Origin of the sequence: Citrobacter sp. Cf136 (genome assembly GCF_030333815.1) — a bacterium.
Lineage (GTDB): Bacteria > Pseudomonadota > Gammaproteobacteria > Enterobacterales > Enterobacteriaceae > Citrobacter > Citrobacter freundii.
In genome coordinates this window covers 975,850-1,033,520 of sequence record NZ_JAOWFE010000032.1, presented here as the reverse complement: position 1 = coordinate 1,033,520, position 57,671 = coordinate 975,850, and the positions used below count along the sequence as shown (strand labels likewise).

At 51.9% G+C, this 57,671-nt stretch carries 51 protein-coding genes and 3 pseudogenes (2 of these 54 only partly in view); 25 read left to right on the top strand and 29 right to left on the bottom strand.

Going from position 1 to position 57,671, the window contains the following annotated elements; all coding sequences use genetic code 11:
• A protein-coding gene (gene maeA, locus OGV98_RS09340) for a malate dehydrogenase (RefSeq protein WP_003836239.1) crosses the window boundary here: on the top strand, positions 1-77 show its final stretch. 1,621 nt of this gene lie to the left of the window's left edge; 77 of the gene's 1,698 nt are visible here — the last part of the coding sequence; its start codon lies beyond the left edge, outside the window; its stop codon occupies positions 75-77.
• A gap of 309 nt (positions 78-386) precedes the next feature.
• Complete coding sequence (locus OGV98_RS09335; RefSeq protein WP_202581308.1) at positions 387-2,102, top strand: ABC-F family ATP-binding cassette domain-containing protein; 1,716 nt, start codon at positions 387-389, stop codon at positions 2,100-2,102.
• Positions 2,103-2,183: 81 nt separating this feature from the next.
• Here OGV98_RS09335 and OGV98_RS09330 read toward each other — a convergent pair.
• The 4 genes and pseudogenes from OGV98_RS09330 to fdnG all read right to left on the bottom strand — a co-directional run.
• Positions 2,184-2,784 (bottom strand): annotated as a pseudogene (locus tag OGV98_RS09330) (inorganic diphosphatase); the annotation flags it as partial.
• Between the two features lie 129 nt (positions 2,785-2,913).
• Entirely contained in the window at positions 2,914-3,570 is a 657-nt protein-coding gene (gene fdnI / locus OGV98_RS09325; protein ID WP_003020054.1) for a formate dehydrogenase-N subunit gamma, read from the bottom strand.
• Positions 3,563-4,447: a formate dehydrogenase N subunit beta gene (gene fdnH / locus OGV98_RS09320; protein ID WP_003833024.1), complete on the bottom strand. Its 885-nt coding sequence runs from the start codon at positions 4,445-4,447 to the stop codon at positions 3,563-3,565. Before fdnH ends, fdnI begins: the two co-directional genes overlap by 8 nt.
• Positions 4,448-4,460: 13 nt before the next feature.
• Positions 4,461-7,508 carry a formate dehydrogenase-N subunit alpha gene (gene fdnG, locus OGV98_RS09315; protein ID WP_096890184.1) on the bottom strand — a complete coding sequence of 1,016 codons (3,048 nt, stop codon included), beginning with the start codon at positions 7,506-7,508 and terminating at the stop codon, positions 4,461-4,463.
• Positions 7,509-7,795: 287 nt separating this feature from the next.
• Between fdnG and yddG the strand changes: the two genes are divergently transcribed.
• The 3 genes from yddG to OGV98_RS09300 all read left to right on the top strand — a co-directional run bounded on the left by yddG (position 7,796) and on the right by OGV98_RS09300 (position 10,741).
• Complete coding sequence (gene yddG, locus OGV98_RS09310) at positions 7,796-8,677, top strand: aromatic amino acid efflux DMT transporter YddG (protein WP_003020082.1); 882 nt, start codon at positions 7,796-7,798, stop codon at positions 8,675-8,677.
• Positions 8,678-9,137: 460 nt separating this feature from the next.
• A complete protein-coding gene (gene ompD, locus OGV98_RS09305) occupies positions 9,138-10,217 on the top strand; it encodes a porin OmpD (RefSeq protein WP_177711997.1) in 1,080 nt (359 codons plus the stop codon).
• Positions 10,218-10,300: 83 nt separating this feature from the next.
• Complete coding sequence (locus OGV98_RS09300) at positions 10,301-10,741, top strand: GFA family protein (protein WP_003833032.1); 441 nt, start codon at positions 10,301-10,303, stop codon at positions 10,739-10,741.
• A 3-nt stretch (positions 10,742-10,744) separates the two neighbouring features.
• Here the strand turns inward: OGV98_RS09300 and OGV98_RS09295 are convergent, their stop codons facing one another.
• The gene (locus tag OGV98_RS09295; protein WP_202581307.1) at positions 10,745-12,229 is read right to left on the bottom strand and encodes an MFS transporter; all 1,485 of its coding nucleotides are present in this window, start codon (positions 12,227-12,229) and stop codon (positions 10,745-10,747) included.
• A gap of 116 nt (positions 12,230-12,345) precedes the next feature.
• On the opposite strand from OGV98_RS09295, the gene OGV98_RS09290 reads away from it, so the two are divergent.
• The 7 genes from OGV98_RS09290 to OGV98_RS09260 all read left to right on the top strand — a co-directional run bounded on the left by OGV98_RS09290 (position 12,346) and on the right by OGV98_RS09260 (position 22,216).
• Positions 12,346-12,924, top strand: coding sequence for a TetR family transcriptional regulator (locus OGV98_RS09290; RefSeq protein ID WP_003020094.1), 579 nt, complete (start codon positions 12,346-12,348; stop codon positions 12,922-12,924).
• A 211-nt stretch (positions 12,925-13,135) separates the two neighbouring features.
• Positions 13,136-14,521 carry a NarK family nitrate/nitrite MFS transporter gene (locus OGV98_RS09285; protein ID WP_138828545.1) on the top strand — a complete coding sequence of 462 codons (1,386 nt, stop codon included), beginning with the start codon at positions 13,136-13,138 and terminating at the stop codon, positions 14,519-14,521.
• Between the two features lie 49 nt (positions 14,522-14,570).
• The gene (locus OGV98_RS09280) at positions 14,571-18,311 is read left to right on the top strand and encodes a nitrate reductase subunit alpha (RefSeq protein ID WP_138828546.1); all 3,741 of its coding nucleotides are present in this window, start codon (positions 14,571-14,573) and stop codon (positions 18,309-18,311) included.
• Positions 18,308-19,852 (top strand): nitrate reductase subunit beta, encoded by a 1,545-nt coding sequence (gene narH, locus OGV98_RS09275; protein ID WP_003020103.1) that lies wholly within the window; start codon positions 18,308-18,310, stop codon positions 19,850-19,852. Before OGV98_RS09280 ends, narH begins: the two co-directional genes overlap by 4 nt.
• Entirely contained in the window at positions 19,852-20,547 is a 696-nt protein-coding gene (narW, locus tag OGV98_RS09270; RefSeq protein WP_003843701.1) for a nitrate reductase molybdenum cofactor assembly chaperone, read from the top strand. Before narH ends, narW begins: the two co-directional genes overlap by 1 nt.
• A complete protein-coding gene (gene narI / locus OGV98_RS09265; protein WP_003020109.1) occupies positions 20,544-21,224 on the top strand; it encodes a respiratory nitrate reductase subunit gamma in 681 nt (226 codons plus the stop codon). The genes narW and narI overlap by 4 nt, the downstream gene beginning before the upstream one ends.
• 98 nt (positions 21,225-21,322) lie before the next feature.
• A complete protein-coding gene (locus OGV98_RS09260) occupies positions 21,323-22,216 on the top strand; it encodes a PhzF family isomerase (protein ID WP_138828547.1) in 894 nt (297 codons plus the stop codon).
• 58 nt (positions 22,217-22,274) lie between these two features.
• On the opposite strand, the gene nhoA is transcribed toward OGV98_RS09260, so the two are convergent.
• Positions 22,275-23,120, bottom strand: a complete 846-nt coding sequence (nhoA, locus tag OGV98_RS09255; protein ID WP_003843702.1) for an N-hydroxyarylamine O-acetyltransferase — start codon at positions 23,118-23,120, stop codon at positions 22,275-22,277.
• Between the two features lie 157 nt (positions 23,121-23,277).
• Between nhoA and OGV98_RS09250 the strand changes: the two genes are divergently transcribed.
• The gene (locus tag OGV98_RS09250) at positions 23,278-23,850 is read left to right on the top strand and encodes a flavin reductase family protein (RefSeq protein ID WP_003020117.1); all 573 of its coding nucleotides are present in this window, start codon (positions 23,278-23,280) and stop codon (positions 23,848-23,850) included.
• 28 nt (positions 23,851-23,878) lie between these two features.
• Here OGV98_RS09250 and pptA read toward each other — a convergent pair whose 3' ends face one another.
• Positions 23,879-24,106, bottom strand: coding sequence for a tautomerase PptA (gene pptA / locus OGV98_RS09245; RefSeq protein ID WP_003843703.1), 228 nt, complete (start codon positions 24,104-24,106; stop codon positions 23,879-23,881).
• 198 nt (positions 24,107-24,304) lie between these two features.
• A pseudogene (locus OGV98_RS09240) lies at positions 24,305-24,388 on the bottom strand (hypothetical protein); the annotation flags it as partial.
• Here OGV98_RS09240 and OGV98_RS09235 point away from each other — a divergent pair.
• Positions 24,387-24,509, top strand: a pseudogene (locus OGV98_RS09235) (glucarate transporter); the annotation flags it as partial. The pseudogenes OGV98_RS09240 and OGV98_RS09235 sit on opposite strands and share 2 nt — an antisense overlap.
• A 69-nt stretch (positions 24,510-24,578) precedes the next feature.
• Here the strand turns inward: OGV98_RS09235 and OGV98_RS09230 are convergent.
• A complete protein-coding gene (locus OGV98_RS09230; RefSeq protein ID WP_003843705.1) occupies positions 24,579-25,196 on the bottom strand; it encodes a glutathione S-transferase family protein in 618 nt (205 codons plus the stop codon).
• A gap of 112 nt (positions 25,197-25,308) precedes the next feature.
• On the opposite strand from OGV98_RS09230, the gene OGV98_RS09225 reads away from it, so the two are divergent.
• Both OGV98_RS09225 and OGV98_RS09220 read left to right on the top strand, forming a co-directional pair.
• On the top strand, positions 25,309-26,229 hold the full coding sequence (locus tag OGV98_RS09225; protein WP_003843706.1) for a LysR family transcriptional regulator: 921 nt from the start codon (positions 25,309-25,311) through the stop codon (positions 26,227-26,229).
• Positions 26,230-26,327: 98 nt separating this feature from the next.
• Positions 26,328-27,317, top strand: coding sequence for a zinc-dependent alcohol dehydrogenase family protein (locus OGV98_RS09220; RefSeq protein ID WP_171862716.1), 990 nt, complete (start codon positions 26,328-26,330; stop codon positions 27,315-27,317).
• 331 nt (positions 27,318-27,648) lie between these two features.
• Here OGV98_RS09220 and OGV98_RS09215 read toward each other — a convergent pair whose 3' ends face one another.
• The 10 genes from OGV98_RS09215 to OGV98_RS09175 all read right to left on the bottom strand — a co-directional run bounded on the left by OGV98_RS09215 (position 27,649) and on the right by OGV98_RS09175 (position 36,529).
• Positions 27,649-28,029, bottom strand: coding sequence for a hypothetical protein (locus OGV98_RS09215; RefSeq protein ID WP_174500878.1), 381 nt, complete (start codon positions 28,027-28,029; stop codon positions 27,649-27,651).
• Between the two features lie 17 nt (positions 28,030-28,046).
• A complete protein-coding gene (locus OGV98_RS09210; RefSeq protein WP_096890391.1) occupies positions 28,047-29,225 on the bottom strand; it encodes a hypothetical protein in 1,179 nt (392 codons plus the stop codon).
• Between the two features lie 2 nt (positions 29,226-29,227).
• On the bottom strand, positions 29,228-29,581 hold the full coding sequence (locus OGV98_RS09205) for a hypothetical protein (protein WP_229235644.1): 354 nt from the start codon (positions 29,579-29,581) through the stop codon (positions 29,228-29,230).
• Positions 29,582-29,912: 331 nt separating this feature from the next.
• Positions 29,913-30,686 (bottom strand): amino acid ABC transporter ATP-binding protein, encoded by a 774-nt coding sequence (locus OGV98_RS09200; RefSeq protein WP_003836184.1) that lies wholly within the window; start codon positions 30,684-30,686, stop codon positions 29,913-29,915.
• Positions 30,670-31,596 carry an amino acid ABC transporter permease gene (locus OGV98_RS09195; protein WP_003836182.1) on the bottom strand — a complete coding sequence of 309 codons (927 nt, stop codon included), beginning with the start codon at positions 31,594-31,596 and terminating at the stop codon, positions 30,670-30,672. The genes OGV98_RS09200 and OGV98_RS09195 overlap by 17 nt, the downstream gene beginning before the upstream one ends.
• 9 nt (positions 31,597-31,605) lie before the next feature.
• Entirely contained in the window at positions 31,606-32,115 is a 510-nt protein-coding gene (locus tag OGV98_RS09190) for a GNAT family N-acetyltransferase (protein ID WP_048217555.1), read from the bottom strand.
• A 10-nt stretch (positions 32,116-32,125) separates the two neighbouring features.
• Positions 32,126-33,058: an ABC transporter substrate-binding protein gene (locus OGV98_RS23620; protein WP_006684496.1), complete on the bottom strand. Its 933-nt coding sequence runs from the start codon at positions 33,056-33,058 to the stop codon at positions 32,126-32,128.
• Between the two features lie 12 nt (positions 33,059-33,070).
• Positions 33,071-34,384, bottom strand: a complete 1,314-nt coding sequence (locus OGV98_RS23615; RefSeq protein WP_103856770.1) for an LLM class flavin-dependent oxidoreductase — start codon at positions 34,382-34,384, stop codon at positions 33,071-33,073.
• 25 nt (positions 34,385-34,409) lie between these two features.
• The gene (locus OGV98_RS09180) at positions 34,410-35,531 is read right to left on the bottom strand and encodes an amidohydrolase (protein WP_003020146.1); all 1,122 of its coding nucleotides are present in this window, start codon (positions 35,529-35,531) and stop codon (positions 34,410-34,412) included.
• Positions 35,531-36,529, bottom strand: coding sequence for an MsnO8 family LLM class oxidoreductase (locus tag OGV98_RS09175; protein WP_202581304.1), 999 nt, complete (start codon positions 36,527-36,529; stop codon positions 35,531-35,533). Before OGV98_RS09175 ends, OGV98_RS09180 begins: the two co-directional genes overlap by 1 nt.
• A 507-nt stretch (positions 36,530-37,036) precedes the next feature.
• Here OGV98_RS09175 and OGV98_RS09170 point away from each other — a divergent pair.
• The gene (locus OGV98_RS09170; RefSeq protein WP_194857712.1) at positions 37,037-38,578 is read left to right on the top strand and encodes a methyl-accepting chemotaxis protein; all 1,542 of its coding nucleotides are present in this window, start codon (positions 37,037-37,039) and stop codon (positions 38,576-38,578) included.
• Positions 38,579-38,857: 279 nt separating this feature from the next.
• Entirely contained in the window at positions 38,858-40,300 is a 1,443-nt protein-coding gene (gene ansP, locus OGV98_RS09165) for an L-asparagine permease (RefSeq protein ID WP_003843715.1), read from the top strand.
• A 41-nt stretch (positions 40,301-40,341) separates the two neighbouring features.
• On the opposite strand, the gene OGV98_RS09160 is transcribed toward ansP, so the two are convergent.
• The 4 genes from OGV98_RS09160 to OGV98_RS09145 form a co-directional block, all read right to left on the bottom strand.
• Positions 40,342-40,563 carry a YgdI/YgdR family lipoprotein gene (locus tag OGV98_RS09160; RefSeq protein WP_003843716.1) on the bottom strand — a complete coding sequence of 74 codons (222 nt, stop codon included), beginning with the start codon at positions 40,561-40,563 and terminating at the stop codon, positions 40,342-40,344.
• Positions 40,564-40,700: 137 nt separating this feature from the next.
• Positions 40,701-41,762 (bottom strand): 7-bladed beta-propeller protein YncE, encoded by a 1,062-nt coding sequence (gene yncE / locus OGV98_RS09155; protein WP_044710801.1) that lies wholly within the window; start codon positions 41,760-41,762, stop codon positions 40,701-40,703.
• Positions 41,763-42,026: 264 nt separating this feature from the next.
• Positions 42,027-43,061 carry an NADPH-dependent curcumin/dihydrocurcumin reductase gene (gene curA, locus OGV98_RS09150; protein WP_016150272.1) on the bottom strand — a complete coding sequence of 345 codons (1,035 nt, stop codon included), beginning with the start codon at positions 43,059-43,061 and terminating at the stop codon, positions 42,027-42,029.
• Positions 43,062-43,119: 58 nt separating this feature from the next.
• Positions 43,120-43,695 carry a helix-turn-helix domain-containing protein gene (locus OGV98_RS09145; protein ID WP_003020168.1) on the bottom strand — a complete coding sequence of 192 codons (576 nt, stop codon included), beginning with the start codon at positions 43,693-43,695 and terminating at the stop codon, positions 43,120-43,122.
• Positions 43,696-43,732: 37 nt separating this feature from the next.
• Between OGV98_RS09145 and OGV98_RS09140 the strand changes: the two genes are divergently transcribed.
• Together OGV98_RS09140 and OGV98_RS09135 are read left to right on the top strand one after the other, a co-directional pair.
• Positions 43,733-44,251, top strand: a complete 519-nt coding sequence (locus tag OGV98_RS09140) for a GNAT family N-acetyltransferase (protein WP_003843719.1) — start codon at positions 43,733-43,735, stop codon at positions 44,249-44,251.
• A complete protein-coding gene (locus OGV98_RS09135; RefSeq protein WP_003836163.1) occupies positions 44,248-44,697 on the top strand; it encodes a DMT family transporter in 450 nt (149 codons plus the stop codon). The genes OGV98_RS09140 and OGV98_RS09135 overlap by 4 nt, the downstream gene beginning before the upstream one ends.
• A gap of 60 nt (positions 44,698-44,757) precedes the next feature.
• Here OGV98_RS09135 and OGV98_RS09130 read toward each other — a convergent pair whose 3' ends face one another.
• Both OGV98_RS09130 and OGV98_RS09125 read right to left on the bottom strand, forming a co-directional pair.
• Entirely contained in the window at positions 44,758-44,991 is a 234-nt protein-coding gene (locus OGV98_RS09130; protein ID WP_003020183.1) for a YdcY family protein, read from the bottom strand.
• Between the two features lie 17 nt (positions 44,992-45,008).
• Positions 45,009-46,607 carry an ABC transporter substrate-binding protein gene (locus OGV98_RS09125; RefSeq protein ID WP_210943758.1) on the bottom strand — a complete coding sequence of 533 codons (1,599 nt, stop codon included), beginning with the start codon at positions 46,605-46,607 and terminating at the stop codon, positions 45,009-45,011.
• A gap of 282 nt (positions 46,608-46,889) precedes the next feature.
• Here OGV98_RS09125 and OGV98_RS09120 point away from each other — a divergent pair, with 282 nt between their 5' ends.
• The 3 genes from OGV98_RS09120 to OGV98_RS09110 are packed head-to-tail and all read left to right on the top strand — an operon-like array spanning position 46,890 to position 53,342.
• Positions 46,890-48,197: an SrfA family protein gene (locus OGV98_RS09120; protein WP_044710808.1), complete on the top strand. Its 1,308-nt coding sequence runs from the start codon at positions 46,890-46,892 to the stop codon at positions 48,195-48,197.
• Positions 48,198-48,201: 4 nt separating this feature from the next.
• Positions 48,202-51,183, top strand: a complete 2,982-nt coding sequence (locus tag OGV98_RS09115; RefSeq protein WP_202581301.1) for a virulence factor SrfB — start codon at positions 48,202-48,204, stop codon at positions 51,181-51,183.
• Positions 51,180-53,342, top strand: coding sequence for a virulence factor SrfC family protein (locus OGV98_RS09110; protein ID WP_210943760.1), 2,163 nt, complete (start codon positions 51,180-51,182; stop codon positions 53,340-53,342). The genes OGV98_RS09115 and OGV98_RS09110 overlap by 4 nt, the downstream gene beginning before the upstream one ends.
• A gap of 19 nt (positions 53,343-53,361) precedes the next feature.
• On the opposite strand, the gene OGV98_RS09105 is transcribed toward OGV98_RS09110, so the two are convergent.
• Entirely contained in the window at positions 53,362-53,535 is a 174-nt protein-coding gene (locus tag OGV98_RS09105) for a GhoT/OrtT family toxin (RefSeq protein WP_003020198.1), read from the bottom strand.
• A 192-nt stretch (positions 53,536-53,727) separates the two neighbouring features.
• Here OGV98_RS09105 and yncL point away from each other — a divergent pair, with 192 nt between their 5' ends.
• Positions 53,728-53,823, top strand: coding sequence for a stress response membrane protein YncL (gene yncL, locus OGV98_RS09100; RefSeq protein ID WP_071524268.1), 96 nt, complete (start codon positions 53,728-53,730; stop codon positions 53,821-53,823).
• A 120-nt stretch (positions 53,824-53,943) separates the two neighbouring features.
• On the opposite strand, the gene OGV98_RS09095 is transcribed toward yncL, so the two are convergent.
• Entirely contained in the window at positions 53,944-54,723 is a 780-nt protein-coding gene (locus OGV98_RS09095) for an AraC family transcriptional regulator (RefSeq protein ID WP_032939116.1), read from the bottom strand.
• Between the two features lie 101 nt (positions 54,724-54,824).
• On the opposite strand from OGV98_RS09095, the gene OGV98_RS09090 reads away from it, so the two are divergent.
• Positions 54,825-55,952 (top strand): multidrug effflux MFS transporter, encoded by a 1,128-nt coding sequence (locus OGV98_RS09090; RefSeq protein ID WP_032939100.1) that lies wholly within the window; start codon positions 54,825-54,827, stop codon positions 55,950-55,952.
• 193 nt (positions 55,953-56,145) lie between these two features.
• On the opposite strand, the gene patD is transcribed toward OGV98_RS09090, so the two are convergent.
• Positions 56,146-57,573: an aminobutyraldehyde dehydrogenase gene (patD, locus tag OGV98_RS09085; RefSeq protein ID WP_202581299.1), complete on the bottom strand. Its 1,428-nt coding sequence runs from the start codon at positions 57,571-57,573 to the stop codon at positions 56,146-56,148.
• Positions 57,574-57,594: 21 nt separating this feature from the next.
• Positions 57,595-57,671, bottom strand: the 3' end of a protein-coding gene (locus OGV98_RS09080) for an ABC transporter permease (RefSeq protein WP_003020204.1). Its footprint extends 730 nt past the window's final position; only the last 77 of its 807 coding nucleotides appear in the window; its start codon lies off the right edge, out of view; its stop codon occupies positions 57,595-57,597.

Below are 57,671 nucleotides of genomic sequence, written 5' to 3'. Positions count from 1 at the left end.
CCGAAGCGCTGCAACAGGCTATTGACGATAATTTCTGGCAGGCGGAATATCGCGATTACCGTCGTACTTCTATCTGACGGTTTGCCCGGCGGCACATTGCTGCCGGGCGTGCAAAGTTTGCGCGAAAGTGTAATTTGCGATTACACTTTCGCTACCGATCAACATTCTGAAAAACAAAAGGAGGATACTTATGCTGTACTGTGAACGTTTTATCGTTTCACATGCTTTTGGCGATCGCCAGTGCTCAAGCGTTATCGGTATCGTGCTGCGATAACTTCTGCTTGAGCGAAGCTAACTTCTAAATCCCCTTCTCTCGGGCTTACCGGGTTATCGTCAGCGATGTTTGACGAGGCGTTTTCACGCCTGTAACTCTTGAGTAAGCAACAATGAGCACATTACTAACCGCACAATCCTTACACGTTGATACGGCATTCGGCACGCTATTCGACGATCTTTCCTTTACCCTGAAAAAAGGCGACCGCATCGGGCTTATCGGTTACAACGGCTGCGGAAAAAGCACGTTGTTAAAACTGCTCGATGGCACGATTTCGCCCACCAGTGGAGCAATCGCGCAAGCGAATCACTGCCATCTCGCGCGTGTAGAACAACATCTACCTGACGATATACTGCCTCTTACGCTGCAGGAAGCCGTTCTCGCTCAAGTTCCTGAGCATGAGCGTGCGGCTCAACAATGGCGGGTTGAAGCGCTGCTTGCCGAAATGGGTTTCACGCCAGAGAATTTATCTCTGACAGCGCAAACGTTGAGCGGTGGCCAGCACACACGCTTGCTATTAGCGCGGGCGCTGATGCGTAATCCTGACCTGCTGCTGCTGGATGAACCGGGTAACCATCTGGATTTGCCAACATTACTGTGGCTGGAGCAGTTCTTACAGAACTGGTCTGGCAGTTTTGTGGTGGTTTCCCACGACACGCAGCTGCTGGACGCGGTGACTCACGGAACCTGGATCTTGCGCGATCGCACCCTGCATGCCTTCGATCTACCCTGTAGCGCGGCGCGTCAGGCGCTGGCAGAAAGAGATGTCAGCGATGCTCTGCGCCACAAGGCTGAGCAAAAAGAGATAGACCGGGTGACTGCCAGCGCCAAACGGCTGGCAACCTGGGGGCGGGTCTACGACAACGAAGATCTCTCCCGCAAGGCCAAGCAGATGGAAAAACAGGTACAGCGCCTGAAAGAGGTGCAAACAGAAGTGACGTCAGGAAGTCAGTGGACACTAACATTGCAGGGTGATGCCCTGCGTGCAGATCGTTTGCTGGAGATGACTAATCTGTCTGTAGCCCCTGCTCCCAACGCAGATACACTGTTTTCCATTGCCGGTATCCGGTTAAAAAGCGGCGATCGCGTGGCGATTGTCGGGCGTAATGGTTGCGGGAAATCATCGCTGTTAAGGCTTATCTGGGAACAATTTCAGTCACCGCTGGCATCGACTTCACTGGTGTTGCACCCGCGCGTTACGCTGGGCTATTACGATCAGACACTGCATCAGCTTGCCGATAACGATTCATTGTTTGACGCGCTGGAAGCGTTTGCCCCGCAGCCAGAGATTCGCAAGATGGCGCTGATTAGCGCGGGTTTTCCGTGGATTCGTCATACGCAGAGGGTCAGTACATTAAGCGGTGGTGAGCGCTCCCGGCTGCTGTTTGTGGGGCTGACGCTTGCGCGCTACAGTCTGCTGATGCTCGATGAACCGACCAACCATCTGGATATGGAAGGTAAAGAGGCGCTGGCAGAAACGCTACAAAGCTATAACGGCGGCGTGTTGCTGGTCAGTCACGACCGGCAGCTTATCAGCCAAAGCTGTAACCGGTTCTGGTTAATCGACAATGGCGAACTCAGTGAATGGCACGATCTGGAGGCGGTCAATGCGCGTATTAGGGAAACGTCCGCGGAGATAACCGTTCCCAAAACGGTGGTCGAAGCGAAAGTTGAAATAAGCTGTGACAGCGATGGATTGCTGGAACAACTCCTCGATCTGGAACAGCGTCTGGCCGACGATCTCGCCCGCAAGCCGAAACATCAAAAACCGCTGTTACAGGCGCAATGGCGTAAAGAGATTGAGCGTCTGAACTCACAACTGAAGTAATCTTTATTGCCGGATGGCGCAAGCTTATCCGGCCTACACCAGCAAAATGCGCGTGTAGGCCTGCCATCCGGCATACCATTTATTGCTGCGGTTTTTTCTCTTTCCAGGCATCCCAGGCCTGTTTGATCTCTTGCTTTGCCGTAGCGGCGTCGTTGAAACCGTTTAATTCGACCTTCTTGCGCCCTTCCGGCAGATCTTTGTACACGCGGAAGAAAGATTCCAGACGTTGAACTTCAATCTTGGGCAGATCGCTCAATTCTTTGATGTTGTCATAAGTGGGGTCAATTTTACTGGCCGGCACGGCGACAATTTTGTCGTCCTTTTCACCGCCGTCGATCATCTTCAGGACGCCTATTGCGCGCAGCTTAATCAACGTCCCCGGGGCCAGCGGCGCACGAGTATAAAAGATAACATCCAGCGGGTCGCCGTCACCGGCTAAAGACTGGGTTAGTGAACCGTAGTTGGCGGGATAGGCAACCGGCATTGACTGGAAGCGATCGGCAACGATAAACCCGGTTTTGGCGTCGGTTTCATATTTAATCATTCCACCTGCCGGGATTTCGGTTACGGCATAAAACTCTTCCGGGTTATTCTCCGGCTGAGGAAATTCGAGGATGTTCTGCGCCTGAGCTGAAGCACAAAGAAACACGCTGATTGCGAGTAGTTTTTTCACCAGATGCATTGTCTTTTAACTCTTCTATTATTGGAAAGACAACACCTTACGTTCAGCAGATGACAGAAACATGACGTTTTTTTGGCAAAAAAATGGCGCTACCGATGTAGCGCCATTGCGTAGAGGGAACATCAGGGATTAGTTAACCCCTTCCTCGCTCTCTTTTTTCGCTTCTTGTCTTTCAACTTCGCGATACCAACGTGGGTGATGTTTCTTCGCCCAGCGACGGCTCACCTTCCCTTCAACCATGCCTTTAATCGAACCTTTCACCCAGAATGCCATATACATATGGATGAGGATGGCGTGCATCAGGATAATCCCCGCCGCCGCATGGATCAGCAGGCTATAGCGCACGACCTGCATTGGGAAGAACTGTGCAAAGTATGGACGCCAGATAATAATACCGGTAATCAGCAGCACGAAAATCATGCTCATGATCGACCAGAACATCATTTTCTGCCCAGCGTTGTACTTGCCCACATCCGCCACTTTGTGTTCATTGCCTTTCAGCACTTCCACAATGTTTTTCAGCCACGGAATATCTTTTTTATCCGGGATGTTGTGGTGCACAAAGCGCACAAACATGAACATTAGCGCGACGAAGATCAGTATGCCGAAGAACGGGTGCAAAATGCGTCCCATCTGCGGCGTACCGAAGGTTTGCGTCAGCCATTGCAGAGTCGGGAAGAAGAACGAAATCCCCGACAGCGCCACCAGGAAGAAGCAGATCACCACCGTCCAGTGACAGGCGCGGTCGATAAACTTCGTGCGCACAATCATTTTCGACTTACTCATGATGATCCTCCTCGTCGTCGTCCACTTCCTTATTCGGACCGATACCAATGTAGTGGTAAATCAGCCCGGCGAAGGTGGCGATAAATCCGGCAGCGGCCAGCGGTTTCAGCGCCCCTTTCCACAGATTGATAGAGGTATCGATCTGCGGATCTTTCGGCAGGCCGTGATACAGCTCCGGCTGGTTGGCATGATGCAGAACGTACATAACGTGCGTACCACCCACACCTTCCGGGTTGTAGAGACCGGCGTGTTCGAAACCGCGTGCTTTCAGTTTTGCCACACGCTGTTCGCCCATTTCCAGCATTTCCTGCTTGGTGCCGAAATGTATTGCCCCGGTCGGACAGGTCTTCACGCAGGCAGGTTCCTGCCCGACGCTGACCCGGTCGACACACAGCGTACATTTATACACGCGGTTATCCTCTTTATTGAGGCGCGGAATATTAAATGGACACCCGGCAATACAGTAGCCGCAGCCAATACAGTGTTCTGACTGGAAATCGACAATCCCGTTGGCGTACTGGATGATTGCCCCGGCAGACGGGCATGCCTTCAGGCAGCCCGGATCTTCACAGTGCATACAGCCGTCTTTACGAATCAGCCATTCCAGCTTGCCGTTCTGTTCGGTTTCGGTAAACCGCATCACCGTCCAGGACTTGGCGCTGAGATCGGCGGGGTTGTCATACACCCCGACGCAGTGGCCAACTTCATCGCGGATATCGTTCCACTCTGAGCATGCCACCTGACAGGCCTTGCAGCCTATACAGGTGGAAACGTCGATCAGCTTCGCGACCTCGGCTTTGTAATCACGGGCCTGAGGTGGCGGCGTGATGGAGTTTGTTGCGGACCGTTTGATGATGTCCTGCGTTTCCATAGACATATGTTCGCCTCCCTTACGCCTTCTCGATGTTAACTAAAAACGCTTTGTATTCCGGCGTTTGCGAGTTTGCATCACCGACATTCGGCGTCAGGGTGTTGGCGATAAAGCCTTTACGCGCGACTCCTTCAAAGCCCCAGTGGATTGGGATCCCAACCGTTTCAACCTGCTGACCGTTGACGTTCAGGGTGCGCAGACGACGGGTCACCACGGCAACTGCGCGAATAAATCCACGTTTACTGCTAACTTTCACGTGATCGCCGTTGTTGATCCCTTTCGCTGCCGCCAGCGTTTCGCTGATTTCCACAAACTGCTCTGGCTGGGCAATCGCATTCAGCAATGCGTGCTTGGTCCAGGTATGGAAATGTTCGGTCAGACGATAGGTCGTCCCGACGTACGGGAAGTCCTGTTTCGTGCCCATACGGAGTTTATCCGCCTCGTACAGACGCGCTGCCGGGTTGGAGATCACATTCGGGTGCAGCGGGTTAGTACCCAGCGGCGTTTCCATCGGCTCGTAGTGTTCCGGGAACGGACCTTCCGCCATCTTATCGATAGCAAACAGACGCCCCAGCCCTTCCGGCTGCATGATAAATGGATTGGTGCCACTGCCCGGTGCCGCGGTATTGAAGTCCGGGATATCGTTACCCGTCCACTTCGTACCGTTCCACTGGATAAGCATGCGTTTTGGATCCCACGGTTTACCCTGTGGATCCGCCGAAGCGCGGTTATACAGCACGCGACGGTTCAGCGGCCATGCCCAGGCCCAGCCCAGCGTATTACCCAGACCTGACGGATCGGCGTTATCGCGATTGGCCATCTGGTTGCCCTGCTCGGTCCAGCTACCGGTATAAATCCAGCAGGATGATGACGTAGAACCATCATCGCGCAGCAACGCAAAGCTGTTGAGCAACTGACCTTTCTTCGCAACCAGTACACCGTTGGCATCATAGAGATCTTCCAGCGCATAGCCGTTGTTCTCTTTCGCCACTTCCTCTGAGTGCGGTTCGTCCGGCTGCTTATAGTTCCAGCTCATTTTCAGAACGGGTTCTACAGCTTTACCGCCTTCAGTGCGATACATGTCTCGCAGACGGTGGTAAATACCGGCCAGAATTTCGCCGTCGTTGCGGGCTTCGCCCGGTGCGTCCTGACCTTTCCAGTGCCACTGTAACCAGCGTCCGGAGTTGGCGATGGAGCCGTCCTCTTCCGCAAAGCAGGTAGAAGGCAAACGGAAGACTTCGGTCTGAATCGACGCAGGATCAACGTCGTTTGACTCGCCGTGGTTCTGCCAGAACGTTGAGGTTTCGGTCACCAGCGGATCGATAACCACCAGATACTTCAGTTTGCTGAGGCTCTGCACCACTTTGTTTTTGTCCGGGAAGGACGCAACAGGGTTAAAGCCCTGACAGATGTAGCCGGTGACTTTTCCGCTATCCATCATGTTGAAGTATTTGATGACGTCGTAGGACTGATCCCACTTCGGCAGCCACTCAAAGCCCCAGTCGTTTTCTTTCTGTGCAGCATTGCCGTAGAAAGATTTCATCAAGCTGACGAAGAACTTCGGATAGTTGCCCCAGTAGTTAACCTGATCGGCCAATGTCGCTTTTGGCGTGTTCGCGGCCAGATAGGTTTGCAGATCTGTCTGTTTCTCTGACGGCAGCGTCAGGTAGCCCGGCAGGCTGGTAGAGAGCAGACCTAAGTCGGTTAACCCTTGAATGTTGGAGTGACCGCGCAAGGCGTTGACACCGCCACCTGCCATCCCCATGTTGCCGAGCAGCAACTGGATCATCGCCATGGTGCGGATGTTCTGTGCCCCGACGGTATGCTGAGTCCAACCCAACGCATACAGGAACGTGGTGGTGCGATCGGCTGCGCTGGTGGAAGCCAGCACTTCGCAGACTTTCAGGAAGTCTTCTTTCGGCGTACCACAAATGTTTTCCACCACATCCGGCGTGTAGCGGGAAACGTGCTGTTTTAGCAGGTTCCAGACACAGCGAGGATGGCTTAACGTTTCATCGCGTTTCGCGTAGCCGTTTTCATCGAACTGGTAGTTCCAGGACGATTTATCATATTGGCGTTTGTTTGCGTCATAACCGCTGAACAGACCGTCTTCGAAAGCAAAGTCATCCCGCACCAGCAGGCTGGCGTTGGTGTAATGCTTAACGTATTCAGCGTTGATTTTGTTGTTTTCAATCAGGTACAGCAAGACGCCGGACAGGAACGTAATGTCCGTGCCGGAACGAATTGGCGCATAGATATCCGCCACCGAAGCTGTACGTGTAAAACGAGGGTCAACAACAATCAGCGTGGCATCATTGTTGTTTTTTGCTTCCATCGCCCAGCGGAATCCCACCGGATGTGCTTCAGCGGCGTTACCGCCCATCACCATCACGACGTTAGCGTTTTTAATATCAACCCAGTGGTTGGTCATCGCACCGCGACCAAATGTTGGAGCAAGACTTGCTACCGTTGGTCCGTGTCAGACGCGCGCCTGGTTGTCTACTGCCAGCATGCCGAGTGAGCGCACAAATTTTTGCGTCAGCATACCGGTTTCATTACTTGCCGCAGATGCACACAGCATCCCGGTTGAAAGCCAGCGGTTTACCGTTACGCCCTGCTCATTCTTCTCAATAAAGTTGGCGTCACGGTCAGTTTTCATCAGCTTCGCGATACGGGTGAATGCTTCATCCCAGCTGATACGCTGCCATTTGTCGGAACCAGGGGCGCGATATTCCGGGTAACGCAGACGGTTTTCACTGTGCACGTAATCCAGTAATCCAGCGCCCTTAGGACATAATGCCCCGCGGCTCACCGGATGATCCGGATCCCCTTCAATATGGTAAATCGACTCTTTGGCGTTTTTTGCTCCATCTCCCAGGCTATACATTAATAGCCCGCAACCTACGGAACAGTATGTGCAGGTGTTTCGGATCTCTTTGGCGCGTAACAGCTTATAGTTTCGCGCCTGAGCCAGTGCCATTTTGGGTGCAAAACCCAAAGCGGCCACTGTAGTTCCCGCCATACCGCCCGCGCAGATTTTAAAAAATTGTCTGCGGCTGACGTCCATTGCTTTCCTCTTTTTTGCAGGGGTTCGTACAGGAAATCTCTCAAATTGCGCCAGCGCGGCAGTCTGAAAGATGCCATGTACAACTTCGCGACGAAACTATCAGCTATATCCATATTTTTTTTGCGTCAAATCAATAACGAAACGGTTCCGCTACTAAATAGTGCACTTTGTTTAACTCTTGTACCCATAAGGGAGTATGGGAAAGGCAATTAATTAGCGCGCTACGGTATAAAAGTGCTATAAATTTCAGCTTAAATTTTTGCCAGTACCATGGACAGACAATCAGAATGACAAAACAAAAGGCAACGTTAATTGGGCTCATTGCCATCGTGCTCTGGAGCACGATGGTCGGACTCATGCGTGGGGTAAGTGAAGGACTGGGTCCTGCGGGCGGCGCAGCAATGATTTTTTCCTTAAGTGGTCTGTTGCTGATATTTACCGTCGGCTTTCCGAATATCAGAAAAATTCCTGTGCGTTATTTAATCGCTGGTAGCGTGCTTTTTGTTACCTATGAAATATGTTTAGCGCTGGCTCTCGGTTATGCGGCTACTCGTCACCAGGCTATTGAAGTCGGTATGGTCAATTATCTCTGGCCAAGTTTGACAATATTGTTTGCTATTTTATTTAATGGTCAAAAAACAACCTGGTTGGTAATCCCTGGATTAATTATCGCGTTGACCGGGGTTTGTTGGGTATTGGGTGGTGAAAACGGTCTTAACCTTGATGAAATTATCAGCAATGTTGCCAGCAGTCCGCTGAGCTATTTTCTCGCCTTTCTCGGCGCTTTTATCTGGGCAACGTATTGCACGGTGACCAATAAATATGCAAAAGGCTTTAACGGCATCACCGTGTTCGTTTTACTAACAGCCGCAAGTTTGTGGATTTACTATTTTATGACTCCGCAACCAGAAATGATTTTCAGCACTTCGGTGACTATTAAAATGTTCTCAGCGGCATTAACGTTAGGATTTGCCTATGCGGCGTGGAATATTGGCATTTTGCATGGCAACGTGACCATCATGGCCGTAGGATCCTATTTTACCCCTGTGCTCTCTTCTGCACTGGCTGCTGTGTTACTCAGTGCACCGCTTTCGCTATCTTTCTGGCAGGGCGCACTGATGGTCTGCGCGGGTTCGCTACTTTGTTGGCTGGCAACGCGCCGCGCCTGAAAAAAAACCGGGTTTTATCACAAACAAATAAAACCCGGCTATACTTTAGACAAATTGGTGAATAATAATTGTTCATTCCACTTGCGATTTATGTTTGTATTTGTTTAATTAAATGTTAAATATATGGTAATTAGTTAACACGCGAAAATATTATGCGGTTATCTATATCCCTTCATATGCATATATTACACATGCGGAACTAACGCCATTTAAATCATAGCCCTGACAATAGTCCCCTACGTAAATATACCCATTCAGATTTGTCACATATAAAGATTAATACAATCAACCATATTATGTAGATCTGGATCACACAACTTCAAATATTTCGCAATATTATGAAACTTATTATTGAACTTATACCACTGCGTCATTTAAAAATAGTTTGCCATTGACGAACCCCTTCGTTTAGCAATGGTTTAGGAAACACACCAAGAAAAAATTATAAGGATTATTTAGAATGAAACTTAAATTAGTTGCAGTGGCAGTGACTAGCCTGTTGGCGGCAGGTGCGGTAAACGCAGCTGAGGTATATAACAAAGACGCAAACAAACTGGATATCTACGGAAAAGTTCACGCTCAGCACTACTTCTCTGACGACAACGGCAGCGATGGCGACAAAACCTACGCGCGTCTGGGCTTCAAAGGTGAAACTCAGATCAATGACCAGCTGGTTGGTTTTGGTCAGTGGGAATATGAATTCAAAGGCAACCGTTCTGAATCCCAGGGCTCTGAAGCAGACAAAACTCGTCTGGCATTCGCTGGTCTGAAATTCGCTGAATACGGTTCTTTCGACTACGGTCGTAACTACGGCGTGGCCTACGACATCGGCGCATGGACCGACGTCCTGCCTGAGTTCGGTGGTGATACCTGGACCCAGACTGACGTATTCATGACTGGCCGTACTACTGGCGTTGCAACCTACCGTAACACCGATTTCTTCGGTCTGGTTGAAGGTCTGAACTTTGCTGCTCAGTACCAGGGCAAAAACGACCGTTCTGACGTCAAAGAAGCTAACGGCGACGGTTTTGGTCTGTCTTCTACTTACGAGTATGAAGGCTTCGGCATTGGTGCAACCTATGCGAAATCTGACCGTACTGATTCTCAGAACAACCACATCGGTCAGTTCAAAGCTGACGGTAAAAACGCTGAAGTTTGGGCTGCTGGCCTGAAATATGATGCGAACAACATCTACCTGGCAACCACCTACTCCGAAACCCGCAACATGACCACCTATGGTTCTAAAGTTAACGGTATCGCAGATAAAGCACAGAACTTTGAAGTTGTTGCTCAGTACCAGTTCGACTTCGGTCTGCGTCCGTCCGTTGCTTACCTGAAATCCAAAGGTAAAGACATCAACGGTTACGGCGACCAGGATCTGGTTGAATACGTAGACCTGGGTGCTACCTACTACTTCAACAAAAACATGTCCACCTTCGTTGATTACAAAATCAACCTGCTGGATGACAATGCCTTCACCAATGCTGCCGGTGTAAGCACTGACAACATCGTTGCTGTTGGTCTGAACTACCAGTTCTAATTTTGTTGTAGTCTGAATACAAAGCCAGTCCTTTAAGGGCTGGCTTTTTCTCTTGATGTAGACTCGGTCATAAGGAGTATGCCGTGCAGACATTCACTGGTCGTTGTCTTTGCGGACAGAGTCATTTTACCGTTGACGTTGAAATGCTGGATGTCTATGCCTGCCACTGTACGCTGTGTCAGAAATGGTCAGGCGGCATCGCCATGTATCTGGAAGCCAGCGCTCACCCGCTGATGTCACCAGAATCGGCAGAACCTTCGCACTTTCCTTCCTCAAATCGTGGTGAACGGTTCTTCTGTTCCGGCTGCGGATGCCCACTGTGGTTTACGTTGACGGACAGCGATCGCTACTTTATTCCGTGGACACTTCTGGAACTTAATGAGGTAGATCGCCGCCGCCTGATATTAGCGGCAGAAATCTATACGGAAACACAGCCTGCGTTCTGGAGATTGACGGGGCAATACGCTCGACTGAGTGGGAAAGAAGTCGAAGAGATGGATTACCCCTGTCATTTAGCTCACTAGTTATTAACGTTGTACCTTTGCCAGACTGAACCACATTCCTATCGCTAATACGATAAGCATGCTGCCGGCGCTGCTTAAGGCCACGCTATGTGACCAGGTGAACGCTTCTCTGGCAGCCGTCAGCAATGCCTCACTCAGTGACGACGGGAGCGAGTGTGCCAGTTGTACCGCCTCCCCCATTGACGATGAGGCACGTTCCATTTCCTGCGGATTAAGTCCGGCTGGCGGCAGAATCGATGCAGAAAAGCTACGGCTCAACAGCAAACCAAAGATAGCGATCCCAAGTCCGGCTCCCAGTTCATAAGCCATTGTCTCGATGGCACCCGCGGCCGCGGCTTTTTCCGCAGGTGCTGCTGCCATGATAGCCGCTGTTGAAGCCAGAAGCGCACTGGCGGCGCTGAAGCCGAGCAAAGCCATCAAAATCCAGGCTTGTACCTGTTGGCTACTGAAATCCGTCATCGCAAGGCCGTAAAAGCTAACAGCGCTCAGCGCCATACCCGCAGTCGCCACACAACGTAATCCCAGACGTGAAACCAACATACCGGCAATCGGTCCGCTGAAACCACTTGCCAGCATCACCGGCAGCATGAACACCCCTGCCTGATACGGTGTTAAGCCGTGGACAAACTGTAGTTCCTGAGCCATCAGTAACTCGAAACCCACCAGCGTTATCATCGCGGTCATCGCCATCACTACGCCACTTAAGATTATGCGATGCGTGAACAACCGCATATCAATCATCGGGCGGGCTGCCGCAAGCTGGATGCGGACAAACTGCGACAACAGCAAAGCGCCGGTTAACAGCGTCAGGGCGATGGCAACGATCGCCGTATGCCCTTTAAGCGCGGTTTTGGCGCTGTAAACCAGCAGCAGAATGGCAACAATCAGCATTATCGCATGACCAAAATTTAACGATTGATCGCGACGTCCAGCCTGACGCGGCACTAAGCGTGCGGTTAAGGCCATTACCACCAGGACAATCGGTACATTAATTAAGAATACTGATCCCCAGTAGAAGTGCTCCAATAGCATCCCGCCAACCAGTGGGCCAAACGCCGCACCGCCGGAACCAACCGCGGCCCAGACGCCGAGCGCCATATTACGATGCCGTTGCTCAGCGAAAGTGGCGCGAATCCCCGCAAGCGTTGCCGGCACAATCATCGCCGCGCCAATCGCCAACACGGCCCGGGTGGCAATCAACCAACTGGCGCTGTGGGCAAAGGCGGCGGCCAGCGATGCCAGACCAAACAAGCCTCCACCTAACAGCAGCAAGCGTTTAAAGCCAATGCGATCGCCCAGCGCCCCCATGGGCAACACCATACCGGCCATTACCAGGGAATAAATATCAATGATCCACAGCAGCTCGTTACCACTGGCACCCAGCGTCATACTCAGCGTGGGCGCGGCAACGTGCAGCACCGTTGCATCAATCGCAACAGGGATGTAGACCAGCACAATAATCACTAACGTTAACCACTGACGAAACATAAAACTCCCTTCAAAACTGAAACTGGACACACGTCCAGGTTCGGCGATCCTACGGAAATTTGAACGTATGTCCAACTTTTTGTTAGACTGCGTGCTAAACGGATATGGGAGGAACGATGAGCTATCTAAATCGGGATGAACGTCGGGAAGTGATTCTGCAGGCGGCAATGCGCGTCGCGCTTGAGGAAGGATTTACCGCCATGACGGTGCGGCGTATTGCCACGGAAGCTCAGGTGTCAACCGGCCAGGTGCATCATCACTTTACGTCTGCCGGCGAGTTAAAATCCCTCGCTTTTGTGCAACTGATCCGTACTCTTCTGGATGCCGAACTGGTCAGCGCAAACGCCAGCTTCCGTGAACGGCTGCATGCCATGCTGGGCAGCGAAGATGGCGGGTTCGAACCCTATATAAAACTATGGCGTGAAGCGCAGGTTCTGGCGGATAAAGATCCGGAAATCAAAAGCGCTTACCTGCTGACCATGCGGATGTGGCACGAAGAAACCGCCGCTATCATCTCTCAGGGACAGAAAGCCGGTGAGTTTTCTTCACGCCCGGATGCTGCCGATGTGGCCTGGCGTTTAATTGCGTTGGTATGCGGTCTGGATGGCATCTATGTATTAGGCATTGAGGAAATGGCCGATCCTGCATTCGAACGCCACCTGGATCGTATGATTACGTTAGAGTTAGTTAATTGATGTTATAGATGAATTAATAATACATCTTTTATATTTACAATTGGTAACACTTAAGCAACGTGTAATTCCCTCATCACGCCGCGTTATTGCGCTTTTTTATCTATTCTTTCAGTCAATATTCCCAAAACTTTTCAATAGTTTCTAAAAGAACTCGCGCGGCGCTGTATGCGTTTATTTCTTTTTCATGAACGGCATGTGCATGGAGAATAATATGTCAGCATCAAATGAGAAAAATAATCGTTATCTTTTAACTGACTGGAAACCCGAAAATCCTGCCTTTTGGGAAAACAAAGGTAAGCACATTGCCCGAAGAAACCTCTGGATATCAGTGAGTTGCTTGCTGCTTGCGTTTTGCGTCTGGATGTTGTTCAGCGCTGTTGCTGTCAATCTGAATAAAATTGGTTTTAATTTTACCACCGATCAACTGTTTTTATTAACGGCATTACCTTCTCTTTCTGGTGCAATATTGCGCGTTCCCTACTCCTTTATGGTACCTATATTTGGGGGGCGCCGTTGGACCATTTTTAGCACCGTCATTCTGGTTATTCCCTGCGTCTGGCTCGGTTTTGCCGTGCAAAATACCGCTACTCCGTTTGGCGTATTTATTATCATTGCGCTGATGTGTGGGTTTGCTGGCGCTAACTTTGCCTCCAGCATGGGCAATATCAGTTTTTTCTTCCCCAAAGCGAAGCAAGGCAGCGCACTAGGCATTAACGGTGGCCTCGGCAACCTCGGTGTCAGCGTGATGCAGTTGATCGCGCCGCTGGTGATCTTTCTCCCCATTTTTACCTTCCTGGGCGTGCAGGGCGTACCACAAGCTGACGGATCGTTACTGTCACTGGCCAATGCCGCATGGATTTGGGTGCCGCTACTGCTGATAGCGACCGTGGCAGCGGGCATAGGAATGAACGACATTGCCAGTTCGAAGGCCTCAATTGCCTCCCAGCTACCGGTCCTCAAGCGTTTTCATTTGTGGTTATTAAGTCTGCTGTATCTCGCCACCTTCGGTTCGTTTATCGGTTTTTCAGCAGGCTTTGCCATGCTGGCGAAAACACAGTTCCCTGACGTGAATATTCTGCAACTGGCGTTCTTCGGGCCCTTCATCGGTGCGCTTGCGCGATCGGCGGGCGGTGTTATCTCTGACAAGTTTGGTGGTGTTCGTGTCACCTTAATTAACTTCATCTTTATGGCACTGTTCAGCGCCCTGCTGTTTCTCACTTTGCCCGGCTCGGGCGAAGGAAGCTTTATCGCGTTTTACCTGGTGTTTATGGGCTTGTTCCTGACCGCGGGTCTGGGCAGCGGTTCGACCTTCCAGATGATTGCGGTGATCTTTCGCAAAATCACCATTTACCGGGTGAAGCTGCACGGTGGTACTGATGAACAGGCCCAGCGTGAGGCGGTAACCGATACCGCCGCCGCCCTAGGATTTATCTCTGCAATTGGCGCTGTCGGGGGCTTCTTTATCCCGAAAGCGTTTGGTTCATCGCTGGCGCTGACCGGATCTCCGGTAGGTGCCATGAAAATATTCCTTGTGTTCTACATCGTCTGCGTGCTGGTGACCTGGCTGGTTTACGGCCGTAAATCACAAAAAAAATAGTCATCTTTTGGCCTGTGTAGGCAACGTTATTCGAAGCAGGAGTTATGTCATGAGTAAACTGTTAGACCGCTTTCGCTACTTTAAACAAAAGGGCGATACGTTTGCCGAGGGGCATGGGCAAGTAATGCACACCAACCGGGACTGGGAAGACAGCTATCGTCAGCGCTGGCAGTTCGATAAAATTGTGCGATCTACCCACGGCGTTAACTGTACCGGCTCATGCAGCTGGAAAATCTACGTCAAAAACGGGCTGGTAACCTGGGAAACTCAGCAAACCGACTACCCGCGTACCCGCCCTGACCTGCCAAATCATGAGCCCCGTGGCTGCCCACGCGGCGCAAGTTACTCTTGGTATCTCTACAGCGCCAACCGCCTGAAATATCCACTGGTGCGTAAACGCTTAATCGAATTGTGGCGCGACGCCCTGTCCCGCCAGCCCGATCCGGTGCTGGCCTGGGAATCCATTATGAACGACCCGCAAAAATGCCAGAGCTACAAGCAGGTACGTGGGCGCGGTGGGTTTATCCGTTCCAACTGGAAAGAACTTAATCAACTGATTGCTGCTGCCAACGTCTGGACGGTGAAAACCTACGGCCCGGATCGTGTGGCCGGATTCTCGCCCATCCCCGCAATGTCGATGGTCTCCTATGCCGCAGGTACGCGTTATCTCTCGCTACTGGGCGGAACCTGTCTGAGCTTCTATGACTGGTACTGCGACTTACCGCCAGCGTCACCGATGACCTGGGGCGAGCAGACTGACGTTCCTGAATCCGCCGACTGGTATAACTCCAGCTATATCATCGCCTGGGGCTCTAACGTGCCGCAGACCCGTACCCCGGACGCACACTTTTTTACTGAAGTACGCTACAAAGGCACCAAGACGATTGCCATTACGCCAGACTACTCGGAAGTCGCCAAACTGTGCGACCAGTGGCTGGCACCGAAACAAGGGACAGACAGCGCGCTGGCAATGGCGATGGGCCACGTCATCCTGAAAGAGTTCCATCTCGACAATCCCAGCGATTATTTCCTCAATTACTGTCGTCGCTATACCGATATGCCGATGCTGGTGCTGCTGGATGCCCGCGAAGATGGTAGCTACGTGCCTGGACGCATGATGCGCGCCTCAGACCTTGTTGATGGTCTCGGCGAAAGCAACAATCCAGAGTGGAAAACGGTGGCTTTCAACCGCGAAGGTGAACTGGTTGTCCCGAATGGATCCATCGGTTTTCGCTGGGGCGAGAAAGGCAAATGGAACCTGGAACCCCTGGCGGCTGGCGCTGAAACTGAACTTTCCCTCTCGCTGCTTGGTCAGCATGATGACGTGACCGGCGTGGCATTCCCCTATTTTGGCGGCAACGAAAACCCACATTTTCGCAGTGTAAAACAAGAACCAGTGCTGGTCCGTCAACTACCAGTAAAATATCTTACCCTCGCTGACGGTAGCCGTTGCCCGGTGGTGAGCGTCTATGATCTGGTGCTGGCGAATTACGGCCTCGACCGTGGTCTGGATGATGTTCATAGCGCACAAGATTACAGCGAAGTAAAAGCCTACACCCCGGCCTGGGGTGAGCAAATTACCGGCGTGCCACGCCGTCATATCGAACAAATCGCCCGTGAGTTTGCCGATACCGCGCACAAAACGCATGGCCGTTCGATGATCATCCTCGGGGCTGGCGTTAACCACTGGTATCACATGGACATGAACTACCGCGGGATGATTAACATCCTGGTGTTCTGTGGTTGCGTGGGACAAAGCGGCGGCGGCTGGGCGCACTATGTGGGTCAGGAGAAACTGCGTCCGCAAACCGGTTGGTTGCCGCTGGCCTTTGCCCTGGACTGGAACCGCCCACCGCGTCAGATGAACAGCACCTCGTTTTTCTACAACCACTCCAGTCAGTGGCGTTATGAAAAACTCACCGCGCAAGAACTCCTCTCTCCGCTGGCCGATGCGTCGAAGTTTAGCGGACATTTGATTGACTTTAACGTACGTGCTGAACGAATGGGCTGGCTGCCCTCTGCGCCGCAGCTTAACCTTAACCCATTGACCGTCAAAGCGAAGGCAGAACAAGCTGGGTTATCTCCTGCGCAATACACTGCCCAAGCGCTGAAGTCGGGTGATATTCGTTTTGCCTGCGAGCAGCCAGATAGCGGCAAAAACCACCCACGCAACCTCTTCGTCTGGCGCTCTAACCTGCTCGGTTCCTCAGGTAAAGGGCATGAATACATGCTCAAGTATTTACTGGGTACCGAAAGCGGGATCCAGGGGGAAGCGCTCGGTTCAAGTGAGGGTATTAAACCTGAAGAGGTTGAATGGCAGTCCGCGGCGATAGAGGGCAAGCTCGATCTGCTGGTCACGCTCGATTTCCGTATGTCCAGCACCTGTTTGTTCTCCGATATCGTTTTGCCAACCGCTACCTGGTATGAAAAAGACGATATGAACACTTCGGATATGCATCCGTTTATTCACCCGTTGTCCGCGGCGGTCGACCCGGCATGGGAATCGAAGAGTGACTGGGAAATTTATAAAGGCATCGCCAAAGTGTTCTCCGAGGTATGTGTCGGACACCTTGGACAAGAAACGGATGTGGTGTTGCAACCACTGCAACACGACTCTCCGGCAGAGCTGGCGCAGCCGTTTGACATTCTGGACTGGCGCAAAGGCGAATGCGATCTCCTTCCGGGGAGAACGGCACCAAATATCGCCGTTGTGGAACGTGACTACCCCGCTACCTACGAACGCTTTACTTCACTCGGTCCGCTCATGGACAAGCTAGGTAACGGTGGGAAAGGCATTGCGTGGAATACCCAGGCGGAAGTCGATTTCCTCGGCAAGCTGAACTACACCAAACGCGAAGGCCCGGCAAAAGGCCGACCGCTGATTGACACCGCGCTGGATGCCTCTGAGGTGATCCTCGCCCTGGCGCCGGAAACCAACGGTCAGGTGGCGGTGAAAGCCTGGGAAGCGCTGGGGGCGATGACCGGACGCGACCATACGCATCTGGCGTTGAACAAAGAAGACGAAAAGATTCGTTTTCGCGATATCCAGGCGCAGCCGCGCAAAATCATCTCCAGCCCTACCTGGTCCGGCCTTGAAAGCGAACATGTCTCCTATAACGCAGGCTATACCAACGTCCACGAGTTGATCCCATGGCGTACCCTGTCCGGTCGCCAGCAGCTGTACCAGGATCACGCGTGGATGCGAGCGTTCGGTGAAAGCCTGGTGGCGTATCGTCCGCCTATCGATACTCGCAGCGTCAGTGAAATGCGCGAAGTTCCGCCTAACGGCTTCCCGGAAAAAGCCCTCAACTTCCTGACGCCGCACCAGAAATGGGGGATCCACTCTACCTACAGTGAAAACCTGCTGATGCTGACGCTTTCGCGCGGCGGCCCAATTGTCTGGATCAGCGAGACCGATGCCAAAGAACTGGGCATTGAGGATAACGACTGGATTGAAGCCTTCAACGCCAACGGTGCGCTCACCGCGCGTGCAGTGGTGAGTCAACGCGTGCCACCGGGAATGACCATGATGTATCACGCTCAGGAGCGAATCATGAATATCCCTGGCTCGGAAGTCACCGGGATGCGTGGCGGGATCCATAACTCGGTCACCCGCGTCTGCCCGAAACCCACGCACATGATTGGCGGCTATGCGCAACTGGCATACAGCTTCAACTATTACGGGACGGTCGGCTCTAACCGCGATGAGTTCATCATGATTAGAAAAATGAAAAACATTAACTGGCTGGATGATGAAGGTCGCGATCAGGTACAGGAGGCGAAAAAATGAAAATACGCTCACAGGTAGGCATGGTTCTTAATCTGGATAAGTGCATCGGCTGCCACACCTGCTCCGTCACCTGTAAAAACGTCTGGACCGGGCGTGAAGGGATGGAATATGCGTGGTTTAACAACGTCGAGACTAAACCGGGGATTGGTTATCCGAAAAACTGGGAAGATCAGGAAGAGTGGCAAGGCGGCTGGGTTCGCGATGTCAACGGCAAGATAAGACCGCGTCTGGGCGGTAAGATGGGCGTGATCACCAAAATTTTCGCCAACCCGGTGATCCCGCAAATCGATGATTACTATGAACCGTTTACCTACGATTATCAGCATCTGCATAGCGCGCCGGAGAGCAAGAATCAGCCCACCGCGCGTCCGCGTTCGCTGATAGATGGTAAACGGATGGACAAGATTATCTGGGGTCCAAACTGGGAAGAACTGCTTGGCGGCGAATTTTCAAAACGTGCCCGCGACCGTAACTTCGAGAAGATGCAAAAGGAGATGTACGGTCAGTTCGAAAACACCTTCATGATGTATTTACCGCGCCTGTGCGAGCACTGTCTGAACCCAAGCTGTGTCGCCACCTGCCCGAGCGGTGCTATCTATAAGCGTGAAGAAGACGGCATTGTGCTGATCGACCAGGACAAATGTCGCGGTTGGCGCTTGTGCATCAGCGGCTGTCCGTACAAAAAAATCTACTTTAACTGGAAGAGCGGTAAGTCAGAGAAGTGCATTTTCTGCTACCCGCGTATTGAGTCCGGCCAGCCGACGGTGTGTTCAGAAACCTGCGTTGGGCGTATCCGTTATCTCGGGGTATTGCTGTACGACGCCGACCGTATCGAGGAAGCAGCGAGCACCGAGCATGAAACCGATCTCTACGAGCGTCAGTGCGATGTGTTCCTCAACCCGAACGATCCGGCGGTGATTGAAGAGGCGCTAAAACAAGGTATTCCACACAACGTCATCGAAGCAGCTCAGCGCTCGCCGGTTTACAAAATGGCGATGGACTGGAAGCTGGCGCTACCGCTGCACCCGGAGTATCGCACCCTGCCGATGGTCTGGTATGTGCCGCCATTGTCACCGATTCAGTCGGTCGCCGACGCGGGCGGACTGCCGCACAATGGCAACATTTTGCCTGCGGTTGAGTCGCTGCGAATTCCGGTTCAGTACCTCGCCAATATGCTCAGTGCGGGTGATACCGGTCCGGTGCTGAGGGCGCTCAAACGGATGATGGCCATGCGCCACTATATGCGTGCGCAAACCGTAGAAGGCGTCACGGACACCCGCGCGATTGAGGAAGTGGGTCTGAGCGTTGAGCAGGTCGAGGAGATGTATCGTTATCTGGCCATCGCCAACTATGAAGACCGCTTTGTGATCCCGACCAGTCACCGCGAAATGGCGCGTGATGCCTTCCCGGAGAAAAACGGCTGCGGATTTACCTTCGGCGACGGTTGTCATGGTTCCGACACCAAATTCAACCTGTTCAACAGCAGCCGTATTGATGCCATCGACATCACCGAAGTGCGCGATAAAGCGGAGGGTGAATAATGCAAATCCTGAAGGTTATCGGCCTGCTGATGGAGTACCCCGACGAGCTGCTATGGGAGTGTAAAGACGACGCGCTGGCGCTTGTGGCCAGCGATGCCCCCATGCTTAGTGATTTTAGCCAGGAGCTGCTCAATGCGCCGTTACTGGATAAACAAGCCGAATGGTGCGAAATCTTTGACCGGGGTCGGGCCACCTCTCTGCTGCTGTTTGAGCATGTGCACGCCGAGTCCCGTGACCGGGGCCAGGCGATGGTTGATTTGTTGGCGCAGTATGAAAAGGTCGGGCTGCAGCTAAACTGTCGCGAACTGCCGGATCACCTGCCTTTATATCTTGAGTACTTAAGCGTGTTACCGGAAGCGGAAGCCAAAGAAGGACTGCAGAACGTCGCACCGATTCTGGCGTTGCTTGGCGGGCGCTTAAAACAGCGCGATACGCCGTGGTATCAACTGTTTGATGCCCTGTTGCAGCTTGCCGGAAGCCCTCTTTCGAGTGACAGTGTCACTAAGCAGGTTGGCACGGAAACGCGCGACGATACCCGACAGGCGCTGGATGCAGTCTGGGAAGAGGAACAGGTGAAGTTTATCGAAGATAATGCCACCGCCTGTGACAGTTCACCGTTACAAAACTATCAACGACGCTTTAGCCAGGACGTGGCACCTCAGTATGTCGACGTCAGCGCGGGAGGCCCGAAATGATACAGTACCTGAACGTCTTTTTTTACGATATCTATCCGTACCTGTGCGGTACGGTGTTTATCCTCGGCAGTTGGCTCCGCTACGACTACGGGCAATACACCTGGCGCGCGTCTTCCAGCCAGATGCTGGACAAACGCGGCATGGTGTTGTGGTCAAACCTGTTCCACATCGGTATTCTGGGGATCTTTTTCGGGCACCTGTTTGGCATGTTAACGCCGCACTGGATGTATGCCTGGTTCCTGCCGATTGCGGTAAAGCAGCAGATGGCGATGATTGCCGGCGGACTTTGTGGCGTGCTCACACTGGTGGGTGGCGCTGGCCTGCTGGTGCGCCGGTTGACTAACCCGCGCATTCGCGCAACCTCCTCGACCGCCGATATTCTGATCCTCTGCGTTCTGCTGATTCAATGTATTCTCGGTTTAACCACTATCCCGTTCTCTGCACAGCACCCTGACGGCAGTGAAATGCTAAAACTGGTCGGTTGGGCGCAGTCGGTGGTGACCTTCCAGGGCGGTGCGTCTGCGCATCTGGATGGCGTGGCGTGGATTTTCCGTGTGCATCTGGTTCTGGGGATGACCATTTTTCTGCTGTTCCCGTTCACCCGACTGGTCCACGTGTGGAGTGCGCCGTTTGAGTACTTTACCCGCCGTTATCAGATAGTGCGTTCGCGTCGCTAATTTCCTCTGCTGCCCGGTAGCGCTAGCGCTTACCGGGCCTGGATCGCTATCCCGCTTTTTGTACGTTATGATGCTTCTCCATCCCAGGGAGAACGCTAATGAAACCACAGGTTTATCACGTCGATGCCTTTACTTCAGTACCCTTTCGCGGCAATTCAGCGGGAGTGGTGTTGCATGCTGACGGATTGAGCGAAGCACAGATGCAACTTATTGCTCGCGAGCTGCGTCATTCGGAAACCGCATTCCTGCTGACCAGTGACGACAGCGATGTTCGCATTCGTTATTTCACGCCGACGGTCGAAGTTCCTATCTGTGGACACGCTACCGTCGCCGCACATTATGTGCGCGCCAAGGTGCTGGGTCTGGGCAACAGCACCGTCTGGCAAACCTCGCTCGCCGGTCGTCATCGGGTCGATATTGAAGCGAGTGACAATGACTATCGCATTAGCCTTGAACAAGGCGTACCTGGATTCGAAGCTCCGCTGGAAGGTGCTGTACGTGCCGCGATAATCGATGCACTGCACCTGAGCGAAGACGATATGCTGCCCGGATTACCCATTCAGGTAGCCACCACCGGACACTCTAAAGTAATGATTGCGCTGAAGCCTGAGGTGGACCTCGACGCCCTTTCCCCGGATTTGCCTGCCCTGACCGCTATCAGCCAGCAAATTGGCTGTAACGGTTTCTTCCCTTTTCAAATTCGCAAGGGCGAAAACGCCACCGATGGCCGCATGTTCTCGCCTACTATTGGTATTGTGGAAGATCCGGTTACCGGCAATGCCAACGGTCCAATGGGCGCGTGGCTGGTTCAACATGGGTTGATGCCGCATGACGGGAAAACGCTACGTGTTCAGGGACATCAGGGCCGCGCGCTCGGGCGTGACGGTATTGTTGATGTGACGGTGGCTATCCGTGAAAACCTGCCGGAAAAAGTGACCATTACCGGTTCGGCAGTGATCCTGTTTCACGCCGAATGGGCGATAGATTTTTAATTGTTCCCGTAGGCCGGATAAGGCGATAACGCCGCATCCGGCATGACTTCCGATACCCCTATTTCCCTGCCTCCGGATGCGTATCAAACGCCGCCATGACCGTCGCCAGCTCATCTTCGGTAAACCCATGCTTCACGTCATCCACGCCCAGTCCAAACTGTTCCTGCAGCAAGGCATACAGGCTGGCGACATCGGGCAGATTAATCTGCTCTACCGCACGACCATCCTGATAACGGGTGAAATGAAAATTGGTCAACGTCAGCTTACCGCCGTCCGGAAGATGACGACACATCAGCAAATGATGACGAAAATGCGATTGTGGCCAGTGCGCGGACCAGAAATTGCCCATCAGGTAATCGCTCTGGTGCTGCACGACCAGGTCAAAACGGTACATTGATTGCCAGTGATCGTGATGGCGGAACTGCAGGATCCAATCGTCCCCCTCCTGAACCAGACGATATTCGCCGTGTGGCGTTTGCTGCTCAATATCGGCCTGCAGACGAATCGGCGCCGTCAGCGTTTGTCCGCCGAAGCCAACGTCGGCGATCCACTGCTCTCCCTGTAATTCAACCAGCAACAGACGATGCGTGCGCGGCGGCAGACTTGACGGATTTGCCAGTACCACACGACCGAGAAGGCTGCGTACGTTAAAACCGATTTCGCGTAGCGCGCGCTCAAACACTCCATTCTGTTCAAAGCAATAACCGCCACGACGCGCCGTCACCAGCTTCTCTTCCAGCGACAAATCGTCAAGCTGCATCTCTCTTGGCAGTAATACATCCAGGTTTTCAAACGGAATCGCGCCGTTGTGCAGTAAATGCAGCGCTTTTAAAGTTTCAATGTCGACGCTGGCCGAATCTGACCAGCCAATACGGGCAAAATAAGCGGTTAAAAAAGGCGTCATAGGGAGTTCCTGTTCGATTAATGCAGTACTTATAACGCATTTTTAATTTTACGCCGTCGATTTTGTGCGTTGTTCCTCCAGACGAGGCGACAAAATCGCTAATACCGTTAATATCTATATCTATTGTGGTGTGTTATCTCTCAGCCCAGGAGCATCCATGAGCCATTTCCGTTCAATCGAATTAAAACATGCCAGTCGGCTGCTTAACCACGGCCCTACGATACTGATCACCAGCCGGGATGAGCATACCGAGCGGCGCAATGTGATGGCGGCGGCATGGTCAATGCCGGTGGAATTTGAACCGCCGCGGATTGCAATTGTTGTTGATAAGACCGCCTGGTCGCGTGAACTGATTGAGCGTAGCGGCAAGTTCGGTATTGTTATTCCGGGCGTGGCTGCTACCAACTGGACTTACGCGGTGGGCAGCGTTTCCGGTCGCGTGGAAGATAAATTTAACTGCTACGGTATTCCGGTGGTAAAAGGTCCGGTGCTGGGATTACCGTTAATAGAAGCGAAATGTCTGGCCTGGATGGAGTGTCGTCTGCTGCCTGCAACGGCAGCACAGGAAAAATATGACACCCTGTTTGGGGAAGTGGTCTCGGCTGCCGCTGATGAGCGAGCTTTCGTGGAAGGACGCTGGCAGTTTGATGATGATAAACTCAATACCCTGCATCATCTTGGTGCCGGAACGTTTGTCACCAGCGGGAAACGCATAACAGCGGCTGAATAATACGGGCGCAATAATCGCCCGTTTTCTTTCACATGCTGTAGCCGGGTTTTTTAATCAGCCTCGTCATCTGTGGCGCAATTTCCGCATCCCACACGCTCTGCCACTCCCCTGGCTCAATTTCATTCAGCGCCACGCTCACTGAACTCTCTTTGCTTTGTAAATGACGAATAATGACTTCGGTAATATCCGCCGCCAACGCGGCCTTCTCTTCTTCGTTCAAATCGCGAGGAAAACATTTGATATCAACGTGCGGCATGACAGGTTCCTTATTGTTTTGGGATGCAGGTAACTTATGCGGACTCTCGTTCAACCAGGTGAAATCCGACATCAATAATATCGCCTTCACGTGGAATTTGTTCGATACGATCGAGGCGACGCGTTGTCCAATAGCCCGGCGATCGGCGGTCCATAGCAAACCATGACGACGATAACCTTTTTTCAGCAAATAGTCTGCCACCGCCTGCATCACTTTTTCCGCGGTCTTCGGGCGCACCAGCTGCGGGCTATTTAGCGCCCTGCTCACCCTCATGGGTGACAATCCCCAGTCTTTTGATTACGCCATTCTGTACGTCGGTTCGATGGGGCTGATTGGCCTGATTTCTTATCTGTTTATCGTGAGTCCATTGGATCGTATTACGCTGACCCCTTCTGTCGCGTAATTTAACCTTATGGCGATAGTTTGCCCGCTGTTCCGGGATTTGCACACCTGCGGAACAGCGTTTTTTTATTCAAATAATCTTATTGTTTTTCAGTACAGTACGTAGCCTCGGATGCTGACAAACTGCATCAGCGATAGCGCTAATATTCGGCGTGTTGTCCTGAAACCAGTCATGCCCTGGTCCCCAGGTGCGCATAACGGCAATATATACGTCCAGTAGTGTTAGCTGATCCCCGAATGCATACGGCTCGGCGTTTAGCTGATCGTTCAGCCACATATAGAGGGATTTACGGTACTCAATGCAGTTCTTTTTCAACTGCGCCGGGGCGTCCGGTACCCAGCGTTCTGGATAGTCGGCATAGGTAAACGTGGGATAGACATTTGCTACCAGCCATATCAACAGACGCTGAAACTGCTGGCGTTCGGCGTGTCCAACGGGTGGTGAAAGTTCAGGGCGACGATCGAGGATCATCAGCGCGATCGCCGCCGTTTCCGTCATCACACTGCCATTTTCCAGTACCAGTGTGGGCACCTGGCACAGCGGATTCAATTTTTTAAGTAGCTCCCGCTGAGGGCCGTCACTGTCAAAACCGTCGACATTAATAAAATGATAAGGGATCTCCGCCAGTGTGAGCATCACTTCACTGATGGCCGATCCCCAGCCCGGTACCCCATAGACTTTAATCATGCTGCAATCCCCAAAGTTAAAACCCTAAGTGTAGAGCAGCATTCGGCAACCTATGCAGACGTGATTATTACTTTCATAATAACAATGGTCGAATACCGGGGGAGAATAAGCAATGCGTTCCAGTATGTTTGAATATATGAACATTTTTGTACAGGTTGTTGAGCAAGGTGGATTTGCCAGAGCAGCAGACGTGTTACACCTGCACCGCCCTGCAGTGACCAAAGCTATCCAACATCTTGAAGACGATCTGGGAGCAAAGTTGCTTAACCGCACGACCCGTAAAGTGAGTCTGACAGAAGAAGGTGACGGTTTTTACCAACGCACAAAAATCCTGCTCAGTGACGTTGATGACATCATGGCTTCTTTCTCATCCACTCGCCCTCCGCGCGGAAAACTTAGAGTGAATGCCCCCCTGTCGCTGGCTCACTCGATATTAGTCCCGGCCCTGAACGATTTCCAGTCGCGCTACCCGGATATTGAGATTGTCCTCACCTCCACCGACCGCAGAATCGATCTGCTTGCCGAAGGTATCGACTGCATGATTCGCATTGGCGAGTTACAAGACTCTTCTCTGATTTCACGGCGGCTTGGTGAGGTAAAAATGGTGACATGCGCGTCCCCGAATTATTTGCAAAAACACGGCGTACCGCAGACGCCAGAGGATTTATCCCGACATCAGGCAATTAACTTTTTCAGTGAACGTCATCGTGAAGCACTGGAATGGTCTTTCGTCCGTGAGGGTGAAACCGTGTCGTTTATCCCTACAGGTCACATCAGCGTTGATAACTCCGACATCCTTTTGACAGGCTGTTTATCCGGACTCGGTATCATCCACGGTGTGCACGCGGTACTGGCCCCCTGGATCCAGTCGGGCCAGCTCGTAGAGGTGCTGGCCGATTATGCCGGGGAATCAAAACCCGTTTCCGTGCTCTACCCGGACAGGCGTCATCTTGCCCCCCGTGTCCGGGTGTTTATTGACTGGCTGTGTGCGCTTTTTACCGAGAAAAAATCGCGCCTACAGGGATTATTATAATCTGAGTAATAGTGAAGTTCCGCAACGGCGGTTTTTCACCCTCATCTGAGCCGTTAAATTGTGCAGACCCAATACAGAACAATTTACAGAGGTTTGCTATGTCTAAGGTCGTGGTTTTTAATCAACCAGGCGACGCTGACGTCCTGACAATCCAGGATATGCCAGTTTCTGCTCCGCGTGCGGATGAAGTTCAGATACGCGTACGCGCAATCGGCATTAACCGTGCGGAAATTATGTATCGTACCGGCCAGTATATTTACCAACCCAAATTCCCGGCACGTCTGGGATATGAGGCTTCTGGCGTTGTTGAATCCGTGGGAGACAACGTGCGTGAGTTTGCGCCCGGCGATAGCGTCAGCGTCATCCCGGCTTTCAGCTTCCATGAGTATGGTATGTACGGTGAAGTCGTCAATGCTCCAGCCCATGCTGTCGTCAAACATCCTGAGAATCTTAGCTTCGAGGAAGCCGCGGCGAGCTGGATGATGTATGTGACCGCTTTCGGTGCGCTGGTTGAATATGCGGATATTAAGCCTGGTGATAACGTGCTGATCAATGCTGCTTCCAGCAGCGTCGGACTGGCGGCAATTCAGATTGCTAACATGCGGGGAGCAAAACCGATTGCGATGACGCGCACCAGTGAGAAACGTGCCCAGCTTCTGCAACTTGGCGCGGCAGAGGTTATCGCCAGCCAGGAGCAGGATCTGGTGGCGGAGATTAACCGGATCACTGACGGCAAAGGTACCCGCGTGGTGTTCGATCCGGTCGGTGGCCCTGGCGTGGCAAAAATTGCCCAGGTGATGCCTGCCGGCGGACTCTTTTTCCAGTATGGCTCTCTTGATGCGCGTGATTTGTCGATTCCGGTAATTGAGATACTCGGTCGTCATCTGACCTTCCGCGGCTATGAGATTTTCGAAATCACCGCGGACGCAGAAAAACTTTCGCGGGCGAAACGGTTTATCTTTGAAGGATTACAGTCCGGCCAACTCAAGCCGCTGATTGATAAAACCTTTGCCTTTGATGATATCGTTGAAGCACATCAATACATGGAAGCCAACGGTCAGGTGGGCAAAATCGTCGTCACCATGTAATCCTTGTGCGGCACAGTCTTGTGCCGCAATGTAACTCAAAGCACTTTCGGGTGCGCGTGTGATGTGGATGATTCAGCACCTAATATTGTACGTTAATGCTATTTTATGACCATCAAGAAATGAGTAAAATTACCGTTTCTGATTGCCGGAAAAGTGTCTGAATGCGGCATATCTGGAAGGGGTTGCACCCTATCGCATCTATACGGGGTCAGTTTGGATATCGGAAATTATTGTTAAGGTTGTTTTTTAACCACTCAGATGTGAGAAAACCGCTCTCTGAGCGGGTTCTCGTATCTTGATGGGCGATGCTGAGAGCGCCTCTCAAACGATCTTAAGAAGATCCTTCTGAATCTTTGACCGTAATAGTATAGGTTTTATCGAACTCTCCTGATTTTGAAAACATTCCGCCACCTAAGCCCCCATGTACTCGCACTTTAGCTATGCCTGCTTTTGTTGGTGTCCCTCTAATCTGGATACAATTATTGAATTCATTATCATCACAATACTGTAGGTGAAGCCCTAAATTATCTGGATGAATATCTCCAGCAATAGCTTGTTTACCATAAAGATCATAAGAAAGAACTACCCCACCAAATATATTAATTTGGTTATAATAGGGAATGCCAACAGTTGCATCATTAAGTACCTCCCTTTCTGGAGTGAATTCTGCCTGCAACGAACAGGCAGATAGTAATAATAAAGGCAGAACCAAAAAAAAATTTCCCCATTTTATTTCAATGGCTTGAAAGCCATCCCTCCAAAAAACCTGTTGATAAAAAATTGCAAATCTTTTTTTGGTTTTATCCAGTTTTTTTCCTTTCCCCAAGAAAACAATTCCAAACTAATATATCCATTAGGATCTTGCATGACTGAACCATTCCAAACAACCCAGTGTGTAGGTAATGTTGTTTTATTTGTACTATTTACAAGAAGTCCATCATTTATCAATGTTACGACTTTATAATCTTGCTCAATATATTTATTTAAATCTCTGATTCCCTGAACACCCGCCTGAGTAATACCGACATTACTAAAGACCATTTTATAGCCGACCTTTTCAAACCATTCTGCCAAAATTTGCCAAATTGTGATACCAGCAACTGGAGAATCAAGAGTATCAAAGCTCAGCATTGTATTCTCTGAATCCCTGAGTCCAGCAAGCGTCATCCAGTCTGTACCGACTATCTTCGGTCTGCCGTCATCATAGTAAAATACACCTGTAGGATGCCGACAGCCTTTACCTGGCGAAATTATTAAATTACCTATTTTAGTTTTTCCGTATCGCCAGAGTTCACGGGCAGCTTGCGCATACACATCAGGGCGATCCTTTTGCAGGCAGTAAAAAAATGCAGCAGGTCCACATACACTTGCAGCTATTTGATTAGGGAAATCAAATCCGTTAAATCTTTCTTCTATTTGACGTTCTACTAATTTTTTATCAAAAGGATCCCTGGAATTACCAATAGGATATTCTTTCGCTATAAATGGTCGCTCCTCGCGGGTTATAGTAACTAGTTTCGTTTCGCCCCCCTGACTATCAGGTTTAGGTGTGCCTGCCGATTCAAAATAACAGAGATTTTCACGTTTCGCCTCAGAGCACGCCTTACCTGTACTAAATTCTGCAAGCGTATACATCTTTGTGAAAGGTTTTGGAGTAACACTGTGGGTATGCAGCATCGTCTTACGATAAAGCGTCATTTCCATAATGTAGATAGTTGATAGAGGCTCGTTTATATCTTCAGACATATGTATCTGAGTTTGGTGGTTATCCTTAAATTTCTGCTGTCTCACATCTATCAAATAATATTTATTTCTGTCGGTATCCATACGATAAATACATAGATCATATAATAAAGAGTCTGCGGGAACATTAGAGCGAATGCTGGTGCTAAGCGGGTAAACAGCCATAATTAATCCATTAATATGTGCAGGTTAATATTTTCAGCGGATTCAGCATAATGCCACTCTGTCATTCCTTGGCTATCTGTATTCCTCGTTTCTGTATGGCCGTCCGGGAGTATGAGAACATACCGGCAATCCACCATCAGTCTGCCGTCATCATCTGCACACTTAAAACGAATACACTTTCTGCTGCTGACATCCTGTGAGCTCTGCATCATTATCGATAATTGACTGGTGTCGAGGGTGGTTAAAGTGCCCGCTCCACTGCTGGTATATTGTGTGGCTGTACCAAAAACATAGTGATTGGGGCCGCCACACAACACCCTGTCGCCAGTAGCTACATATGCTTTACCATTTTCCATCCAGTCCAGTCCAGTGCAGAAGCAGTAATAATTTCTCCATAACTTGTTTTATCGCCGAGACAGGCCAGTGCTCTTACCATTTTCAATTCCTTAGTTAAAAAGTGGTAATACTCAATGGCATGATACATAACATATGATTTAAGCAAAGTTTTACTATGCTTTCTCACAACTTCACTAAGGGTGATATATTCCAGACCCAAGTCATTATTCACCTGATAATAAAATGATTTTTCGATAATTATTCACTGAAGAGTCTTACTCAAAAGGAAGACTAATTTAGGATTAACGGACATTCATATTTTCTTGTTAATTTCACCCTTTGGACGCGGTCTCAAAGCACTTTCGACAAAAACTGCTGGGTGCGCGTGTGGCGTGGATGATTCAACACCTGCTCGCTGCTGCCCTGCTCGACGATTTTGCCATCAACCATAAACACCACCTGATCCGCCACTTCCCGAGCGAAGCCAATCTCGTGTGTCACCACCACCAGCGTGGTTCCCGACTTCGCCAGCGCTTTGATGACATCCAGGACTTCGCCCACCAGCTCAGGATCCAGTGCAGATGTAGGCTCATCAAACAGCATGACGCGCGGATTTAGCGCCAGTGCACGGGCAATAGCGATACGCTGCTGCTGACCGCCAGATAAGTGACGCGACCAGGCATCGGCTTTATTCCGCAACCCTACCGCATCAAGCAGCGTTAATGCCCGCTCGGTGGCTGCTTTACGCGATGCCAGTCCGTGCGCAATGGGTGCTTCAATAAGGTTCTCCAGCACCGTTAAGTGCGGGAACAGATTAAAGTTCTGGAACACATAGCCGACGTTAACCCGCTGGCGCAAAATTTCCGCCTCTTTCAGCTCATACAGCTTGTCTCCCTGCCGACGATAGCCAATGTAATCGCCATCGATTTGAATAAAACCCTCATCGACGCGTTCCAGATGGTTGATGGTACGCAGGAGTGTGGATTTCCCTGAACCGGACGGCCCGAGAATGACCGTAACCGTTCCGGGAGGGATCTCCAGCGACACATTATCCAATGCTTTGTGGCGACCAAAGTATTTGCTGACGCCGGTAATAGAAATATGACCTTCAGGCGAGTGGGACATGGACGGCCTCCTGCTGTGGACGTTGACGACTGCGTTTTTCTGCACGGCTCACCCGGACGGTGTTGATCGCTGAACGTCGTTCGCTGCGTGCCAGCGCACGTTCGACCAGATGCTGAATAAGCGACAGGATGCTGGTGATCACCAGATACCACACCGCACCCACCATCAGCAGCGGGATCACTTCCTGCGTGCGGTTGTAGATCATCTGGATGGTGTAGAACAGCTCCGGCATTGCCAGCACGTATACCATCGCCGTCCCTTTCGCCAGGCTGATGATTTCATTGAAGCCAGCAGGCAAAATGGTGCGCAGCGCCTGCGGCAGAATAATCCGCAGCGTACGTCGCCCTGCCGGTAAGCCCAGTGCTGCCGCTGCCTCGTACTGACCGTGATCAACCCCCAAAAATCCACCACGTATAATCTCAGCGGTATAGGCGCTTTGCACCAGCGTCAGGCCAACCACCGCAGTGGAAAACTGACCGAGTACATTGATGGTCTCAAAACTTCCCCACTGAATGGGAGTAAACGGAATACCAATCGTCAGCGTGTCGTATAGATAGGAGAAGTTGTACAGAACGATTAGCACCACAATCAGTGGTAACGAACGAAACAGCCAGATGTACCCCCAGGCCAGACAGTTCAACAGCCAGGAAGATGAAAGCCGCGCCAGCGCCAGCAGACCGCCGATGAGAATACTCAACAGCGTCCCGATAAGTGTCAGTAACAGCGTTTGTCCAAGACCAGACAAAATCACCGGATCGAAGAACCAGCGGGCAAACACACTCCATTCCCAGCGCGGATTAAACGCCACAGACTGGAGAATCACCGCCAGGGCAAACAAAGCAATGATCGCGCCAACGGTGCGCATGGGGTAACGCGCCGGTACGACTTTAATGCTATCTGTCGTTTTCATCTTCTCTCCTCAGGCGATTCTGGCCTGACCGGCAATAGTCAGCAGTTTGGTAAAGCGCAGCCGTCCATCAAACGGTGGCTGGCTGTACTCTTCGGGATTGCGCGTCGTATCAAATTGCGGATCGTAGCCCTGGCTTAAATAAAGTCTGACGGCCTCCGGCTGGCGAAATCCTGTGGTCAGATATATCCGGCTGTAGCCCGCGAGTAGCGCCCGACGTTCCAGTTCCTGCACTACACGCGCCGCAAGTCCCTGCTGACGCAGGCTGCTTTTTGTCCAGATACGCTTAATCTCGGCAGTGTCCTTGTCGTAAGGTTTGTAAGCCCCGGTGGCGATAATTTCTCCGCCACGCTCCAGGACCACAAAAAGTCCCTGAGGTGCCAGATACCATTCGGTCAGTTCCACTTCAGCGTCGCGAGAAAAATAATCGCCGTAGCGGGCAGCATACTCACCGAACAGACCGTTCAAAATGGGCTGTAGCTCGCTGGCTTCAGGTGAGACCACGCGAAATTGATCGCTCACGATAACCTCCTTAGTCGCCTAAACCGGCCGGGTTGATTTCAGATTGCGGAATGCGTTCCACCCCTTCTCCCCAGCGATTCAGCACCTTGTCATAATCGCCGTTGCCAATCACGCCGTTGAGGGCGGTTTGTACCGGCAGAACCAGACCGCTGTCCTTTTTCAGCGTCACTGCGATGTGTGCCGCTTTTGGCCAACCGCCATCAACACTACCCACCAATTGCGTTTTACCGTTGAGTGCAGCTTTCCATGCGCCGATTACATTAGGACCGAAGTAGGCATCGGCGCGACCTGACTGTAGGGCCAGGGTTTGCGCGGCATCATCTTTGGTATACACCGGCGTAAACGGCTGTAACCCTTTCTTCACGTTCTCATCGTTCCAGGCCAGCAGGATGGCTTCCTGGTTCGTCCCTGAACCGACGATAATGCGCAGTCCAGCGATATCTTCCGCCTGCTCGATTTTCTTCAGCTTGCTACCGGTTTTGACATAAAAGCCAAGAGAGTCCTTCCGATACGTCGCGAAATCGAATTTTTCTTTGCGTGCTTTGGTGACGGTAATATTGCTGATCGCGGCATCGTATTTGCCGGAAGTGACGCCCAGCGGCCAGTCTTCCCATGACGTAGGTACGACGTTGAGTTCCAGCCCCAAACTGTCAGCCACCAGACGCGCGATGTCCGCCTCGCTGCCGATCAGCGTCTTATTGTCATCGGCAAAGACGGTCAGCGGCGGTTGACTGAGCCCGGCAATCGCCACGGTGAATTTGCCCGGTACGGCCAGGTGCAGATTTGCAGGCAATTGCGCAATCGCCTGCGGATTCTTTGCCGTATTGATCGGCGTTTTATTGGCTTCCAGACTTACGCCCGTGCCGTTAATCGTCACATCATTTGCCCAGACAGTCGCGCTGAAAGCCAGCGACAGCGCGAGGAATACTGATTTTTTCTGCATAGCGTTTTTCTCTTATTGTGCGAATTGATTTGCAGGTGTCGTTAATCCCAGGCTTGCGCGCAGGGTCGTACCGGGATATTCATGGCGGAACAGGCCCCGCGCCTGAAGCACAGGGACAACCTGTTCGACAAAACGCGGGAAGGTATCCGGCGTTCCGCCCTGGATAATAAAACCATCTGCGGCTTTCTCGTCGAACCACTGCTGCAGCCCGTCGGCGACCTGTTCCGGCGTGCCGCTGAAACGCGGACGTGGGCTGGCCGCTTCCAGAGCAACCTGACGGAGTGTTAAGCCACGCTCGCGCGCGTTGCGTTTGATCTCATCAGTCGTACTGCGAAAGCTGTTTTGTCCGAGAGAGCCAAGATCCGGGAACGGTGCGTCCAGCGGATATTGGGCAAAATCATGATGTTCAAAGTAGCGGCCAAGATAGTTCAGCGCGTCGGTAACGGAGACCAGCGCAGCGGTAGTCTGATACTGCTGCTCAACGTCCTCTGCGCTGTCGCCAACAATAACGCTGACGCCCTGGAATATATGCAGTTGATCGGGATGTCGTCCGGCAATTTCCAGCTGACTTTTTACATCCTGATAGAACGCCTTAGCCTCTGCCAGCGACTCCTGATGGGTAAAAATGGCATCAGCATGCTGCGCCGCTAATTTCTTGCCATCTGCTGAAGCTCCCGCCTGAAATATAATCGGACGACCTTGTGGCGTACGCCCAATATTTAACGGCCCGGCGACCTGGAAATAATCTCCATGATGGTTTAGCGTGTGCAGTTTATGCGGATTAAAAAATTCCCCGCTTGTTTTATTACGGGTAAAAGCATCGTCTTCCCAGGAATCCCACAGTCCTTTCACTACCTGTAAATATTCATCGGCAATACGATAACGCTGGGCATGCTCCGGATGCTGAGCGCGAGAATAGTTTTTTGCCGATCCTTCCAGAGGCGACGTAACCACGTTCCAGCCCGCACGCCCGTTGCTGAGATGGTCCAGGCTGGCGAACTGTCGTGCGGTCGTAAACGGCTCGCTGTATGATGTAGACACTGTGCCAACCAGTCCCAGATTCTGGGTGATGCTGGCCAAAGCGGATAATACTGTCAGCGGCTCAAAACGATTTAAAAAGTGCGGGATTGATTTTTCATTAATATACAGACCATCGGCGACAAAAATAAAATCCAGCTTCCCTTTTTCCGCAATAAGCGCCGTCTCTTTGACAAAATCAAAATTAATACTGGCATCGGCCTGAGCCGCCGGGTGGCGCCATGCGGACATATTTCCCGATGCGCCATGCAGAATAGTTCCGAGCCGTAGTTGCCGATTTTCAGCCATAATAACCCCTACCCAACAGGTAAACTTAAAGGTGTGCGAATGCCGTTTTTGCTAACTGCGCAAAGTAATGTGCGGCAGGTTCAATTAAACGTTCGTCTGGATTAAATCCCGGGTGATGTAATCCGTATTCACTGGCGCTGCCAATACTGACAAATGCGCCTGGCGTATTTTGCAGGTAGACGGCAAAATCCTCCCCGCCCATATGCAGGTCAGCATGGTGTGTTGTGTAGCCTGACTGTTTCGCCACCGTGGTGGCGATATCGGCCCAACGCGCATCGTTCACCAACGCGGTCGGCCCTGCATGCCAGATAACGTCTATTTGTGCGCCAAAGGCATGGGCAAATCCGGCAGCGATGTCATTAACCCGTGCTTTAACCTGCTGCTGTACCTGAGTCCGGTGCGTTCTGAGCGTCCCTTCCAGCTCAACGGACTCTGGCAGTACGTTCCATGTATTTCCTCCCTGAATACGGGTCACGCTGAGTACCACCGAATCCAGCGTGTTAACGTCGCGACTGGCAACGCTTTGCAACACGGTTACCAACTGGCTGGCAAGCAGGATGGCATCTTTGCCTTCATGCGGACGCGCCGCATGTGCTCCCTTGCCATTTATACGCAGCACAAAGCGATCGACATTGGCATAGAACGCACCGCCGCGTGTGGCAAATTCGCCCACTGGCAAACCGGGCTCATTGTGCATACCAAAAATAGCCGCTACGTTTTGCAGCGCACCGGCGCGGATCAACGTTTTTGCGCCGCCGAAACTCTCTTCAGCTGGTTGAAACAAAATACGTACTCGCCCCGGTAAGGTTGTTTCCTGTTGTTTAAGCAGCAGTGCTGCTCCAAGCATCACGCTGGTATGGACGTCATGCCCGCAGGCATGCATCACGCCCGGTGTGAGGGAGCGAAACGGAACATCGGCGCTTTCTTCTATCGGTAGCGCATCGATATCCGCTCGCAGCGCGATGACATCTTCTCCCTTGCCGATTTCCGCGACCAGACCGGTTTTCAGCTCGAACGGCAGAATGTCGACATCCGCAGCGTGCAACCAGGCCTGAATGCGCCTGGTGGTTGCTTCCTCCTGCAGGGAAAGCTCCGGGTGCTGATGTAATTCACGACGCCAGTTGATAAGCGTTGAGCTGAGGGTCATCAGAGCACCTCCACGGCATTATGGACTTGTGCCAACAAACGCAGCGATGTCAGACGCGGGTGGCCCTCCGCCACTGGCGTGTCGATAATGAACTCATCAATACCAAATTGCGTATGCAGAGCATTCAGCTTTACCATCACCTCTTGAGCGGTGCCGTGTAACAACGCCAGTTCACGACGCGCGATTTTGCGTGGCGAACTACCCGCCTGTACGGCGAATGCCAGGGCTTGCTCTTCGCTGGCGACTGTAACGCGTTGACCATTTTCCAGCTCAACGCCCCAGATTTGCACGTTTTCCGCCAGTTGCGCAGCGGTATCGTGACTGTCAGCCACAATCACCTGAACGGCGACTATCGTCGGGCGGTCGCTGTGGGTCTGCCAGAAGGACAAAACCTCACGTAATAACGCTTTGTCACCGTTGAGGTGCGCAGCGAAGATAAAATTCAAGTCGGATTGCGCTGCTAACTGTGCGCTTTGCACACTGGCTCCGAGTACAAATCCTTCTGGCGGTATTGGTGGGATTGGCGTCGGGAATACCGTTTCCCCGCTTTCCGTTCCGTTCAGCGCCAGCCAGCCGTTAAGCTGAGAAAGCTGATCGGCAAAACTGCCTTTTTCTTCCTGATGCAGTCCATGCTGTAACGCCTGAGTCGACAACGGTAACCCGCCAGGGGCCTTCCCTACGCCGAGGTCGACACGTCCAGGAGCCAGTGATGCCAGAAGATTGAAGTTTTCCGCCACTTTGTACGGGCTGTAATGTTGCAGCATCACGCCGCCGGAACCAACGCGGATACGCTGGGTTTGCCCGAGGATCCAGGCGATCACCAGTTCCGGCGATGGACTGGCCAGCTGTGGCGTATTATGGTGTTCCGCGATCCAGAAACGATGGTACCCCCACTCTTCCGCCAGTTGCGCCAAACGCAACGTCCGGGAAAGCGCAGTCGCGGCAGTTTCACCTTCCCCTATGGGGCTTTTATCCAGAACACTCAGGCGATATGACATGTTACGAGCCTATGTTTGTTAACATGTCTTTATTATTAATTTATCAAATAGCCATACTGAAACATTTAATTCACATTTACTCAGCTAAAAAGTAGATAACAAACCCTACCGCAGCCAGGGTTAAAATTTGGATCGCCCAGTACCGCTAAACTGAAAAACACCCGCAATTAATAGCCTACAAAATATAATAGGGTCGTTGAGATCACGTTAATAACATCAAAATAATTTCATGCCAGTTTTCTTTTTACGAAAAGGTTTTTTAACGCAATTTACGTTAAGTCAGTTTAAACGACTTGTAACGTTATGCGCTTGTATTAATTGTTTCACTTTTATGACGTGGGATGAATGATTTACATGGAAATTTTTATTTTAACTACTTCCACAGAAATGATGATTAGTAGAGAATGCAACGTTTCTTATTAAAACGGTTTAAAACAGATTTCTAATATCCCCCGATTTCATTGCGGGGATTTTTGTATGGATTATACATAGCATCATGGGACCTCTATGAAAAGTAACATGCCCGTTACACAAATTGAGCACGCACTTAACGATAAAACGACGCTGCTTTCTACGACGGATAAAGAAAGTCATATTACCTACGCCAACTCCGCATTTATTGATGCCAGCGGATTTAACGAACAGCAATTAATGGGCGAACCGCATAATATTATTCGCCATCCTGATATGCCTCCCGCGGCGTTCGCCGATATGTGGTACACGCTACAGCAGGGAGACAGCTGGACGGGGATGGTGAAAAACCGTCGGCAGAATGGCGACCATTACTGGGTTCGCGCCAACGTTACACCGGTCTGGCACAATGAAAAACTCACTGGCTACATTTCAGTGCGTACCGTTCCTTCGCGCGATGAAATAACTCAAAGCGAAAGTTTATATCAAAAAATTAATAGCCAGCAGTTTAAAGGGTTTCGACTTTTTAAAGGCATTATCATTCGCCGCGGCATATTGTCATGGGCATCAATGTTTAAATGGCTGAGCATTAGCCAGCGCGTCAATTATTCTTTAGGGGTAATCGCCCTGCTCACTGTGCTATTTCTTTTTGCTCCTGTTAATCCATTTATTCAGGCGGGAGGGTTGCTGTTCTTATTTCTGATGCTTGCTATTTACCTTAAGTATCAAATCTGTCAGCCAGTTAATACGCTACTGACGCAAATGAAGAAAGTGGTATCCGGGAGAAAACCTGATAACTGTCATTTAAATCGGGTGGATGAGATCGGAATGCTGATGCGCCTGGTTAATCAGTCCGGGCTTAATCTGAATTCACTGGTCGATGATGTCAGTACGCAAATATCCGGTATTCGCGCTATCAGTCAGCGAGTATCAAAAGAAGGTACGGCGCTGCATAAGCGTTCCGAAGAAACCTCCGCCGACCTGCAACAAACCGCTGCCGCCATTGAAGAAATTGGTAGCGCGGTACAGCAAACTGCTGAGACTGCGGCACATACTATGACCATGGCCGATAAAACCAGCGCCAATGCGGCAGAAGGCGGCGATATCATGAAACAAACTATCGCCATGATGCAGGCGATATCGCGTGACAACGGGCAGATCGTCGACATCATCGGCGTCATTGATAGTATCGCCTTTCAGACCAATATTCTGGCGCTCAATGCCGCGGTCGAGGCCGCGCGAGCCGGAGAGTCAGGACGCGGTTTCGCCGTTGTGGCGGCAGAGGTCCGTAATCTGGCACAGCACTCAGCGTCTGCAGCAAAAGAGATCAAACAGTTGATTGAGAAGAACGTCGCCAACGTGAATAGCGGCGTCAAAATGGTAGAACAAACGGAGACGCATCTTACCGGGATGATTGGCGATGTCCTGCAGATGTCGATGATGATCAAAGATATTAGTCTGGCGACACGTGAGCAAACCCTGGCGCTGGATCTGATTAACGATTCGATTTCACGCGTAGGCACCATGACACACAATAATGCCGAGATGGTAGAGCGTGTCACCGATGCTACCGCCGATCTGACTCAACGTTCATCGCGCTTACAGCAGGCCGTTCAGGTCTTTGGCGTATCAGCATAACCTTACGGCGCTTATCGGGTGATTGTCTCGATAAGCGCACTCCTCTCCAGGTATTTACGCCCTTCTCTTTTATTGGCTGAATCGAGGCCACACCGCGCCAGTGCAGGCTGTACAAAAATGCTGAATTCTTGTTATCGAGGCTTTGCGGAACAGAACAATTGAATGTAGGATGCTCGGCCGGCAGTTTTCCCCCGTAACACAATGAAGGGTAAGGCTGTTTTCGCCGCAGCAGGTGCGGCAAAAAGGATTTGTATTTTTGTCAGGTCAACAGGAAAAGTAATGAACACAAACAACACGCAAGCCGCGGAACAACATGCGGCGAAACGACGCTGGTTGAATGCCCACGAAGAGGGGTATCACAAAGCGATGGGAAATCGACAGGTACAGATGATCGCCATTGGCGGCGCAATTGGTACCGGGTTGTTTTTAGGGGCTGGCGCGCGCTTGCAGATGGCTGGTCCTGCTTTGGCGCTGGTTTATCTGGTGTGCGGTATTTTTTCGTTCTTTATACTGCGCGCGCTTGGCGAACTGGTTTTACATCGCCCTTCCAGCGGCAGCTTTGTCTCCTATGCCCGTGAATTTTTAGGTGAGAAAGCCGCCTATGTGGCTGGCTGGATGTACTTTATCAACTGGGCGATGACCGGCATTGTCGATATCACCGCGGTGGCGTTGTATATGCATTACTGGGGCGCATTTGGTGATGTACCGCAGTGGGTATTCGCCCTCGGCGCGCTGGCCATTGTCGGCACCATGAACATGATCGGCGTGAAGTGGTTCGCGGAGATGGAGTTTTGGTTTGCACTGGTCAAAGTGTTGGCGATTGTGATTTTCCTGGTGGTGGGTACCGTCTTTTTAGGCACTGGAAAACCATTGGATGGTAACGCCACGGGTTTTCACCTGATCACCGACAACGGTGGATTCTTCCCACATGGCCTGCTGCCAGCGCTGGTACTGGTTCAGGGGGTGGTTTTCGCGTTTGCCTCCATTGAACTGGTGGGCACCGCTGCTGGAGAATGCAAAGATCCACAAACCATGGTGCCGAAAGCGATCAATAGCGTTATCTGGCGTATTGGTCTGTTCTATGTGGGTTCTGTCGTGCTGCTGGTTCTGTTACTGCCGTGGAATGCCTATCAGGCAGGGCAAAGCCCGTTTGTTACCTTCTTCTCCAAACTGGGCGTGCCGTATATCGGCAGTATCATGAATATTGTGGTGCTCACCGCGGCACTTTCCAGCCTTAACTCTGGGCTGTACTGCACCGGACGTATTTTACGTTCAATGTCGATGGGCGGATCGGCGCCGAAATTCATGGCTAAAATGAGCCGTCAACAGGTACCCTGGGCTGGGATCCTCGCCACGCTGGTCGTCTATGTCGTCGGGGTATTTCTGAACTATCTGGTGCCGTCGCAGGTGTTTGAGATCGTGTTGAACTTCGCGTCGTTGGGCATTATTGCGTCGTGGGGCTTTATCATGGTCTGTCAGATGCGTCTGCGCCGGGCCATAAAAGAAGGTAAAACGGCAGACGTTAGCTTTAAACTGCCGGGCGCTCCGTTTACCTCGTGGCTAACCCTGGTATTCCTGCTGAGCGTGCTGGTGTTGATGGCGTTTGACTATCCAAACGGCACCTACACTATCGCGTCATTACCGTTGATTGCCATCCTGCTGGTTGCAGGCTGGTTCGGCGTGCGTAAGCGCGTCGCGGAAATCCACCGCACCGCGCCGTAATGGCTGAAGGCCTGACAGGTTAACCCTTCAGGCCTTCTTTTTTAGTTCGCTTCAATCAACTGCGCTACATCGTTGCTGTTAATTTCTCGCGCGTTTCCATCCTGATCGGTATAGCTGGTCATTCCCGTATCTTTATCCAGTTTTGGCTTACCCTGGGTGGTAATGGTTTGTCCGCTTTTGGTCGTCATGACGTAATCGGTGGTGCATCCTGCCAGGGCAAACAGCATTACGCCTGCACAAAGACAGATAAATGGCTTTTTCATGATATTCCCGTGTTATTCAGTTAGCCGTTGAAGGCGTAGTGTAAGTCCCTGAAGTGGGTCGGGCTACTGGCGGGGTGTAACGAGGCGTATCGTGGGGTTTAGAGAAATGACAGGAGGGGTTTCCCCCTCCTGATTTTTTACAGCGCAATACGAATAACATCGTCCGGCTGGGTAGCTTCCTGCTCGCGGGTAGATTTCTGTTTCACGCTGACGTACAGGATTTTACCATCGGCAGAGAGCGCCAGGCTATTCGGGAATGTTGGGGTCTCGAATGTTTTGACGACTTTATAGCTTTTCGCGTCGATCACACTCACTTTACCGGCCTGGCGATGAGTCACGTAGGCTTCATTACGCGTCGGGTTGAACAGCACGGCAAGGGATTCCGGCGCGGCGACTTTTGCCAGTACGTTGCCGTTACGGGTGTCGATTACCAGCACTTCCGCCGCTTTAGAGTCGGTGACAAATGCACGGTTGCCCGCTGTGTCCAGGCTCAGGTTGATAAAGAAATGCTCTTTCCCATCATCCAGCAGTTTTTTGCGGCTGAGAATTTTGTTGGTGGTGGTATCGATGGTAATGAATTCACCGTCCGCATTGGCGGTGTACAGGCGCTTAGCCTTGCTGTCGACCGCCAGAGCGGTGCTCATTTTGCCGGTATTTTGAATGGTGTCCTTCAGTTTAATGGCATCACCGTCCACCACCCAAATCACGCTCTCTTTACCAATACCGCTAATGTATACCGTGTTAGTGGCGTCATCTGCGGCCAGCTCACGCGGCTGCAGCGGGCGAACATCTTCAGAACGCTTACGCGCATCCAGCACCAGACGTCCTTTCACCGCGCCCGTTTTAGCATCCATCGCCGTTACCGCGCTATTTACCGTGTTGCCGAACCACAGCGTTTGCGTGGCATTATTGATGGTGGCACCAAACGGTTTGAGATCGTTATGAATCACCTGAGTCACTTCGAGGGTGACCGGGTCAAGGCGGTAAACCACCCCGCCGGTATCCAGTTTGCGGCTCTGTGAGGTCGCCAGCCACAGCGCGTTCTCTTGTTGGCTGTACGCCATTTCATAAGCGCCTTTACCGACGGCTTTGCGCAGCAGTTCTTCTGCAGCCTGCGTAGTAAAAGATGATGCAACGAGCAGTGAACCTAACAGTAAAGAACCACGCAGACGCGGTGAAAACAGATGACGTAAAGACATGACGACTCCCTTTGATAAATTCGTTTGTTACTGCTTCACATAGCTTCAATGAGCAAAATCATGGTTTTGCCTTTTTAAGAATGAGAATAGTAATCATTATTTATCTCAATGTGGAGTATTTATTTGCTTTCGGGTTGTAACCTTCTCATTTTCTCCATGAATAATCGCTTTTCATCCAGATAACGTCATTGGCATTTTACCAGACCTACATTTCGTACGAAGCAGGCCTGGTTACAGACATTCACCGTCTTCCACCCTTACGCATCAATCCTCAGCAAGACGAATAACTACCTTGCCGAAGTTTTTGCCGGTCAGCAGACCGATAAAGGTTTGTGGCGCATTTTCCAGACCGTCGGTCACCTGCTCGCGGTAGTGGATTTTGTCCTCTTTAAGCCAGCGCCCCATCTCCCGCTGAAACTCCTGAATGCGGTGACCATAATCCTGACCAATGATAAAACCCTGCATCCGTATACGCTTTTTCAGCAGCGTTGCCATTAACAGTGGTAATCTGTCAGGTCCGGTCGGAAGCGACGTTGCGTTATAACCACTGACCAGGCCACAAAGCGGAATCCGCGCAGAAGTATTGAGCAATGGCAGAACGGCATCAAATACTTTTCCGCCGACGTTTTCATAATAAATATCAATTCCTTGTGGGCAGGCTTTTGCCAGTTGTTGCGCAAAATCTTGTGCGTGGTGATCGAGGCAAACATCAAAGCCCAGCACCTCTGTGGCATGTCGACATTTCTCTGCCCCACCAGCCACACCGATTACCCGACAGCCTTTAAGCTTACCGATCTGCCCAACCGTTGCGCCAACCGGCCCGGTTGCGGCGGCTACCACCAGCGTTTCTCCCGCTTTCGGCTGACCGATATCCAGCAGGCCCATATAAGCGGTAAACCCCGGCATACCCATAACACCCAGCGCCCAGGAGGGATGTTCGGGATGAGCGCCAAGCTTCACCAGTCCGTTACCGTCGGAGATGTCATAGTCCTGCCAACCGCTGTAGCTCAATACCCATTCGCCTGGCTGGTAGTCCGGATGGCGGGATGACACCACGCGACTTACGGTACCACCCACCATAACACCACCAATCTCTACTGGTGGTGAGTAAGATGGCTCATCGCTCATGCGGCCACGCATGTAGGGATCGAGGGAAAGATAAACAGTGCGCAGCAAAACCTGGCCTTCGCCCGGGGATGCCACCTCATCTTCTTCAAGACGGAAGTTCTCTGGGACTGGCGCGCCATGTGGACGGGAAGCCAGTACCCAGCGACGGTTACGATTAGTCTGTTGACCCATGATGTGCTCCTCTGCTTTTGGCATGAATCCATCAATAGTAGCAGTCTGCGCCTGCTATTTAGCTGACGACGTGGTTTAACCGCACAACCAGGTAAACGCAGGGTTTCGCGGTTTCATTGATAAACCGACAGTCATTCGGCGGGCCAAGTTCCAGGCAATCACCTGCCTGCATTTCATGGCGTATGTCCCCTTCCACAAAAACTAATTCCCCCTGCTGTAACCAGATAAGTTGTCTGGCCTGCACATAGGAAGAAGCTGGCATCGGGATATCACTTCCAGCGGGTAATTCAATCTGCACCAGATCGATAGGTAGATCGCTGCGCGGTGAAACATGGCGGCGCAGATAGTGGCTTTGCGGGTCGTGCCAGACGGGCTGGTCAGCGAAGCGCAGCAGCTTGCCCTCCTGCATTTCAGCCCGCGCAATCAGGGTAGACATGCTGATGCCAAACGCACCGGAAAGTCTACCCAGCAGCGTCGCCGTTGGACTACTCTCGCCGCGTTCTATTTTATGGATCATTGCCCGCGACACGCCCGCGCGCTCGGCAAGTTCCGTGAGTGACCAACCGCGAGATTCCCGCTCAATGCGAATTCTTGCACTGATCCGTTGATTTATGCTGTCTTCAATAGTATTCATATTGTAATACTATAGTGAACAAGCCCTGAGGTTCAACATGTCAATTCGATTTGCCAGCAAAGAAGACTGCGCCGCCATTGCAGAAATCTACAACCATGCGGTACTGCATACGGCGGCTATCTGGAATGATCAAACGGTCGATGCCGAAAACCGTATTTCCTGGTATGAATCCCGACAATTGATGGGGTATCCGGTACTGGTGAGTGAAGAGAATGGCGTGGTTACGGGATACGCCTCCTTTGGCGACTGGCGTAACTTTGATGGCTTCCGTCATACCGTTGAACATTCGGTGTATGTCCATCCAGAACATCAGGGAAAAGGACTCGGACGAGCACTACTCAGCAGACTGATAGACGAAGCCCGCGAATGCGGCAAGCATGTCATGGTGGCAGGTATTGAGTCTCAGAATCAGGCATCACTGCATCTGCACAGCTTGCTGGGCTTTAAAACCACCGCGCAAATGCCACAGGTTGGAACCAAATTTGGGCGGTGGCTGGATCTGACTTTCATGCAGTTGCAGTTAGACGATCGTCGTGAACCGGATGACCTTAGATGAACCAGACGCTGACCCTCTCCTTTCTGATTGCCGCTGGTATTGGTCTGGTGGTGCAAAATACCTTGATGGTACGCATCACGCAGACGTCCTCGACGATCCTTATCGCCATGTTACTTAACTCGCTGGTCGGGATCGTGCTGTTTGTCAGCATATTGTGGTTTAAGCAAGGTTTAGCAGGGTTTGGTGAATTGGTTTCCAGCATACGCTGGTGGACACTCATCCCCGGCTTGTTGGGATCGTTCTTTGTTTTCGCCAGCATTAGTGGATATCAAAATGTAGGCGCTGCCACGACGATTGCGGTACTGGTTGCCAGCCAGCTTATCGGGGGACTGATACTGGATATTCTGCGCAGTCACGGCGTGCCGCTACGGGCGCTAGTGGGCCCAATTTGTGGCGCGGTAATGTTGGTGATCGGGGCATGGCTGGTGGCGAGACGTTCGTTTTAATTGCGCTTATCCGACCTACAGAACGCGCCTGTAGGCCGGATAAGATCCGGCGAGGAAATATCAAAGAATAGTGCCGCCTTTGGTCAACTGTTCGCGACGGGCTTCCATATCTTCTTTATGCTGACGGCCATGATGGGCGATAGCCGTACGCAAACGCTGTTGTTGGGTATAGCGGTCTTCCCGGCTCAACGCGACATCATCGCTGAGCTCAATCAGCAATTCATTCATATGCGTAATGACGCTCTCCTCAATGGCGGCATCAACACGTGCGCTGACCTCATCCAGATGCGACATAACCTCTCCTTAACTCATTAATTTAATTTTGCTTTTGAAAAATCACTGCCCATCAGGCTAACGCTGTATCCGCTGACGTTGCTACGCGTAGCGTAGAACGTTTTACCGTTTGCCAGGGCTATCCAAGGAGCCTGCTGGTAGAAAATCTCTTGTGACTGCTGGTAAAGCGCGGCGCGCTCTTCCGGTTTGCTCACCAGTTTCGCCTTTTCAACCAGCGAATTATACTCTTTATCGCACCAGCGCGCGGCGTTAGATCCGGTTTTTATGCTGTCGCAGCCCAGCAGCACATCCGCGAAGTTATCCGGATCGCCGTTGTCTGACATCCAGCCAAACAACGCGGTGTCATGCTCACCTTTACGCATTCCGGAGAGATATTCACCCCACTCATACGATACAATTTTCGCCTTCACGCCCACCTTTGCCCAGTCGCTCTGGATCATCTCGGCAATCCGTCGGGAGTTCGGGTTGTATGGGCGCTGGACCGGCATTGACCACAACGTCGCTTCAAAGCCATTTTCCAGCCCTGCCTGCTTCAGAAGGTCTTTCGCTTTTTGCGGGTCGTAAGCGTAATCCTGCAGATCTTTATTGAACCCCAGCATATTCGGCGGAATCGGTGATTTTGCCACCGTACCAGACCCTAAAAAGACAGCGTTAATAATGGCCTTTTTGTCCGTTGCGTAGTTCAAAGCCTGACGCACCAGTACGTTATCAAACGGTTTTTTCTCGGTATTAAACGCCAGATATCCAACGTTCAGCGCGTCAACCGAATGCAGCGTCAAATCTTTATTCTTTTTAATCTCGTCAAACTGTACGGGCGCAGGTGCTGGGATTATCTGGCATTCATTGGTTTGCAGTTTTGCCAGCCGCGTCTGGACGTTTGGCGTGATTGAGAAGATCAGGTGTTTCGTTGGAACGGCGCCATCCCAGTAGTTAGGGTTGGCAAGATAGCGGATTTGCGAGTCCTGCTTGTACTGCTGCAGCACGTAAGGCCCGGTGCCAATAGGCCAGTTGTCGACGTTTTCCGGTGTACCTTTTTTCAGCATCGCGTCGGCATATTCCGCAGAGAGAATCGAGGCAAAATCCATTCCCCAGTCGGCAAGAAACGCAGCGTTAGGTTCATTCAGGACAAACTGAACGTGATAATCATCGAGCTTCTTAACTTCTTTAATCAGTTTATCCAGACCGACATCGTTAAAGTATTCATAGCTTCCCTGAGAAACCTTGTGATACGGATGATCGGCATCCTTCTGCCGTAATACCGAGAAAATCACGTCGTCAGCGTTGAAGTCGCGGGTCGGTTTAAAGAATTTATTACTGTTGAATTTCACGCCTTGACGCAGGGTAAAGGTGTAAGTCTTACCGTCGGGAGAAATCGTCCAGTCCGTTGCCAGAGATAGTACCGGGGTATTCTTTACCGGATCAAAGTTGATGAGTCGGTTGTAGAGCACTTGTGAACTGGCCACAAATGAGGGACCGGAACTGGCAATTTGCGGGTTAAATGACTCCGGCGATGCTTCAGAACAATAGATGATGGTGTCAGTATTGGCCGCGAACGCAACGCCTGACGGTATGACGGTGCTGATAGCCAGCGCGAGTAACGTTTTCCTTGCAATCATGGTTATAAGCCTTCTTATTTTATTATTAACCGAGATATCAGAGCATAGCTGACAAAAACTGACCAATAACAAATCACTATCAGGTTATTCTAATCCGGTGTATTTCGCTGAATAATTCATCACCCTAAGCGAATTAATTTCCCTTAAGTCTTTTTCAAAACGTCAAGATTTTTCCCGGCACTCTATGCCATGAAAATTAGCCCCTTTTTGCCTCTCTTTCTCCGTTTGCTCGTTTTTATAAAACGTAAAGTAGATACGTGAAGAAGTCTAAGGGGTAACAACGTGGCAAAAACTCTCTTGCGCAGCGGCAATTTGGATGACTATCAGGCCGTGGGCGGCGGTGGCCAGGCCGTTTTTGATTCAGCATTGCAAATTCGTGAAACGCTTCGTCTGCGTAAACAGCAGGCGATGGTGGATTGTTTGGCGATCCCACAAATTAACGACAACGGCGATCGGGTTGACTGGTATTCCCCGATAGAAGGGAAAGCCGTGGCGTGGAAAGCCGCTGATGAAGAAGCACGTTTTCGTGCGCTGCGCTATCTGGGAAGCACGCTGGAAAATGCGGCGGCTCTGAGCCGTAAAAGCCTGCAGTCGGGAAAAACCTCCCTACAGCTGTTTGGCTCTCTGCTCGAAAAAGCCATCCAGTTTCCCGGTGAAAACCACGTGTTTCTGGTTGATGGCAAACCCGTTATTACGTTCTGGGGCTTCGTCAATCTGAATGAAAATCCCCGCGACGATGTGCTCGATTGCCTGCGACTTGCCGATATTCCTCCTGTCGTTACCGTAGCAGAGCCGGAACAGGAAGAAGAAATCCCCCCGGAAATCACCTTCGCCGAGGCTGATGCGCCTTTATTGACGCCAGTCGTCGAGCTGGCTAAACCGGCTGAACCTGAGCCACAGCCACCGGTTATAGTTAACGAACCGGAGGTTACACCGCCGCTGGCACAAGAGAAACCTGCGCGCCGCCTGCCGCTGTGGAGCCTGCCCGTTGCCGCAGTCATCATTGCCGCCATCGTTGGGCCGCTGCTGTGGAAGCAACAGACCACCCAGCCCGTACCCGCAGCCGCCGCTGTTGAAGTCGCAAAGATTGATATGGCACCGCTGCCAGCACTGGCATCTGCTCTGCCTTTGCATCGTGCTGAAGTGACTCCAGTTGCGAAGAAAGAGAAACCTGTAGAAGGACCGGTGGTGATCGCCGCGATTCCAAAAGATGCGCTGGTGATGGATGCCAATCAGATGAAGGCAGGAACGACGCGTTTCCTCAATGGTAACTGGCGCGTCCTGGTCGATGTTAAAGATCCGGTGAGCGGCAAAGCGCCGTCGCTGCGCTATCAGATCCAGGCCAATAAAGGCACTGCTCGCGTAGTTCATGGTGACAATATTGTTTGTCGTGCCGAGATTTTCTCCGGTTTGCACCAGTCGGGTGAATTAATGATTAAGAGTCGCGGCAATGCTCGTTGTACAGACGGGTCACGTTATCCGATGCCTGAAATTACCTGCAAAGCGGGAACCAACGACGTCGCCGCCTGTACCGCGCGTTATGACGATCACGCGGAAATCCCTCTGACAATCAAAAAGATAGGTGCCTGATTCTATGTTGGTGAATCTGTGTGATTACAAGCAGAGCGTGACGCTCATCGCCAATAGCGGTGTTCAATTCCTGGATTTTGGCCTGACGCCGCAGGAATCTGCGCACCATGGCCGCTTTGTGCGCAAAACGGCAAACGGTCCCCTGCTACGGCTGGATTTCGATCTGGCAACGGGTCGCTATACCTTGCCTGGCAGCACTGGCGGTCAGTCCGAAGTGGTGAAGCCGGAAAGTACCCAGACGCTGCATTATTCGCTGGATGTCCTCGACGGTGTCTGGCTGCCGCTGCCGTTTCTGCGCTTTAACCCACCGCGCACGTTTGTTGAAGGCCCGGATAACTGGGCGCGCGTGCAGGTACGAAAACTGGCGCAACCCGACAGCGCGGGCAACACCCACCGCGTTACCGTGGCGCTGGATAGCCAGCTCACTGAAAATGCCCCTGCAGCGTTAACGCCTAATGAGAACGACCTGCTCAACGGGACACGATTCGCGCTGGCCTGGCATGACAATGAAATTGCTGATTTCCTTGACCAGACCTGGATTGACGGCTGGTTGCGCGAATCTTTTATGCACCATGTCACCCAACATGAGAATCGCTCAGAACAAGAGATCCAGCTGGCGCTGCGTAACTTTGAATACCAGGCGCACTGGCTGAATGTGCTGACTCTGTTAGGCGAGCAGCTTTCTGTCCCGGAAGTGAAACTGGTTACGCATACCCTTAGCACACCCGCTATTCCCGTCGATCTTATTTTAGATATCGGTAATACCCATACCTGTGGCGTCCTGATTGAAGATCACGGGGATGCCAATGACGGGCTGCGTCAGACCGCTGAATTGCAGGTCCGTTCGTTAAGCGAGCCGCAGTTCCTCAACGATCCGCTGTTCACCAGCCGGCTGGAGTTTTCCGAAGCGCGCTTTGGTAAGCAGCATTTTTCCGTTGAGAGCGGGCGTGATGACGCCTTTATCTGGCCGTCGATTGTGCGTGTGGGTGATGAAGCCCGTAAGCTGGCGATGCAGCGTATGGGCACCGAGGGCAATAGTGGGATCTCCAGCCCGCGCCGTTATCTGTGGGATGAAACGCCGGTGTTACATGACTGGCGCTTTAGCCAGATGAATGGCAAAACCCAGCGCGAGCCGCTGGCTACCGCCTTCCCGCTGATGAACCTGATGAACGATGACGGGCAACCGCTGTTCAGCCTGCCGCAGGACGATCGTCTGCCGGTATTCTCACCGCAATACAGCCGCAGCACGCTGATGACGCATATGTTATGCGAAATACTGGCCCAAGCGCTGGGGCAAATTAACAGCGTAGCGACGCGGTTGCGCCTCGGATTCCCGGCATCTCCTCGTCAGTTACGGACGCTGATCCTGACCCTACCGTCGGCGATGCCCAAACAGGAGCGCGAGATTTTCCGCCTGCGCATGTTTGAAGCTATTGCCCTGGTCTGGAAAGCAATGGGCTGGCACCCGCAGGATGAAGACTTCACTACCCGTAAACAGCAGGAAAAGAGTGTGGTTCCCGTACCTGAAATTCAGATGGAATGGGATGAAGCCAGCTGCGGGCAACTGGTGTGGCTGTATAACGAGGCTATCTCTCACTACGATGGCCACACCGAATCATTCTTTAACGCCCTTGCCCGCCCGGACCGTTTGCCGGAACCCGGTGAGACTAAAGGTCGGGCGCTGCGCGTGGCATCGATCGACATTGGCGGCGGGACAACGGATATGGCCGTCGTCCATTATCAGCTTGATGACGGCGTCGGCGCGAACGTTAAAATTACCCCGCATTTGCTGTTCCGTGAGGGTTTTAAGGTGGCAGGCGATGACATGCTTCTGGACGTGATTCAGCGTTGCGTGTTGCCTGCGCTGCAAACCCGCTTACAACAGGCTGGCGTGACCGATGCCGCTGCATTGCTGGCCACGCTGTTTGGCGATTCCGGTCGCATCGATACCCAGGCGATTTTGCGTCAACAAACGGCATTGCAGCTCTTTATGCCGCTCGGTCATGCGGTACTCAGTGCCTGGGAACAAAGCGATATTAACGATCCGGTCGCTGGTCTGCATGCCACATTCGGAGAACTCCTGAGCCAACGACCAACGCGCAACGTAATGAACTACATCCAGCAGGCTATCGACCATGCGTTGCCAGCAGGATCGCCAGCGTTTGATGTTCTGAGCGTGCCGTTGCAGGTACAGTTCAGGCAGTTACAAGAAGCACTGTTAGCGGGGCAATTTACCCTGACTTCCCCGCTGCACGCGGTTTGTGAGGCTATTTCACATTATCGCTGCGATATTTTATTAGTGACCGGCAGGCCCGCCTGTTTACCGGGCGTACAGGCGTTGATCCGCCATCTGCAACCTGTTCCGGTTAACCGTATGATCTGGATGGATAACTACCGCGTGCATGAGTGGTATCCGTTCAGCCAACAAGGGCGGATTGGTAATCCCAAATCCACCGCGGCAGTCGGCGCCATGCTGTGCAGCCTGGCGCTGGATTTGCGTTTGCCGCGTTTTAACTTTAAAGCTGCCGATATCGGCGCTTACTCGACCGTACGTTATCTTGGCGTACTGGATAACACGGTCAATACCCTGCGCGATGAGAACATCTGGTATCACGATATTGATCTGGATAAACCCGGTGCGAAGCTGGATGCCCGGTTGCACTTCCCGTTACGTGGCAACGTGACGTTAGGATTTCGGCAACTGGCAAACAGCCGCTGGCCTGCCACGCCGCTGTATACGCTCAGCATAAATTCCGCCGAACTGGCAAAAAACATCGCCGGAGATGGCGTGTTGAATGTACGGCTGCAGCTACGCGGCGGCAGCAAAGAAAGTGGCCCAGAATTCTTCGTCCTGAGCGATGCCTGGTTACAGGATGGCACCCCCGTTGCCGCCAATGCCTTAACGTTAAAACTGAATACGCTGGCAGACCGTCGCCATAGCGGAAGCCATTACTGGATCGATAGCGGGAGCGTGTACCTGAAATGAGCAAGATGTTAAATACCGCGCAGGCCGCCATCGAGTGGGTGGTAGATACCCGTCAACGTGCGGCGCGTCTTGATGATGAAGCGGATGCCCTGCTGGCACAGCTTACGCTAGCCGCAGTGAGTGAATCTGTGCTGGAGACAACCTTTTCATCGCAAGGATGTATAGGGTTATACGGACATTCACAATCGGCAAAAGCACATCTGCTTGCGGCATTGTGCAGCAATGCCACTGGCAAAGTGAATATTGTTACCCCGGATCGCAGCTTTGATTACTTCTCGCATATTAATCCTGGCCATGCGCCAACCAATATGGCGATCCGCTTTACGCGCGATGAAAATCCGCATGATAGCGAATGGCCGTTGCGTCTGCGGTTACTCAGTGAAGCGGAACTGGTACAGCTATTTATCGCCCAGTTCAGCGCGCTCCCGGATAACCGGCAAGTCGAGAAATCGATTATTGAGGCGCGCCTGGAAAAATGGCAAACGCTGCGTCAGCGTCACCCTGTGCCGGGCATTACCGCACATGATGTTGCGGCAATCGGTCGTTTCTGGCGCTCCTGCGTACCGGCAAACCAACAGCAAATTGACGATGCGCTATGGCACCAGTTTGCCACGTTGCTGCCCGCACTGGATCTGACTACCCGGGCAAACGCTTGGGCACTACTGTGGGGAGAACAACCAGAGCTGACGCAGCAGTGGCTGACGCTGGCGCACACGTTGCAACAAACCGGACACGCGCAAGAATTAGCGGCCCCGCTGAGTCTGCTGGTTGATCATTTTGGTTTACCTGCCGAAAGTTTCCTGACCCAGGTGGCATTAACAGGCAATAATGAGGCGCAAAGCGATGTGGTGGTTCATCCGATTGAAAATCATCAGTTGCTCAATGCAGTTAGCCTTTCTTTGTCGTCACTGGCGCTGCTCACGCGCGAACTGATCCTGACGGTTGAAGACGCGGTGCTGGAGAATGTCGATCTGCTCGATATTCCCCTCGCCCCGGATACTCATCCGCATCCACTGTGGCAGGCAAAATTAGGCTGGATGCTGGAACATTACCGCCAACACCTGCAACCGGATGTGCTCTTAATCTGCAACGCTGTCTCTACCCGCGCCCAGACGCCCGCCATCACCCGCAAGCTATTGGGCTGGGTTAACGATACTCAACCCGTCCACGATGCCGCATTGCCAGGCGTGGTCTGGGCCATTACCCCGCAGGATGCGCGTTTTAGTACCCAGCAAAATCTTGACGAATCCGTGCAGCAATTAATGGGCAAACCCGGACTGCACTGGGGCACGCTGCAAGCGCTGGATAAACACAGCTTACAACGCCTCGTCGAATGGTTGACTCAGGCAACCTCACCACAACAGCGCCAGGCCAGGCTGACCTCCCTGCGTGAACAGCACCAGCAGCGCGTACGCGAAACCCTAATCGGCTGGATTAATCCCGTTGAGACCGAATCAGCAAGCAATGAGTCAGTGATCCGCCAGCTACAGGCTCAGGCGGCAAAGCATGGCGAACTGCTGGATGGTTTGCTCCCGCCGATGCGCATTTTTGAGTCGCTGCTGCGTATTCAGCAACCGCGCGAGGAGCAGGTAAGTGGTTTATTTAATGAAGAGATTGACCTGTTTGCCGAAGTGCGTGACACAATGCACTCACCGGAAAGCCAGGAGACCGGATATCAGGCACACAAAATGTGGATTAACCACGTGCGCCAGTGGTGTCGCGATGAAAATAATGCCCGCCGTTTACGACTCGATCCCCGTACGTTAAGGCAGGTTGCCGACATCCTCGTCACCACCAGCTATCGCCTGGAGATGCCGCAACGCTTACAGCGCATTATGCAGCGCGAAAACGTCTGTGCCGCGCAGCTATACGCCGATATCGGTGATTTTATTTCCTGGCTTGGATTTGCCGACGTTGCAGAGGAGCAGCGCCCTGCCAGCAGGATCCAGAAAGGATCGGCTATTTTTAGCGCGCCGAAGCAACAGCCGATGTTACGCCTGACGAAGCTGGATGAACAACCTTCGCACGGCGCAAGCCGCTACGTATACGACTGGCTGGTCGCTTTGTATACCCGTGCGAATGAGAACGTGGGGTATCAGCATCCACAGGATGTCAGCGAAGTCGACAAAAAGCGATTATATGCCCTGCTTTCCGCCTGAAGTGGCGTTTACGCCGTCATCAGAAAAGAGAGAACATTAACGCGACGGGAAAACTCATCGGCCAGGTCGCACCGACTAATACCGCGCTGAGAAAGCGAATTCGCTTTTTATCGCGGGAAAGAAACCAGGTGATGATTGCCGTGATAACGGCCATCACCGCATAAAAAACCAACATTTTTTGGTACAGAGACATGTAAGGCATCCGGGCCGAAAGGTGAAATCGCGCGCAATATGCTCTTTTTCATGACCCACATCAAGTTTTATTAATTAATTTAAGAAAAGTGGCTGTAAAACAACCCATTTTCATTATGTTCAGAATTCGTACTATTGCGGATAGTTATAACCCGTACTATACCCATATGGGTTAAAACGAAAGGTGGCACAAATGAATGTTTCCAGTAAAACGGTGGTGCTGATAAATATATTTGCTGCTGTAGGACTTTTCAGTCTGATTTCCGCAAGGTTCGGCTGGTTTGCTTGATGTGGTTCTTGTTTGATTAATTGCAGCGTCCGTTGGCAGAGAGGGACTTCTCTCTGCCATTAGTAAACTATTTTCCCATTCTCGCACTGCCGGGTAAATTATCCTTAGTATGTAATACCCCTAATCCTTCTGCGGCATTATATTGCCCGAATAACGGCCTGGTGTTGTGCCGGTATGCTGATGGAAGAAAGCAATAAAAGCACTGTCGCTGACAAACTCCAGATATTGCGCGACCTGGCTGATATGGCATCCGTCAGCCAACATCTCCATGGCTTTTAACAGCCTAAATTGCTGCCGCCAGTCCTGATAATTCATCCCGGTATCCCTGATAAATATTCGACCTATTGTCCTTTCGCATGCCCCAACCTGTCGGGACAATTGATTCAGTCGTGGTGGCAGTTCGCCCATGCGTAATCCTTCAAGCCACACGTTAAGCCGCGGATCTGAGGGATACTGCAATGTCCAGTTTTCACTGTGGGCGGCACGCATTTCCTCACAAAATACGGTGATGAGACTGGTCTGCTGCGCGGCAGGCATCTCCCATGACCAGAAAGACATACGTTCTATCACCTCAAAAAAGAGAGGGTTAACGTCGACTATCTGCAGCGGTAAATCAGATAACGGCAACGTGGTTGAGAAGTACAAAGAACGATAAGCCATCACGCCGCGCATTATGGCGCGATGTACCGTACCGGCTGGGATCCAGACCGCACGACGTGGCGGTAGCAGACACAACGCCTGTTCCAGCTCAATCGTAATGCTTCCCGCTGCCGAATAAAGTAGCTGATGACGAAGATGGCTGTGCCGTCCTGAATCGTGTACGCCCATCTCGGAAGCAATCCCGATTACCGGTTTATCAAAGCTGTCCGCATCAAAAGCATCATCCGGGGCAATTTTCATCTTCTGTCCGATATCTGACATTTATAGTCCTGATAATGGTAATGCGACATTTTCCTTTCAGCAATAATGCCCACCTGTTTTCTGTTTCTCTGGATATTGCTATGAACACATTTCATCGACCGCCGCTGTGGCTTCTCACACTCCTGATTATGTTTCCACAACTGGTGGAAACCATTTACAGCCCGGCATTGCCAGGTATTGCGACGTCTTATCACGTCAGCAGTGAGCGCGCGGCTCAAACACTCTCCGTTTATTTTGTTGCCTTCGCCGTCGGCGTGGCGATGTGGGGATGGCTGAGCGACTGCATCGGGCGACGCCGGGCGATGATGGCTGGACTCCTGTGCTACGCCACGGGTTCCCTCATGGCCGTTGTTGCCACTGATTTCAGCGTTCTGCTGCTGGCACGGATGGTCTCGGCCATTGGAGCTGCTGCCGGATCTGTAGTAGTACAGACCATGCTAAGGGACAGCTATGAATCAACTGCGCTATCCCGCGTCTTTTCTGTGATGGGTGCCGCGTTGGCATTGAGTCCGGTTTTCGGTCTGCTAAGCGGAGGATGGTTGGTCAGTTTGTATGGTCATACCGGGGTATTTATTGCCCTTGTGCTGCTGGCGCTGCTACTGCTGATGCTGACCGTGACCATGCTGCCAGAAACCCGGCCCGAACATACGCTCAGACCAAGGCTTGCTGCGCTACTCTCCCGCATGGCGCGTGACTATGAGCTGTGGAAAAACGCCATACTGGTTGCTCTACTGAACACCATGCTGTTTAGCTATTACAGCCTGGCGCCGTTTCTTTTTGGGCAATTGGGATGGAGTTCCAGAGCCTTTGGCTTGACGGGGTTGCTACTTGCGTTTGCTTCTCTGTCGGGTAGCCTGCTGAACCAAAGACTGTTAACGACAGGTCTGACGCCGGAACAACTGGTACGTTATGCCTGTGCGCTGGCAGCGTTGTCAGGTCTCGTAGCGTGGTGCTTACAGCACTCTGCGTGGATCCTGATTCCGGTGTTCGGCGTGGTGATTGCCTATGGTATCGCCATTCCCAATGTGCTGAGTCAGGCGCTGCGTCATTATCGTGAACAGGCCGGAGCCGCGGGGGCATTGTTTGGATTAAGCTATTACCTGTTGCTGGGAATGATGCTGGGATTTGCAGGCATGGTGCAACAACTGGGGCTAGTTCTGAGCGTCTGTGCCCTACTCGCCTGGCTTTGCAGCCTGGGCCGCAGATAAACCCGATGGCGCTCCTGAAAGCACAAAGCCCCGGCAATATGCTGGGGCTTTATTTTATCAATTAGCCTGACCTCGCGGATATTTCCAACTTACCGCCGTCCGATGGCGACGAGGCCAGTGGCGCGAATAGTATAGACACACGTTTGCCGATATTTAGCTATCCGTGCCCCATTTACCGCTCGCGCTTAAAAGATTACTCATGCTTGATCATGACATGGCGAACAATCGTGTAATCTTCCAGCCCATAAACCGACATATCCTTGCCATACCCAGACTGTTTTTGCCCACCGTGCGGCATCTCGCTAACCAGCGTGAAATGGGTGTTGACCCAAGTGCAACCATATTGCAGGCGAGCGCTAAAGCGATGCGCACGCCCAACATCCCGGGTCCAGACGGAAGATGCCAGTCCGTATTTCGAATCATTTGCCCACTCCAGCACCTGATCTTCATCATCAAATACGGTCACGCTGACCACCGGGCCGAAAACTTCCCGCTGCACGATGGCATCTTCTTGCTTCGCCCCGGCCAGCAGCGTTGGGGCAAAGTAGTAGCCTGCGCCATCCACTTTCTTGCCGCCGGTGATAACTTTGATATGCCCCAGGGCTTTGGCCTCATCGACAGCTTTAGTCACGCGATCAAGATGTGCCTGCGAACTTACCGGTCCCAGTTCCGTCGATTCGTCGTTCGGCGCACCAATTTTCAGGCTGGCAACCGCGGCGCCGAGTTTCTCAACCAACGCGTCATAAATGCCTTTTTGGGCATAGATTCGACAAGCGGCGGTACAGTCTTGCCCGGCATTGTAATAACCAAAGGTCCGCACGCCGCTCACTACCGCATCCAGATCGGCATCATCAAAAATGATCACCGGAGCTTTGCCGCCCAGTTCCATATGTGTGCGCTTAATTGACGGCGCGGTGTGCTGAATAATGTGTTCACCGGTTGCAATGGAGCCAGTCAGAGAAACCATGCGGACTTTTTCATGGCCGGTGAGCGGATCGCCCACCGTTTTACCGCGACCAAACAGGACGTTGATAACGCCAGCCGGGTAAATATCTTTGGCAAATTCAGCCAATTTAAGCGCCGTCAGCGGGGTAATTTCTGATGGTTTAATCACCACACAGTTTCCCGCAGCCAACGCTGGAGCCAGCTTCCACGCTGCCATCATCAGCGGATAGTTCCACGGTGCAATAGAGGCCACCACGCCGAGCGGATCACGGCGAATCATCGACGTATGTCCTTCCAGATACTCCCCGGCCGCCTGTCCTTGCAGAGTTCGAGCAGCCCCGGCAAAGAAGCGGAAAACGTCGACAATAGCTGGAATTTCATCGTTGAGGACACAGTGCAGTGGCTTACCGCAGTTAAGTGATTCCAGCTCAGCGAAGGTTTGCGCGTTATCGGCAATAGCGTCCGCCAGTTTCAGCAGCAGTTCAGAGCGCACTTTCGGCGTGGTTTGCCCCCAGGTGGCAAACGCGGTGTCTGCCGCACGTACCGCGGCATCAACCTGCATGGCTGACGCCTCAGCAATCTCCAGAATGAGTTCACCAGTGGCAGGGTTATAGACTGGCTGCTTTTCACCTTCACCGTTGACCAGCTCGCCATTAATCAGTAATTGATGTTGCATAGCAATTTCCCATATCGTCGTTTATTTACCGTTTCCGGCGAGAGTGTCGCCTTCACGCGTTAGCCACCAGGCCCCTAAAATTGGCAGTGTTGTCACCA

Bases quoted from the DNA above. Each gene is read 5' to 3' on its own strand.
- OGV98_RS09335 (WP_202581308.1), top strand. From the start codon at position 387: ATGAGCACATTACTAACCGCACAATCCTTACACGTTGATACGGCATTC.
- fdnI (WP_003020054.1), bottom strand. From the start codon at position 3,570: ATGAGTAAGTCGAAAATGATTGTGCGCACGAAGTTTATCGACCGCGCC.
- fdnH (WP_003833024.1), bottom strand. From the start codon at position 4,447: ATGTCTATGGAAACGCAGGACATCATCAAACGGTCCGCAACAAACTCC.
- yddG (WP_003020082.1), top strand. From the start codon at position 7,796: ATGACAAAACAAAAGGCAACGTTAATTGGGCTCATTGCCATCGTGCTC.
- ompD (WP_177711997.1), top strand. From the start codon at position 9,138: ATGAAACTTAAATTAGTTGCAGTGGCAGTGACTAGCCTGTTGGCGGCA.
- OGV98_RS09295 (WP_202581307.1), bottom strand. From the start codon at position 12,229: ATGTTTCGTCAGTGGTTAACGTTAGTGATTATTGTGCTGGTCTACATC.
- OGV98_RS09290 (WP_003020094.1), top strand. From the start codon at position 12,346: ATGAGCTATCTAAATCGGGATGAACGTCGGGAAGTGATTCTGCAGGCG.
- OGV98_RS09285 (WP_138828545.1), top strand. From the start codon at position 13,136: ATGTCAGCATCAAATGAGAAAAATAATCGTTATCTTTTAACTGACTGG.
- OGV98_RS09280 (WP_138828546.1), top strand. From the start codon at position 14,571: ATGAGTAAACTGTTAGACCGCTTTCGCTACTTTAAACAAAAGGGCGAT.
- narH (WP_003020103.1), top strand. From the start codon at position 18,308: ATGAAAATACGCTCACAGGTAGGCATGGTTCTTAATCTGGATAAGTGC.
- narW (WP_003843701.1), top strand. From the start codon at position 19,852: ATGCAAATCCTGAAGGTTATCGGCCTGCTGATGGAGTACCCCGACGAG.
- narI (WP_003020109.1), top strand. From the start codon at position 20,544: ATGATACAGTACCTGAACGTCTTTTTTTACGATATCTATCCGTACCTG.
- OGV98_RS09260 (WP_138828547.1), top strand. From the start codon at position 21,323: ATGAAACCACAGGTTTATCACGTCGATGCCTTTACTTCAGTACCCTTT.
- nhoA (WP_003843702.1), bottom strand. From the start codon at position 23,120: ATGACGCCTTTTTTAACCGCTTATTTTGCCCGTATTGGCTGGTCAGAT.
- OGV98_RS09250 (WP_003020117.1), top strand. From the start codon at position 23,278: ATGAGCCATTTCCGTTCAATCGAATTAAAACATGCCAGTCGGCTGCTT.
- pptA (WP_003843703.1), bottom strand. From the start codon at position 24,106: ATGCCGCACGTTGATATCAAATGTTTTCCTCGCGATTTGAACGAAGAA.
- OGV98_RS09230 (WP_003843705.1), bottom strand. From the start codon at position 25,196: ATGATTAAAGTCTATGGGGTACCGGGCTGGGGATCGGCCATCAGTGAA.
- OGV98_RS09225 (WP_003843706.1), top strand. From the start codon at position 25,309: ATGCGTTCCAGTATGTTTGAATATATGAACATTTTTGTACAGGTTGTT.
- OGV98_RS09220 (WP_171862716.1), top strand. From the start codon at position 26,328: ATGTCTAAGGTCGTGGTTTTTAATCAACCAGGCGACGCTGACGTCCTG.
- OGV98_RS09210 (WP_096890391.1), bottom strand. From the start codon at position 29,225: ATGGCTGTTTACCCGCTTAGCACCAGCATTCGCTCTAATGTTCCCGCA.
- OGV98_RS09205 (WP_229235644.1), bottom strand. From the start codon at position 29,581: ATGGAAAATGGTAAAGCATATGTAGCTACTGGCGACAGGGTGTTGTGT.
- OGV98_RS09200 (WP_003836184.1), bottom strand. From the start codon at position 30,686: ATGTCCCACTCGCCTGAAGGTCATATTTCTATTACCGGCGTCAGCAAA.
- OGV98_RS09195 (WP_003836182.1), bottom strand. From the start codon at position 31,596: ATGAAAACGACAGATAGCATTAAAGTCGTACCGGCGCGTTACCCCATG.
- OGV98_RS23620 (WP_006684496.1), bottom strand. From the start codon at position 33,058: ATGCAGAAAAAATCAGTATTCCTCGCGCTGTCGCTGGCTTTCAGCGCG.
- OGV98_RS23615 (WP_103856770.1), bottom strand. From the start codon at position 34,384: ATGGCTGAAAATCGGCAACTACGGCTCGGAACTATTCTGCATGGCGCA.
- OGV98_RS09180 (WP_003020146.1), bottom strand. From the start codon at position 35,531: ATGACCCTCAGCTCAACGCTTATCAACTGGCGTCGTGAATTACATCAG.
- OGV98_RS09175 (WP_202581304.1), bottom strand. From the start codon at position 36,529: ATGTCATATCGCCTGAGTGTTCTGGATAAAAGCCCCATAGGGGAAGGT.
- OGV98_RS09170 (WP_194857712.1), top strand. From the start codon at position 37,037: ATGAAAAGTAACATGCCCGTTACACAAATTGAGCACGCACTTAACGAT.
- ansP (WP_003843715.1), top strand. From the start codon at position 38,858: ATGAACACAAACAACACGCAAGCCGCGGAACAACATGCGGCGAAACGA.
- OGV98_RS09160 (WP_003843716.1), bottom strand. From the start codon at position 40,563: ATGAAAAAGCCATTTATCTGTCTTTGTGCAGGCGTAATGCTGTTTGCC.
- yncE (WP_044710801.1), bottom strand. From the start codon at position 41,762: ATGTCTTTACGTCATCTGTTTTCACCGCGTCTGCGTGGTTCTTTACTG.
- curA (WP_016150272.1), bottom strand. From the start codon at position 43,061: ATGGGTCAACAGACTAATCGTAACCGTCGCTGGGTACTGGCTTCCCGT.
- OGV98_RS09145 (WP_003020168.1), bottom strand. From the start codon at position 43,695: ATGAATACTATTGAAGACAGCATAAATCAACGGATCAGTGCAAGAATT.
- OGV98_RS09140 (WP_003843719.1), top strand. From the start codon at position 43,733: ATGTCAATTCGATTTGCCAGCAAAGAAGACTGCGCCGCCATTGCAGAA.
- OGV98_RS09135 (WP_003836163.1), top strand. From the start codon at position 44,248: ATGAACCAGACGCTGACCCTCTCCTTTCTGATTGCCGCTGGTATTGGT.
- OGV98_RS09130 (WP_003020183.1), bottom strand. From the start codon at position 44,991: ATGTCGCATCTGGATGAGGTCAGCGCACGTGTTGATGCCGCCATTGAG.
- OGV98_RS09125 (WP_210943758.1), bottom strand. From the start codon at position 46,607: ATGATTGCAAGGAAAACGTTACTCGCGCTGGCTATCAGCACCGTCATA.
- OGV98_RS09115 (WP_202581301.1), top strand. From the start codon at position 48,202: ATGTTGGTGAATCTGTGTGATTACAAGCAGAGCGTGACGCTCATCGCC.
- OGV98_RS09110 (WP_210943760.1), top strand. From the start codon at position 51,180: ATGAGCAAGATGTTAAATACCGCGCAGGCCGCCATCGAGTGGGTGGTA.
- OGV98_RS09105 (WP_003020198.1), bottom strand. From the start codon at position 53,535: ATGTCTCTGTACCAAAAAATGTTGGTTTTTTATGCGGTGATGGCCGTT.
- yncL (WP_071524268.1), top strand. From the start codon at position 53,728: ATGAATGTTTCCAGTAAAACGGTGGTGCTGATAAATATATTTGCTGCT.
- OGV98_RS09095 (WP_032939116.1), bottom strand. From the start codon at position 54,723: ATGAAAATTGCCCCGGATGATGCTTTTGATGCGGACAGCTTTGATAAA.
- OGV98_RS09090 (WP_032939100.1), top strand. From the start codon at position 54,825: ATGAACACATTTCATCGACCGCCGCTGTGGCTTCTCACACTCCTGATT.
- patD (WP_202581299.1), bottom strand. From the start codon at position 57,573: ATGCAACATCAATTACTGATTAATGGCGAGCTGGTCAACGGTGAAGGT.